Source organism: Erwinia pyrifoliae DSM 12163 (assembly GCF_000026985.1).
Classification (GTDB): Bacteria; Pseudomonadota; Gammaproteobacteria; order Enterobacterales; family Enterobacteriaceae; genus Erwinia; species Erwinia pyrifoliae.
Genome location: NC_017390.1, coordinates 3,346,996 through 3,404,666, shown reverse-complemented (window position 1 = coordinate 3,404,666; position 57,671 = coordinate 3,346,996). Strand labels below are relative to the sequence as shown.

General features: G+C 53.8%; 55 protein-coding genes and 5 pseudogenes (2 of these 60 only partly in view). 37 read left to right on the top strand and 23 right to left on the bottom strand.

What is annotated here, in order from left to right; genetic code table 11:
- Positions 1-188, bottom strand: partial view of a multidrug/spermidine efflux SMR transporter subunit MdtJ gene (mdtJ, locus tag EPYR_RS15560; RefSeq protein WP_012669337.1) — the 5' portion only. 157 nt of this gene lie to the left of the window's left edge; only the first 188 of its 345 coding nucleotides appear in the window; the start codon lies at positions 186-188; its stop codon lies off the left edge, out of view.
- 560 nt (positions 189-748) lie between these two features.
- On the opposite strand from mdtJ, the pseudogene EPYR_RS20015 reads away from it, so the two are divergent.
- Positions 749-926: pseudogene (locus tag EPYR_RS20015) on the top strand (autolysin sensor kinase); the annotation flags it as partial.
- Between the two features lie 97 nt (positions 927-1,023).
- Here EPYR_RS20015 and EPYR_RS15550 read toward each other — a convergent pair.
- Positions 1,024-1,336: pseudogene (locus EPYR_RS15550) on the bottom strand (carbon starvation CstA family protein); the annotation flags it as partial.
- Between the two features lie 46 nt (positions 1,337-1,382).
- Here EPYR_RS15550 and EPYR_RS20815 point away from each other — a divergent pair.
- Positions 1,383-1,541: a hypothetical protein gene (locus EPYR_RS20815; RefSeq protein ID WP_014539477.1), complete on the top strand. Its 159-nt coding sequence runs from the start codon at positions 1,383-1,385 to the stop codon at positions 1,539-1,541.
- A gap of 453 nt (positions 1,542-1,994) precedes the next feature.
- Positions 1,995-2,288: a hypothetical protein gene (locus EPYR_RS19595; RefSeq protein WP_012669334.1), complete on the top strand. Its 294-nt coding sequence runs from the start codon at positions 1,995-1,997 to the stop codon at positions 2,286-2,288.
- Positions 2,289-2,440: 152 nt separating this feature from the next.
- Here EPYR_RS19595 and ampR read toward each other — a convergent pair whose 3' ends face one another.
- Positions 2,441-3,340: a LysR family transcriptional regulator AmpR gene (gene ampR / locus EPYR_RS15545; protein ID WP_104945186.1), complete on the bottom strand. Its 900-nt coding sequence runs from the start codon at positions 3,338-3,340 to the stop codon at positions 2,441-2,443.
- Positions 3,341-3,464: 124 nt separating this feature from the next.
- Between ampR and ampC the strand changes: the two genes are divergently transcribed.
- The gene (ampC, locus tag EPYR_RS15540) at positions 3,465-4,640 is read left to right on the top strand and encodes a class C beta-lactamase (RefSeq protein ID WP_012669332.1); all 1,176 of its coding nucleotides are present in this window, start codon (positions 3,465-3,467) and stop codon (positions 4,638-4,640) included.
- A gap of 46 nt (positions 4,641-4,686) precedes the next feature.
- On the opposite strand, the gene ivy is transcribed toward ampC, so the two are convergent.
- Positions 4,687-5,133, bottom strand: coding sequence for an Ivy family C-type lysozyme inhibitor (gene ivy / locus EPYR_RS15535; RefSeq protein WP_012669331.1), 447 nt, complete (start codon positions 5,131-5,133; stop codon positions 4,687-4,689).
- A gap of 368 nt (positions 5,134-5,501) precedes the next feature.
- Here ivy and EPYR_RS15530 point away from each other — a divergent pair, with 368 nt between their 5' ends.
- The 5 genes from EPYR_RS15530 to EPYR_RS15510 all read left to right on the top strand — a co-directional run bounded on the left by EPYR_RS15530 (position 5,502) and on the right by EPYR_RS15510 (position 12,484).
- A complete protein-coding gene (locus EPYR_RS15530; protein ID WP_012669330.1) occupies positions 5,502-5,972 on the top strand; it encodes a VirK family protein in 471 nt (156 codons plus the stop codon).
- A gap of 181 nt (positions 5,973-6,153) precedes the next feature.
- On the top strand, positions 6,154-8,442 hold the full coding sequence (locus EPYR_RS15525; RefSeq protein ID WP_012669329.1) for a type III effector HrpK domain-containing protein: 2,289 nt from the start codon (positions 6,154-6,156) through the stop codon (positions 8,440-8,442).
- A gap of 279 nt (positions 8,443-8,721) precedes the next feature.
- The gene (locus tag EPYR_RS15520) at positions 8,722-9,822 is read left to right on the top strand and encodes an amidinotransferase (RefSeq protein WP_012669328.1); all 1,101 of its coding nucleotides are present in this window, start codon (positions 8,722-8,724) and stop codon (positions 9,820-9,822) included.
- Between the two features lie 112 nt (positions 9,823-9,934).
- Positions 9,935-11,182, top strand: a complete 1,248-nt coding sequence (locus tag EPYR_RS15515) for an ATP-grasp domain-containing protein (RefSeq protein WP_012669327.1) — start codon at positions 9,935-9,937, stop codon at positions 11,180-11,182.
- A gap of 39 nt (positions 11,183-11,221) precedes the next feature.
- Positions 11,222-12,484 (top strand): ATP-grasp domain-containing protein, encoded by a 1,263-nt coding sequence (locus tag EPYR_RS15510; protein ID WP_012669326.1) that lies wholly within the window; start codon positions 11,222-11,224, stop codon positions 12,482-12,484.
- Positions 12,485-12,559: 75 nt separating this feature from the next.
- Here the strand turns inward: EPYR_RS15510 and EPYR_RS15505 are convergent, their stop codons facing one another.
- From EPYR_RS15505 to sctW, 13 genes are all read right to left on the bottom strand, one after another.
- Complete coding sequence (locus tag EPYR_RS15505; protein ID WP_012669325.1) at positions 12,560-12,943, bottom strand: acyl-CoA thioesterase; 384 nt, start codon at positions 12,941-12,943, stop codon at positions 12,560-12,562.
- A gap of 55 nt (positions 12,944-12,998) precedes the next feature.
- Complete coding sequence (locus EPYR_RS15500) at positions 12,999-13,418, bottom strand: GNAT family N-acetyltransferase (RefSeq protein WP_012669324.1); 420 nt, start codon at positions 13,416-13,418, stop codon at positions 12,999-13,001.
- A gap of 61 nt (positions 13,419-13,479) precedes the next feature.
- A complete protein-coding gene (gene sctU / locus EPYR_RS15495; protein ID WP_012440266.1) occupies positions 13,480-14,562 on the bottom strand; it encodes a type III secretion system export apparatus subunit SctU in 1,083 nt (360 codons plus the stop codon).
- A 1-nt stretch (position 14,563) separates the two neighbouring features.
- Positions 14,564-15,361, bottom strand: coding sequence for a type III secretion system export apparatus subunit SctT (sctT, locus tag EPYR_RS15490; RefSeq protein ID WP_012669323.1), 798 nt, complete (start codon positions 15,359-15,361; stop codon positions 14,564-14,566).
- A 1-nt stretch (position 15,362) separates the two neighbouring features.
- Entirely contained in the window at positions 15,363-15,623 is a 261-nt protein-coding gene (gene sctS / locus EPYR_RS15485; protein WP_012669322.1) for a type III secretion system export apparatus subunit SctS, read from the bottom strand.
- A gap of 7 nt (positions 15,624-15,630) precedes the next feature.
- Entirely contained in the window at positions 15,631-16,284 is a 654-nt protein-coding gene (gene sctR, locus EPYR_RS15480; protein ID WP_012669321.1) for a type III secretion system export apparatus subunit SctR, read from the bottom strand.
- Positions 16,281-17,306, bottom strand: a complete 1,026-nt coding sequence (locus tag EPYR_RS15475) for a FliM/FliN family flagellar motor switch protein (protein ID WP_012669320.1) — start codon at positions 17,304-17,306, stop codon at positions 16,281-16,283. Before EPYR_RS15475 ends, sctR begins: the two co-directional genes overlap by 4 nt.
- Complete coding sequence (locus tag EPYR_RS15470; protein ID WP_012669319.1) at positions 17,303-17,779, bottom strand: type III secretion system HrpP C-terminal domain-containing protein; 477 nt, start codon at positions 17,777-17,779, stop codon at positions 17,303-17,305. Before EPYR_RS15470 ends, EPYR_RS15475 begins: the two co-directional genes overlap by 4 nt.
- Positions 17,779-18,225, bottom strand: coding sequence for a hypothetical protein (locus EPYR_RS15465; protein WP_012669318.1), 447 nt, complete (start codon positions 18,223-18,225; stop codon positions 17,779-17,781). Before EPYR_RS15465 ends, EPYR_RS15470 begins: the two co-directional genes overlap by 1 nt.
- Entirely contained in the window at positions 18,212-19,576 is a 1,365-nt protein-coding gene (sctN, locus tag EPYR_RS15460) for a type III secretion system ATPase SctN (protein ID WP_012669317.1), read from the bottom strand. Before sctN ends, EPYR_RS15465 begins: the two co-directional genes overlap by 14 nt.
- Positions 19,570-20,505 (bottom strand): type III secretion system inner membrane ring subunit SctD, encoded by a 936-nt coding sequence (gene sctD, locus EPYR_RS15455; protein ID WP_012669316.1) that lies wholly within the window; start codon positions 20,503-20,505, stop codon positions 19,570-19,572. Before sctD ends, sctN begins: the two co-directional genes overlap by 7 nt.
- On the bottom strand, positions 20,484-22,631 hold the full coding sequence (sctV, locus tag EPYR_RS15450) for a type III secretion system export apparatus subunit SctV (RefSeq protein ID WP_012669315.1): 2,148 nt from the start codon (positions 22,629-22,631) through the stop codon (positions 20,484-20,486). The genes sctD and sctV overlap by 22 nt, the downstream gene beginning before the upstream one ends.
- On the bottom strand, positions 22,632-23,798 hold the full coding sequence (sctW, locus tag EPYR_RS15445) for a type III secretion system gatekeeper subunit SctW (protein WP_012669314.1): 1,167 nt from the start codon (positions 23,796-23,798) through the stop codon (positions 22,632-22,634). It abuts the gene before it with no gap.
- 279 nt (positions 23,799-24,077) lie between these two features.
- Here sctW and EPYR_RS15440 point away from each other — a divergent pair, with 279 nt between their 5' ends.
- From EPYR_RS15440 to EPYR_RS15360, 17 genes are all read left to right on the top strand, one after another.
- Positions 24,078-24,626, top strand: coding sequence for an RNA polymerase sigma factor (locus tag EPYR_RS15440; RefSeq protein ID WP_012669313.1), 549 nt, complete (start codon positions 24,078-24,080; stop codon positions 24,624-24,626).
- 146 nt (positions 24,627-24,772) lie between these two features.
- Positions 24,773-26,257 (top strand): PAS domain-containing sensor histidine kinase, encoded by a 1,485-nt coding sequence (locus tag EPYR_RS15435; RefSeq protein ID WP_012669312.1) that lies wholly within the window; start codon positions 24,773-24,775, stop codon positions 26,255-26,257.
- Between the two features lie 3 nt (positions 26,258-26,260).
- Complete coding sequence (locus EPYR_RS15430; RefSeq protein WP_012669311.1) at positions 26,261-26,902, top strand: response regulator; 642 nt, start codon at positions 26,261-26,263, stop codon at positions 26,900-26,902.
- Between the two features lie 361 nt (positions 26,903-27,263).
- Positions 27,264-28,238, top strand: coding sequence for a sigma 54-interacting transcriptional regulator (locus EPYR_RS15425; protein ID WP_012669310.1), 975 nt, complete (start codon positions 27,264-27,266; stop codon positions 28,236-28,238).
- 122 nt (positions 28,239-28,360) lie between these two features.
- Entirely contained in the window at positions 28,361-28,564 is a 204-nt protein-coding gene (locus EPYR_RS15420; RefSeq protein WP_012669309.1) for a type III secretion system major pilin HrpA, read from the top strand.
- A 68-nt stretch (positions 28,565-28,632) separates the two neighbouring features.
- The gene (locus tag EPYR_RS15415; protein WP_012669308.1) at positions 28,633-28,995 is read left to right on the top strand and encodes an EscI/YscI/HrpB family type III secretion system inner rod protein; all 363 of its coding nucleotides are present in this window, start codon (positions 28,633-28,635) and stop codon (positions 28,993-28,995) included.
- A gap of 6 nt (positions 28,996-29,001) precedes the next feature.
- The gene (sctJ, locus tag EPYR_RS15410) at positions 29,002-29,781 is read left to right on the top strand and encodes a type III secretion system inner membrane ring lipoprotein SctJ (protein WP_012669307.1); all 780 of its coding nucleotides are present in this window, start codon (positions 29,002-29,004) and stop codon (positions 29,779-29,781) included.
- Complete coding sequence (locus tag EPYR_RS15405) at positions 29,774-30,364, top strand: hypothetical protein (protein ID WP_014539469.1); 591 nt, start codon at positions 29,774-29,776, stop codon at positions 30,362-30,364. The genes sctJ and EPYR_RS15405 overlap by 8 nt, the downstream gene beginning before the upstream one ends.
- Positions 30,358-30,948, top strand: a complete 591-nt coding sequence (gene sctL, locus EPYR_RS15400) for a type III secretion system stator protein SctL (protein ID WP_012669305.1) — start codon at positions 30,358-30,360, stop codon at positions 30,946-30,948. Before EPYR_RS15405 ends, sctL begins: the two co-directional genes overlap by 7 nt.
- 89 nt (positions 30,949-31,037) lie before the next feature.
- Positions 31,038-31,262: a type III secretion protein HrpF gene (locus EPYR_RS15395; RefSeq protein WP_012669304.1), complete on the top strand. Its 225-nt coding sequence runs from the start codon at positions 31,038-31,040 to the stop codon at positions 31,260-31,262.
- Positions 31,249-31,680 (top strand): type III secretion system chaperone HrpG, encoded by a 432-nt coding sequence (gene hrpG / locus EPYR_RS15390; protein ID WP_012669303.1) that lies wholly within the window; start codon positions 31,249-31,251, stop codon positions 31,678-31,680. Before EPYR_RS15395 ends, hrpG begins: the two co-directional genes overlap by 14 nt.
- A complete protein-coding gene (sctC, locus tag EPYR_RS15385) occupies positions 31,673-33,703 on the top strand; it encodes a type III secretion system outer membrane ring subunit SctC (protein WP_012669302.1) in 2,031 nt (676 codons plus the stop codon). The genes hrpG and sctC overlap by 8 nt, the downstream gene beginning before the upstream one ends.
- A gap of 13 nt (positions 33,704-33,716) precedes the next feature.
- The gene (gene hrpT, locus EPYR_RS15380; protein ID WP_012669301.1) at positions 33,717-33,911 is read left to right on the top strand and encodes an HrpT family type III secretion system protein; all 195 of its coding nucleotides are present in this window, start codon (positions 33,717-33,719) and stop codon (positions 33,909-33,911) included.
- Positions 33,904-34,254 carry an HrpV family type III secretion system protein gene (gene hrpV / locus EPYR_RS15375; protein WP_012669300.1) on the top strand — a complete coding sequence of 117 codons (351 nt, stop codon included), beginning with the start codon at positions 33,904-33,906 and terminating at the stop codon, positions 34,252-34,254. Before hrpT ends, hrpV begins: the two co-directional genes overlap by 8 nt.
- A gap of 157 nt (positions 34,255-34,411) precedes the next feature.
- Positions 34,412-35,698 carry a harpin HrpZ family protein gene (locus tag EPYR_RS15370; RefSeq protein WP_012669299.1) on the top strand — a complete coding sequence of 429 codons (1,287 nt, stop codon included), beginning with the start codon at positions 34,412-34,414 and terminating at the stop codon, positions 35,696-35,698.
- A 113-nt stretch (positions 35,699-35,811) separates the two neighbouring features.
- Positions 35,812-36,279: a type III secretion system chaperone gene (locus tag EPYR_RS15365; protein WP_012669298.1), complete on the top strand. Its 468-nt coding sequence runs from the start codon at positions 35,812-35,814 to the stop codon at positions 36,277-36,279.
- Positions 36,276-37,481, top strand: coding sequence for a YopJ family acetyltransferase (locus tag EPYR_RS15360; RefSeq protein ID WP_012669297.1), 1,206 nt, complete (start codon positions 36,276-36,278; stop codon positions 37,479-37,481). The genes EPYR_RS15365 and EPYR_RS15360 overlap by 4 nt, the downstream gene beginning before the upstream one ends.
- A gap of 120 nt (positions 37,482-37,601) precedes the next feature.
- Here EPYR_RS15360 and EPYR_RS15355 read toward each other — a convergent pair whose 3' ends face one another.
- Positions 37,602-37,934, bottom strand: coding sequence for a hypothetical protein (locus EPYR_RS15355; protein WP_012669296.1), 333 nt, complete (start codon positions 37,932-37,934; stop codon positions 37,602-37,604).
- Positions 37,931-39,283: a pectate lyase gene (locus tag EPYR_RS15350; RefSeq protein ID WP_012669295.1), complete on the bottom strand. Its 1,353-nt coding sequence runs from the start codon at positions 39,281-39,283 to the stop codon at positions 37,931-37,933. Before EPYR_RS15350 ends, EPYR_RS15355 begins: the two co-directional genes overlap by 4 nt.
- Positions 39,284-39,481: 198 nt before the next feature.
- On the opposite strand from EPYR_RS15350, the gene EPYR_RS15345 reads away from it, so the two are divergent.
- The 5 genes from EPYR_RS15345 (at position 39,482) to EPYR_RS15330 (ending at position 47,904) form a co-directional block, all read left to right on the top strand.
- Positions 39,482-44,998 (top strand): AvrE-family type 3 secretion system effector, encoded by a 5,517-nt coding sequence (locus tag EPYR_RS15345; protein WP_012669294.1) that lies wholly within the window; start codon positions 39,482-39,484, stop codon positions 44,996-44,998.
- 61 nt (positions 44,999-45,059) lie between these two features.
- Complete coding sequence (locus tag EPYR_RS15340; protein ID WP_012669293.1) at positions 45,060-45,479, top strand: type III secretion system chaperone; 420 nt, start codon at positions 45,060-45,062, stop codon at positions 45,477-45,479.
- A 719-nt stretch (positions 45,480-46,198) separates the two neighbouring features.
- The gene (locus EPYR_RS15335) at positions 46,199-46,999 is read left to right on the top strand and encodes a LysR family transcriptional regulator (RefSeq protein ID WP_012669292.1); all 801 of its coding nucleotides are present in this window, start codon (positions 46,199-46,201) and stop codon (positions 46,997-46,999) included.
- Between the two features lie 130 nt (positions 47,000-47,129).
- Positions 47,130-47,510 (top strand): hypothetical protein, encoded by a 381-nt coding sequence (locus tag EPYR_RS20615; RefSeq protein WP_157861019.1) that lies wholly within the window; start codon positions 47,130-47,132, stop codon positions 47,508-47,510.
- A gap of 127 nt (positions 47,511-47,637) precedes the next feature.
- Positions 47,638-47,904 (top strand): hypothetical protein, encoded by a 267-nt coding sequence (locus EPYR_RS15330; RefSeq protein ID WP_014539463.1) that lies wholly within the window; start codon positions 47,638-47,640, stop codon positions 47,902-47,904.
- 234 nt (positions 47,905-48,138) lie between these two features.
- Here the strand turns inward: EPYR_RS15330 and EPYR_RS15325 are convergent.
- Positions 48,139-49,058, bottom strand: a pseudogene (locus tag EPYR_RS15325) (LysR family transcriptional regulator).
- A gap of 366 nt (positions 49,059-49,424) precedes the next feature.
- Here EPYR_RS15325 and EPYR_RS15320 point away from each other — a divergent pair.
- Complete coding sequence (locus EPYR_RS15320; protein WP_041474045.1) at positions 49,425-50,510, top strand: Gfo/Idh/MocA family protein; 1,086 nt, start codon at positions 49,425-49,427, stop codon at positions 50,508-50,510.
- 109 nt (positions 50,511-50,619) lie between these two features.
- Here the strand turns inward: EPYR_RS15320 and EPYR_RS15315 are convergent, their stop codons facing one another.
- The 3 genes from EPYR_RS15315 to EPYR_RS15305 form a co-directional block, all read right to left on the bottom strand.
- Positions 50,620-50,814, bottom strand: a complete 195-nt coding sequence (locus tag EPYR_RS15315) for an SDR family oxidoreductase (RefSeq protein ID WP_226060761.1) — start codon at positions 50,812-50,814, stop codon at positions 50,620-50,622.
- Positions 50,815-51,009: 195 nt separating this feature from the next.
- A complete protein-coding gene (locus EPYR_RS15310) occupies positions 51,010-51,840 on the bottom strand; it encodes an SDR family oxidoreductase (protein WP_012669287.1) in 831 nt (276 codons plus the stop codon).
- Between the two features lie 464 nt (positions 51,841-52,304).
- Complete coding sequence (locus tag EPYR_RS15305) at positions 52,305-53,198, bottom strand: LysR family transcriptional regulator (protein WP_014539458.1); 894 nt, start codon at positions 53,196-53,198, stop codon at positions 52,305-52,307.
- A 181-nt stretch (positions 53,199-53,379) separates the two neighbouring features.
- Here EPYR_RS15305 and EPYR_RS21360 point away from each other — a divergent pair.
- The 5 genes and pseudogenes from EPYR_RS21360 to EPYR_RS15285 form a co-directional block, all read left to right on the top strand.
- Positions 53,380-53,651, top strand: a pseudogene (locus EPYR_RS21360) (efflux RND transporter permease subunit); the annotation flags it as partial.
- A gap of 272 nt (positions 53,652-53,923) precedes the next feature.
- Positions 53,924-54,322, top strand: a complete 399-nt coding sequence (locus EPYR_RS15300; protein WP_012669284.1) for a (R)-mandelonitrile lyase — start codon at positions 53,924-53,926, stop codon at positions 54,320-54,322.
- Positions 54,323-54,642: 320 nt separating this feature from the next.
- Entirely contained in the window at positions 54,643-55,884 is a 1,242-nt protein-coding gene (locus EPYR_RS15295) for a multidrug effflux MFS transporter (RefSeq protein WP_012669283.1), read from the top strand.
- Positions 55,885-56,028: 144 nt separating this feature from the next.
- Entirely contained in the window at positions 56,029-56,625 is a 597-nt protein-coding gene (locus EPYR_RS15290; RefSeq protein ID WP_012669282.1) for a flavodoxin, read from the top strand.
- Between the two features lie 56 nt (positions 56,626-56,681).
- A pseudogene (locus tag EPYR_RS15285) lies at positions 56,682-57,671 on the top strand (alpha/beta hydrolase); it runs 11 nt beyond the window's last position.

The window sequence follows — 57,671 nt, the reverse complement described above, 5'->3', positions numbered from 1 at the left end:
CACATGGCGTAGGCAACGCCCATGGCAATTTTTTTAATCGAAACGGAAAGGGCAATATAAGACAGTGCGATCGCCAGCAACATCACCACATATCCCAGTGGATTACCGCTAACGCTGGACCACTTCATAAACAGGGTGCCGGTGATTTCAAGTGCAATCGCCAGTGCCAGTAATAACCAGTAAATCATGATTTATCTTCCGCGAAATAACGTAATAACGCGCCGTGCCGGAAAAAAACCAGCAGGCAGCCTGAGCAACATGAAATGACAGCTGGAAGCGTGACTAAAGCGCGTTGCGCCAGTGTTGTTCACCGGAAGGATTAAAAGCGAAAGAGAACAGAGAGAGAGAACGTTTTTGCCAGGCCTTGCTCTTATTGTCCATAATTTTTACAACTTATCCGCATTGTTGCTTCTCGTCGGTGCGGAAAGGAAATTGTCCTCGGTAGTTTAACACCCCGCTCTTGTACCATGTAAAGCGATGGCGCAGAATTTTTTTTCAATTCTTTACTCGGTGCCTTTCGGTTTTTTATAGTTAATTATTATTTATATTAATTTTTTATTAATATTATATTTTAAAACCCGGCGACGGCTGCGATCGCCCAGGCGTTGAGTGATGGCCGGATAGCAAGGCAGTATAGCGGTTTGGCTGAATAGTTATCGTACCCGCTCGCATTTCGTTAACTGTCGGAAAGCAACATCGCAGCAGCCAGGCTATGTGGCCTGCTGCAGGAAATATAGAGTCGCAGACAATGTATGAGTTGACCTTTATTTTACTGCTGTTATGGCAGATGTGTGTGTTACTGGTTATTGCCAGGCTGATGAACAAAACTCGCCTGTTTATCCCGTTGATGCAGGTGACGGTGCGCCTGCCGCATAAGCTGTTGTGCTATATCTCCTTCTCAATTTTTTTGCGTTATGGGCACCTGTTAGGGCCTGCATATTGAGGATGCTATCAGCTAACACCCGGGCGATCTCGCTGGCGATGTGATTGGCACCACCAGCGGCCACTTTTGCCCGGTACTCGTGACATTTCGCCCACGCGTCCGGGGCGGATAAAGCGCATAAAAACGCCCATACACAGGGCAATCGGCAGCGTAGCGCACGCGGTAAATACGCCCCACGGACTTTCCGCCAGTGTCTTCACTACAATCAGCGCCAGTACCGCGAGGATAATAATCACGATCGGAAAACGGCCGAATAGCGCAATAGTACCGGGTACGGCGCCCGTCTCATTTTTGATTATCTCGCCGAGCGATGTGCCATTGCGGCGTGAAGAGATAAACAGCAGCATAAAGTCCTGTACCGCTCCGGCCAGCAGCCATGCCGCAGAGCAACCACTGCCAGGCAGCAGGCATCAATATTGGCGAGTATTGCCCAGGGTAAATGATTAAAAATACTATTTTTATTCACTGGCAACCCCGTTTTAAAGAAAAGGCTGAGCGATCGGAAATGCGTGTTGATAAAGTTTTTATGGTGGCAAAGATCGGCTGCAATCGGCGGGATAATTGGCTAAGCGGTTTTGCTGGCGGGCTGAAGGGCTGAACGTTGTGATAAAGATCTCACTGGTGCAGCAGGGCTACTTCTGTTGGGGTTCTATACCGTAGACGAATAACGCGAATACGCAAAAATGCGCTACGCCCTTATCCATAAGCTGCAGGCTGCGCCACGCTTTCTTTATGCTGTTATTGCGCATCCGTAAAATTTGAAAACGACGGCTATGCCGAAAGCGCTAAGCGCTTTTTGATATTTATGACAGAAAAATAAATTTACACTGGTTTCTCAAATAAGTTAAAAAAGTGAACTGTAATATGATTTATCCTAATCTTTTTAATTGCTTAACACCCATATTTCGTTCTGCTCCTCCACAGGAAACAACGGACTTAATCATGGTCGCGCATTTTTAAAAAATTAAAACAGGTTAAAAATAGTTCACCTGAACTTACATATAGGCAAAAGTTCCTTTATCTGAATGTAAAGAATACAGCAAATAAGCTAATGTCTAGCCTAAGGATAAATGATGCAAACGGCGTAGAAAAACACACTACTCACTTGCAAAATCGTGCAAACGATTTCTTCAATGAACTGACATGTCCGGCGAACTGTTCACCTATTGCAAGCGCAAAAGAAGAACTATTCTATTTTACGGATGCAGCACATATTCTTTGTCATAATAAGGACACATTTGATTCTGAAAGCATTTCAGAACAAAAAGAAATTCCTCACGATGGCTCACAGGAGCACAGCTACAGCCAATCTGCAACGCTTAAGTTAGAGGATCGCCGCGAGTAATTTCAGCGCGTCCAATAAAAATAGCCTTATTGCCCGATAAAACCCCCGTCAGTGCGAGATATCCGCCAACATTTAAGGCAACCCGCAATGGGTTGATTCCGCAGCCGGTGAGAAAATCGCCTGAAGCGCGACAAAAGACGCGAACACGCTGGCTAACCACAAGGGCGGGACGAACTTTCAGTCGCTATTGTTGCCAGCAGCCATGCACGAAAATCACGCATGGCGGCGGTTTCGGTGCGCGATTGCAGGCGGGTTAGCCAGTATCCGCCCAGGCTGACGCTTTGGCTGAACGGCTGCACGATGCGCCCGCTGTTCAGCAGATGGCTAAACATCGTCGGCGGTGCCAGCGCAATCCCCGCCCCTGCCTGCGCAGCCTCCAGCATGGTCAGCGACGAGTCGAACATCATGATGTGTTGGGAGGGAGAGGGGATGCGTTCACCTGCTGCAGAAAACCAGGTGGACCACTCATCGCGGCGATAAGAGCGCAGCAGGGTAAAGCTATGCAGATCGCCCGGCGCGCGCAGCTGTGCGCCCAGCGCCGGGCAACACAGCGGGGAAAGCGGCGCATCGCACAGAAAGTGCGACGCTGTGCCTTGCCAGGCACCGTTGCCATAACGTATCGCGTAATCCAGACCTTCGGCCAGGCTATCAACGTGGTTATTGTGCGTTGACAGCAGCAGGTCAATATGTGGATGCAGGCGGCGAAAATCCGCCAAGCGCGCCAGCAGCCAGCCAACGGCGAACGTGCCGACCACGCCAATTTTCATCTTTTCGCGCATCTGACCGTCGGAGAAACGATCCAGCGTACTGGCAATGCGATCAAAGGATTCGTTGAGGATCGGCAGCAGGCTTTCTCCTTCAGCGGTCAGCATCAGGCCCCGTGAGATACGGATAAACAGCTGACATTTCAGGTGTTGTTCCAGCGCCTTCACCTGCTGACTGATGGCGGCATGCGTCACGTTCAATTCTCTGGAAGCCTTAGTAAAACTTAATAATCGGGCAGCCGCTTCAAAGGCTCGCAGCGAATTCAGCGGGATATATGAACGCATCAGGATCACTCGTGTAAGTTTTTCTATTATCTGCTGCTAAATATAATCGTTTGTCACCGCAGGTCAATCCGTTCACACTTCGCGGCGAAGGGAACCTCCTTACTGTTACCCAATGGAAAATGACCCGATGAAGAAAAAAACGCGCAATAGGCTTCTGCTGTGCACCACACTTGCCGTAACCCCCTGGTTTAGCGTCGTTGCTGCCCCAATGACGCAGCAGCAGTTAACCGGGCTGGTGGATAACACCATCAAACCCCTGCTGGAAAAGCAGCACATTCCCGGCATGGCCGTGGCGGTGTTGTATAAGGGGCAGCCGCAGTTTTTCAACTACGGCGTGGCGGAAACTGAGCATCAGCGGGCGGTAACGCAACATACCCTGTTTGAACTGGGTTCGGTGAGCAAAACCTTTACCGGGGTGGCGGCCGGCGTTGCCATGCAAACCGGGCTGATTAATCTCAATGACAGAGTGGCGCAGCACTGTCCTGAACTTAACGGCGCGCAGTGGCAGAAGATAACCCTGCTTAATCTGGCGACCTACACCGCAGGCGGCCTGCCGCTGCAGCTGCCGGATGAGGTCACCGATACAGCTTCTCTGCAACACTATTTTCAGCAGTGGCAGCCGCAGTGGCCAGCAGGCACCATGCGTCATTATTCCAATGCCAGCATTGGCCTGTTTGGCGCGCTGGCGGTGAAGAACAGCGGGTTAAGCTTTGCTGACTACCTGAATAAATCGGTGTTTCAGCCGCTGAAGTTAACCCAGACTTTTATCACGGTTCCGCCCTCGGCACAGGCCGATTATGCGTGGGGTTATCAGGACGGGCAGCCGGTGCGCGTCACGCCGGGGATGTTGGGCGCTGAAGCCTATGGGGTGAAATCCAGCACCGGGGATATGGTGAAATATATGCAGGCAAACATCAATCCGGCGAGCTTATCTTCTGACAACAAGGGATTAGCAATGGCTATCGCCAGCGCGCAAAGGCGTTATTACCGCGTCGGCAACATGTACCAGGGGCTGGGATGGGAAATGGTGAACTGGCCGATTTCCCCTGCTGGGGTGATTGCCGACAGCAGTAATGATATCGCACTGAAAGCAAGGCCAGCTACCGCGTTGAAAGCCCCTCAATCCGCCGTTGCTTCATCCTGGGTACATAAAACCGGCAGTACTAACGGCTTTGGTGCCTATATTGCTTTTATTCCCGAAAAGCAGTTGGGCATTGTGATGCTGGCCAACAAAAATTACCCTAATCCGCAACGCATAGCGGCCGCCTGGCAGATCCTACAGGCGCTGGACGAGTCAAAATAGGAAAACGCGGGTGACAGAACGGCATTCTGTCACCCGCATGAAAGGATTATTTAAAGTTGAACTGGTCCGGGTGGTTTTCAAGACTTCCCGTCAGGGCAGCCAGGAGCACCGTCTTACCATCAATGGACAGGTCGTCATCCATATTCAGCCAAATCAGCGTTTGACTGGATGCTTTGTCATCCCGGGTAGAAAACACGCCGGCCATTTTTTTGGCTTCAGCAGAGTAAAGCACGGCAATATTCTGCGCCGCGCAGTCATGCGGCTTGCAGGCGTTTAACACCAGGAAATGCTTACCGTCAATATTGACCTGCCGGTTCTGCGAATGGGTTCCGCCTTCCGTTACCCACCTGGGCAACGGATGTTTTCCCACCATCTTTTCAAATGCGGCTTTTGTCTCGTTGTGGGTTGCCAGACTGCTGACGGTAAGGTCGCTTTGTGCGTAAGCGGACAGCATTGTGAAAGAGAGGAATAGTGCAATAAGTGTCTTTTTCATCACCGAAGCTCCTTGCATTGGATTAAATGACATCCAGACCAAGATAGCCGATTTTTTGTGTTGCCGCAGCCGGGCGGGCGCTGATAAATAAAAAAGAGTCATCATCGCTTCAGGTGCCACCGAGTGGTGACGGGCAGAGAAAAGTTCCACAAAGCAAGTGGAATGCCATAAATAAAATTGAGTACGATATGAAACAGGGCTGGAAGAGCAAAATGGCTTCATTTAATGTTGACGTGGCGTCTTTTTTGATTATTTATCCGGGGCTTGCCGCATGATCTGAGAATATTGCATCGCTCCCTTTTTCAGGCTAATTTTATGATCGTATTTGTTACTGAAAATGCTATTCCCTTTACTGGAGCCTGTATTTAATGATCAGAAAAACACTTCTTTCCGCTCTGTTAGCGGGTGCATGCAGTTACTCCGTGACTGCTCTTGCCGCATTACCCACCCCGCTTAATGATTATCAGGCGGTCAAATCAGCCTTGAGCATCGGCAAACCGGTCACGATGGTGACGACATTCGACCGTTGTGAAGGCCAGCGCGATGGCAAACCGCGCAGCCTTAAAATGATCGGCGGGCTGCAGATCGCCAGCTTCCTTATTCCCGATGATAAATACATCGTCTTTTCTGACTATCATCAGCGGCTAAGCGATAAAGAAGGCGCGCCGCAGGTGGAGTTTACCCGTTATAAAATCATGCCGGATAACCATCTGCTTATCGAAACCAAAAGATACCCCACCACGGCTTCATTCCCCGGCGAGCAGCAGGAAAAGGTCTTTTCCCCCGTCAGCTGGAATTGCAAAATTGGCAGCGGCGCGCAATTTTTCACCGCGCCATAAACCCCATTTTTTGACTGCCAGCATCGGGCTGGCAGTCATAAGTGTGCATGTCGAATGCTTATAGGTTCTGTTTGCTGTCATCGTGATTTCTTTTGGAACTCAAAACTCCGCCAGACGACACAATATCCGGTAAAAAACGGTCGTCGTGACAGGCCATATGGCCTTTTTGAGGGAATTCAGGATGCGCATTTCGTCTACACCGCCTTCTTACAGCCACAGCACACCTGTATCGCCGGAGACAGCAGCGCCGCAGTCGGCGGCAAAAGCGCCTTCGGGGCAGGATATCCAGTTCGGTTCCGCGCCCGGTCAACCACGGGATGCGGTGGTGGCTGCTACCTTAACCGGGTTGATCAAAGCCATCCTGCAAGCGGCCAGCGCACAGCGCGGGGAGGCAGCGAAGCCCTCCGCTGGCGTAAAGGCGCCGCCACAGGCAAACAGCCCGACGGTGGCAACAGCATCCGGCTCGTCGTCCAGCGCAGAAAATTCAGCCGATTTTCTCGATAATTCGCCCCTGTCATCACCTGACAAATTGGAAAAATGGCAGCCGATGGTGGCTCACCTTGCGCCCGGACAGTGCCTGCAGGCGGAAAAAGAGCTTAACCGCCCGCTGGCTGCGGCGCAGATGGTGCTGGCCGGCGGGCCAGATGCTCAGCACGCCCAGGCCTATATCGACGCCAATCCGGCGCTGAAAAATGCCATTGATGCAGGTAAGCACGGCGATAATCCGGACGGAAAAGTGACGCGCGCCGATTACCAGGGCTTTATCAAGCGGATGAGCAAGGCGCGTGATGCGGCAGATCGCGACATTAATGATTTTCTGAAAAAACACCCGGATGCCGATGAAGGCTCGCGGCAGATGGTGATGGAGGCGGCAACGCTGCGTGCCAACGAGCCGCTGGTGCGGGTCGCCGCGCTGGAAAACGGCAAGGCGGGAAAGGATATGACCGGGGAAGATCTGAAAAACCTTGTCGGTCAAAATCCGGGGCTGGCCGGTTCACTGCGTCAGGCGGCGCGCAGTTTCGCCTCACCGGGTCTGTTGGCGCAGCTTGACCAGGGGGGCGTCAGCGGTAAGAAGCTCGCCCAGCACGGGCCAGATAACCGCTTCAACACGAAAAATATCGATAACTGGATCAAGAAACAGGCTCCGACCGATGGTGCCGCCTTTGCCAGCCTGATCAACCAGGCATCGCTGGTCAATGCCACCTCCGGGGTCGATATCAAACATCTGGATAAGGATGTCTTCACCCATGCGGAAAACTACAGCGGTGCGCAAAAAGCGGCGGTGATGGTGAAGTTGCAACAGACTCTGGCAACGGTGCAGGTCGGGCGCAAGCTGCATAATACGCAAAAAACCGAACAGGCTCTGAACGAAAAAATAGCCCAATTGCAAAACGATCCGTCAGTGAACGACTGGCTGGAAAAGGCCGTACCGGCGCAGAGCCGTGCGTTGGTAAACGGCGACCCTGGACTGCGCCAGACGCTCGACAGGCGTTATGGTCAGATAGCCTCGGGCAAGACGCTGAGCGACGATATGCAGCGCTTGCAGGCCGGGCAGAAAGACAAAAAGACGCCGGCGGATTACAGTGATGCGCTGCTGCGGCTGGATGATGAACTGAGCTTACAGCAGGCGCTGCGTGGGGATGGCGTTCCTACGGCAAAAGAGATTGTCGCCAGACAGCCCGCGCTGGGTCAGCAGCTAACCGATGCCTGGCAGCAACAGATAGCCCAGGGCGGTTGGGTCAGGGATCACATTAAAGACAAGCATGCCGATCCGCTGCAGCTGCTGGCGCAGTCCGATATAAAAAAGAGCGCTTATGAGGCGGTATTGCCACAGCAGGTCACCTCTCTGAAGGAGGACGGCTATACCGAGGCGGTAATGGACGCGCTGAAGGTCGGCAAGAAGGGGGTGGGCATGCTGAAAACCTTAAAGGATGCTGGTCTGCTCTCCGGGGACGTGAAGAAAATGAGCGGTAAAGCGATCCTCAATGCCCTGAATAAAACCGACACGCCGCTCACCGGGATGAAGGGGCTGATGAAAACCGGAATGGGCAGCGCGGCGGGCGTTGCCGGGCTGTTCTCCGTGGCGGGAATGTTAGCGAGCGGCGATAAGGCCGGTGCGGCTAAAGCCATCTATGACGGCGTGCGCGGCGGCGGCGAACTGGCAAAACTGGGCGTGGATACCGCATTGAAAAGCGCTGGAAGGAGTGTTTCTGCCAGCTTCGGGCGCATGGCCGGTATGGCGGTAGGGCGTGCGGTCGGCCTGGTGGCCGGAGAAGCCAGCGGCATGGCGGCGGCCAGCGCCATCGGTGCGGCGGCAGGGCCGGTGGGCTGGGTTGTTGACGGTGTGCTGGCGATTGGTTTCGGCATCAGTTCCATCGTCGGGGCGGTGAACAAGCATAAAGAGCAGAAGCGTTTTGACCATAATGTCGATCCGACACTGGATCAGTTCGGCATCCCCCGGGCGCACTGATGCGCCGACAGCCCAGGGAAGGGTATCTGGCGCGCGTATCAGAAAGCAGGCGTTTATCTCAGCTGGTCGGATTTGTCCTGAAAAAAACTGACTCAGGAACTCTACCCCGCTAAAGCACACACAAAAGCGGCTGAAATAGCCTGTCTGCAATCACCCTGACCCGCGTTGGCTTTACACGCCTGGGGCCTTTAATGGTGCTTGCTCTTCTGTTCGTCAACGCCAGATTACAGAGTTATTCGGTGAAACATTCGAATAAACTCAATAAATTCAAGGGAAAATATGCATTATCAAAAAGAAGAATTCTCTTATTTTTCAGAGAGTCAAAGCCCTGTCGAAGTCTATACAGAATGGGACCCGCTGGAAGAAGTCATCGTCGGGATCATGGATGATATTCGCGTACCAGACTGGGACAAAAGCTTAAAAGCCATCATCCCGAAAGAGAACAGTGATTTTTTCCAGACTTACTCCGGTAAACGTTTTCCGCAAGAGCTGCTGGCCAAAGCCAGACAAGAAGTTGATACCTTGGCTCAAATCCTGCAAGCCGAGGGAATCAGGGTAAAAAGGCCCAATGAGTCGAATCACCACCAGCCGATTATGACGCCGCATTTTACCACCGGGGGAACGTTTTATTCCGCCATGCCAAGAGACTGTCTTTTTGCCATCGGCAAGAAAATCATCGAAGTCCCGATGTCATGGCGCAGCCGCTATTTCGAGACCTTCGCCTTTCGCGACATACTGAACGACTATTTTACGCGTGGCGCCGAGTGGATCGCTGCTCCCAAGCCGATGCTGTCGGACGATGTGTGGGAGAAGGAGTTCGACTTTGAACAGGAATTCCCGTTCCGTTCGATCATCACCGAAGTTGAGCCGCTTTTCGACGCGGCCGACTTTATGAAGATGGGCCGGGACATTATCGGCCAGCGCAGTCATGCAACCAACAAGAAGGGGATTGAATGGTTGCGCAGAGCCCTGGGGCCGGATTATCGCGTCCATATCTACGAGTTTGAAGAGCCGGCCCCGATGCACATCGATACAACGATCCTGCCGTTAGCACCGGGTCGCGTATTAATCAACAAAGGCTGGGTGCCGCAGATCCCGGATATTTTCAAAGACTGGGAGATCCTCACTCCGCCGGCCTCTAATCTGCCGGACGATCACCCCTTATACATGTCGTCCAACTGGATCCACACCAATGTCCTGATGCTGGATGAAAAGACCGTCATCGTCGAAGAAGACGAAGAAGCGCTGATCTCCGCTTTCCGTCAGTGGGGCTTCAAAACCATCCTCTGCCCGTTCAAGCATTTCCAGAGCTTCGGCGGGTCATTCCACTGCGCCACGCTGGATGTCAAACGTAGCGGCAGCCTGAAAAGCTATATCTGAGGACTTAATGCGACATATCCGTCAGCCGCTGGCTGACGGTAACGAGCCGGGCCGTGCTGCCCTGCCAGATGAAAGCTTTTATCTCAATCAGATACGCACCAAGGGCCTCGAAATGCAGCCAACTCAAACATTACTGATCGTCTCTTCCGAACTGGATGTCGCGAACACGGTCGATGCCGTGAAAGCAAGATACGGGCTGGAGGGATGGCATGTTATTTATCTGATAGAAGATTATCTCGGCGTGGCCCGTGATGAATTAAAACGCCCCGAAAATTTCATCGTGCGCGATTTTGCCGCTGCATCGGATATTGAGGCGATGCTGGATAATATCGCCCGTCAGCATCATGTCGCGCGGGTCATTCCCAGCGATGAATTCTCCGTTTATCCCGCCGCCTTAGCCAACGATCTCTGGGCGCTGCCTGGCCTGACTCGTGAGGTGGCGCGCAAGTTCCGTGATAAAAAGCGCATGAAAGAGATTGCGCTACAGGCCGGTATTAAGACGGCGCGGGAAATCACGTTAGATGACATTGAAAATGGCCGTGTGCAATACCCGGTTATTGTTAAACCCCGTTCTATGGCTGGCTCGGTGGGGATCAAGATCATCACTGACGCGGAGCAGCTTTATGCGATGGACGTTGATTGGCTGGCCGAATACCGCGATATGGATGAAAAGCAGTGCTTTATTGAACAGTACAACCCCGGCACCATTCACCATATTGACTGTGTGGTACTTAACGGTGAGCTGGCGTTTATTTCCGTCGGCGAATATCTGGGCACGCCGCTTGGCTTCCTGCATGAAAAGCCGGTAGGCGTACTGTCGGTTGACGATCGGGCCATTGACGGTAGCTGGCGGGCCTTTACTGAAGCCGTGTTAACCGCCTTTGATGCGCCCGAGGGGGTTTACCATATAGAAGCGTTCGCTGATTCAGGTGCAGATCCGGAGCTGTTGGAAATCGCCTGGCGTCCGGGAGGTGCAGCCATTGTCGAAATGATCGACATGGTATATGGGCTGGATCTGAAGTTTATCCATCTTGCTGCGCAGCTGGGGCTGAATGACGCGATCGCTGTCCAGCGTAAGGAAGAGGCATTTGGTTATATGACCTTCCCTAAAAAGCACCTGGCAACTGAGGCGCTGTATGTTACCGGGGTTGCTCTGCCCCCGCTCGACAACATGCCCACCCTGAGGATCCATCAGGTACCCGCCGTTGGCGATGTCGCATCAGGTGAATTTCACTGCTACAAGGATTCGCTGGGATCCTTCGTATTTTGTGGTGACCGCGATCGGGTGGCGCGGGACGTCGATTACATCAATGCCCATTATGCGGTGCAGGTGGCGGCGGAAAAACCGATCGCCCGTTAAGGGCTTTCATTCAATTTGTCTCAAAAACGGTGACCCGACATGGACACAACACAATCACACACCATTCTGATCGTCTCTTCCGAACTGGATGTCGCTCAGGCGGTGAGCAGGCTTGGAAAGCTTTACCCGATCCAGCACTGGCAGTTTATCTACCTGCTGGAGGATCTGCTGGGTCAGGCCGGAGAAGCGCAGAAGCGCGAGGGAACCTTTATCATCCGGGACTTTGCCGTGCACGCCGAGGTCGAAGCGAAGTTTGAGCAGATAGCCAGCATGTATGCCGTCACGGCGGCGATCCCGAATGACGAATTTGCCGTGTGGATTGCCGCATGGGCCAACGACCGCTGGCAGTTGCCGGGGCTGACGTTCGATGTGGCGGCCCGTTTTCGCGACAAAAAACGCATGAAGCAGATCGCTCAGCAGGCCGGCATTCCGACGGCGCGAGAAATCAGCATGGATGCGATCCACCAGGGAGAAGCGACGTTTCCGCTTGTGCTGAAACCGCGTTCTCTGGCTGGCTCGGTCGGGGTCAGGATCATCAGCGATGCCAGCCAGCTTGCCGCCGTCAGTATCGCGGGCAGTGATGAATATCGCGACATGGACGAGCAGCAATACTTTATTGAAAGTTACAATCCGCAGCCCCTCTATCAAATTGATGCTGTCGTGCTGCAAGGCCGCCTGGCGTTCCTGTCGGTAGGAGAATATATCGGTAAACCCATCGACTATCTTAACGAATGCCCGCTGGGGTATTTATCCGTGACCGATGACCATCTCCAGCGCTTCTGGCGTCCTTTCACCGCGAAGATCTTGTCGGCTTTCGATGGCCCTGATGGCGTTTATCATATTGAAGCTTTTGGCGATGCGGGCGAAGGCGCGGAGCTACTTGAGATTGCTTTCCGTCCTGGCAGTGGCTCGACCATTGAGATGATACAATTTGCCTGGGGACTCAATCCGGACCTGGGCCTGGTACACCTGGCGGCACAGCTGGGTCTGGTCGGCGATGTGCATTTTGGTCGCCAGGCTGAGGCTTACGGCTATATGATGTTCCCTAAAAGACATCTCGCCGAAGAAACACTTTATGTGACCGAGGTTGCGCTGCCGGGCATCGACCGCGTGCCCACCCTGAAGATGCACAAAACCCGGCATCGCGGCGATATCGCCTCCGGTGAATTCTACTGCCACAAGGACAGCCTGGGGGTATTTGTCTTCAGCGGTGACCGTAGCGGCGTGGCACGAGATCTGAAACGGATTGTGGAGGAGTATCGGGTTTACGCAGGGCCGCGCCAGGCGGATTGCCAATCATAATCTCAGGTTTGTCGTTTGCCGTCCCCGGCGCGCAACGCAGCGGCCGGGGGTGCCGTCAGTCAGTGCAGACGTGGCTTATCCGACGATCTCAGCCAGGCTGGCGGGCACGCCGGGGCGGCCGTTGACTAAACAGGTGGCGGTAAATACCGCTTCGGCATAAACCACGTCGTTAACCAAAATCTGCTGGACAAAATTCACCCGGCTGCGCTTTTCATTTTTCTGCGGCTGACAGGTGACCACCACCTTATCACCGGCTTTCAGGCTCCTCTTAAACTTGAGGGTGTATTCCAGCAGCATATGAATGCGGCCCTGCTTAAACTCCTCCTCCAGAACCAGCCCCAATGCTTCCGCCATATAAGCATGACGCGCCCATTCCAAATAGAACGGATAATAAAGTCCATCCACCACACCCTGGAAATCAACATGGTTCGGGTCGACGTCATAGTGTTTGCAAAACATGGTTATTCCTTAATGGCTTATTTTAAAACAGGTTAACAAGGGTAAGTCGTCGGGTCTAATCATCCAGTCGTTTAATCAGATAATGTTGTCGATGATGATGCGGCATCTGTTCCAGCGTCATTTGCAGCCGGTAACCCTGCTTTTCATAAAACTCCCGCGCCTGAAAGCTGAAGGTATCGACGCAAACGCGGCGACAGCCGCGCACGATGGCCTCAAGCTCTGCCGCCTGTAGCAACCTGGCACCGTGGCCGCTGCCGCGCAGCCTTTCTTCGACCCATAACAACTGAATATGCATCCAGTTTCCCCAGGTGGTGGCGAGCAGTCCGGCTATTTTGTTGCCGTCATCGCCATCAAGGAAAACGGCCAGCTCTTTTATTTCTTCAACATCGACATGTTGTGCATTGAACGCCATCAGTTTCTGACGGATATGATTAACATCTTCAGGATGCGGTGTGGCGGTCACTCTCATACTCATCGGCCATGTTCCTTGCGCATTTTTCAGGAGATGGGTGGCGAACGGCAGCTAAAAGTTCCTGCTATTCGGCCTCCAGTTCAATCACCTCATCGTTTATCTGGCCTTCCAGCTGACGCAGTACGCGGTAAACCTGGGCTACCGCCTGTAACGTATGGCGCGGGATCAGCTGCCCCTCCTGCGAACGGTAAAGCGTGCGCGCCAGCCAGATAAAGCGGATAACCGGAATATTGGCCTGCTGCGCACGGGCAATCAGCGCTTTCGCTTCCCCATCTTCCCCTTTACAGATAATGCGCGGCAGCGGCGTCAGTTCAGGGCGATAATAGAGCGCTACCGCATAGTGTGTGGGATTAACCAGCAGCAGGTCGGCTTCTTCTACCGGCTTGCTCTTGACCGCTGCCGCTGGCTGATTGAGTAACTCATGTGCCAGCGCATGGCGGTGGCCTTTCATATGCGGATCGCCTTCCGACTGTTTGTGTTCATCGCGGATATCCTGATGGCTCATGCGCTGCTGCTTGATAAAAAAGTATTTTTGCAGGCCAAAGTCCAGCAGCGTCAGTACCAGCAGCGTCAGTAGCGTCTGGCGCGAAACGCGGGTGAGCAGCACTTCAACGGCGGGCCAGAAGCTGTCGAGATCGCCATAAGCCAGCCGCGCCAGCGATTCGAGATCCGGCGTCAGTACCAGATAAAAAATGGTGCTGATAGCGGCGGCTTTCACGATGTTGTTAAACATTTCACTGAGCTTTTTGACGGAAAACATCTGCTTAAACTGATTAATCGGGTTCAGGCGGTTGAAGTCCGGCTTCAGCGCTTCCGGCGCGAACAGCGGGCCGTACTGGATCCAGCCGCCGATAATGCGCAGCAGCGCGGCTATCGCCACCGTTAAGCCACAGAAGGTGGCAACCAGTACCAAAGCGCTGCTCACCACTTCGCTTAACGCCAGCTCAAAAGGTTGACCAATGCGCGCCAACGGCAGCCTCATCAGCGCCTGTAGTTTTTGCATACCCACATCGTCCAGCGCCAGCACGGTCTCCACCAGTCCGGCGCAAATCAGCAGTTTGGGCACGTCCTGACTTTGCGGAACCTGACCTTTACGGCGTGCATCCTGTAGCTTTTTAGCCGTAGGTTTTTCCGTTTTTTCCGCCACGCTAGCGTCCTCCGAGGATTAACGGCATGAGTTTGCTGAGGTCGTGCAGTTGCAGCAGGCGGTCTTCGCCCAGCGCATTCAGCGTGGGGATATAAATCACAAAAAACAGCAGGCCGACCAGACACTTAGCCGGTACGGATAGCACGAAAACCTGTAGCTGCGGGCTGTAAAGACTGAGAATGGCAATACTGAAATCCAGCAGCAGCAGCAGGGCCACCAGCGGGCCGGCGTAAATAATGATATGCGTAAAGGTATCCGCCAGTAGCGCAAGATACTGCTGGAATCCCTCTTCATGCGGTAGCGGTAGCCATTGCAGCACCGGCCAGATGCGGTAACTGTCCCAGATAATCTGCGTGATGCCGCTTAAACCGATGCTGAGTATCAGCAGCAGGATCAGCGTCTGTTGCAGCAACAGGCCAAGCGGGGTGACATCACTGCCCAGCGCCGGGTTAAGCTGGCCGCCGATCAGCGCGCCGCGCTGGTTATCAAACAATGCGCCGACTGACTGAAACAGCCAGAACGGCATGCCGAGCAGCAATCCCAGCAGGATGCCAATGGTCACTTCTTTCAGCATCAGGCCAATCAGCTGCGGCCAGTCGGGCATCTGTACCGCCAGCTGCGCCTGCAGGCCGATGGCCGGCATCAGCGACAATGCCAGCACCACCCCGGTACGCACCATGCCTTTAAGGATATTGAAGGAAAAGACCGGCGTCAGGATCAGGCAAGGGTAAATGCGTGCGGCTCCCAGCGTCAGCGCGAAGAGAAACTGATACACCGTATGGATGGCATCGCTGCTCATATTATGCCCTGGTCTGCGGGATCATGGTAAAGGCCTGCTGCGCCAGTTCGATCAGCTCCACGCCGATCCAACGGCCGCTAAGCGCCAGCGCAATGCCCACCGCCACCAGCTTAATGGCGAACGGCAGGGTTTGATCCTGCAACTGCATAACCGCCTGGAGTAGCGAGACCAGTACGCCGATGATCACGGCGACCAGCAGCGGCGGTGCGGACAGCAAGACCACCAGCAGCATCGCCTGCTTGAACAGATTCAGTATGTCCATTCTTACCTCACAGGTAACTGTAAAACAGGCCGTCGAGCAGGCGGGTCCAGCCATTGATCAACACAAACAGCAGCATTTTTAACGGCAATGACAGGGTCATCGGGGCCACCATCTGCATGCCCAGCGCCAGCAGCACGTTCGAGACAATTAAATCAATAACGATAAACGGGATATAAATCAAAAAACCGATCTTAAAACCGGCCTGCAGTTCGGACAGCACAAAGGCGGGGATCACCAGCAGCAGGTTGTCTTTACTGACGCTGTCCGACATCTCTTTTGGCCACATACGTACGCTGTTTTCCTGCAGGTGGATCAGGATGTCGGGATCGGTATTGTGGGTCATGAATTTTTGTAACGGTGCAACGCCATTGCTGACGCTGGTTTTCAGGTTGTCCATGCTGGATAAATCGGCGGGAACCTGGCTAAACTGCTGCTGCATCTGGTTAAAAACCGGGGCCATAACAAACAGTGTGGCCGCCAGGGCAATGCCGTACAGCGCCATATTGGGCGGCACCTGCTGTACCCCGATGGCATTGCGCGTGATCAACAGCACCATCGAGATTTTCAAAAAACAGGTGCAGACGATCATTAACATCGGAATCAATGACAACGCCCCAAGGAACAGGGCGAAGGTCATCGGATCGAATTGCTCGGTGTTCATCCAACCTCCTGCCGGGATGTCAGCAGCAGCTGGGTAAGCTGTAATCCCAGATGGCCTTCCACATCCACCAGTTCACCGCGCGCAATCAGGGTGTCACCGTGGTACAAACCGGCTTCGCCCGGCGTGACGTTGTCCAGCGTCACCACGCTGCCCGCCTGCAACCGTTGCAGCTCGCCCAGCGTCAGTGCGGTGCGGCCACAGCGTACTTCCAGCGACAGCGGCAGTGATGCCAGCTGCGGACGCTCTTCGCCGCTGAGGAATTCAGGCTGTGAACCTTCGTTTAGTGCATCGTCGTCGGCGCTGTTCAAGGCGGTACTCTCCAAATGGTTAAGCAAAAAATGGTGGGGCAACTGCAATTCACCATATAACCGCTGCCCGGCAACGGTCAGGCTGCCCTGGCCGTCCGGGGTAAAATAGCTAATGGGGGGGATTAGCAGGTCGCCGGCGGTTAACGCCTGCAGCTGTTCCGTGCACAGCGTGATGCGCCCCAACACCAGCGGCTGGGTGTAAGTCATTGCGTCCGCAAGCGCCGTCCGGCTGGATTGCCAACCCGGCTGGCTAAGCCAGTGCGCCAGCTGCGCATGGCCGAGGCGTAGCGGGCATTCAGCATGGCGATCGCCCAGCCTGACGTGCAGTCTGGCGTTGACCTCGCCGTCTTGCGGTGGGTCATCCGGCTGAAGCTCGCCAAGCAGCAGAGCCAGCTCCGGGCTTAAATACTGGTTGAACAGCGTCCATTGCCAGTCGCCGTCCGGCGGGTTAGCGCCCGATGCCGGCACTGGACACTGTGACAGCAGGTTCAGCAACGGCGCGGCATTGGCGAGAGAAAAAGCCCCCAGCGCGCAGCGCCAGTGGCTCTGTTCAACCGACGGCTGCTGTGCGCCCGGCAGTATATGCAGTATATAAAGCGCGCCCGACTCATCGCCCAGGGTAAAAGGGTAATGGTGAGCGCCGGCAAGGCGGTTTTGCGACCGCGCCCCGGCGCGGCTGAGGTGCGGCAAATTCAGCGGGGTTGCCTCGCTCATGGCGCTTCTCCTTGCTCTATCAACAGCCGTACCGGGCAGTTAAGCGACTGGCTCAACAGGCGGCGGCACTGGATTTCCCGGCGCTGCCAGTGACGCCAGACCTGGGGGGGAAAACGCAGGGCGATCTCCCAGCCGACGGGCTGGCGCGGGGCAAGCGTGACATCGACTTCACCCGCTTCAGGTAGCAGCAGGGTAAAGGCACAATCTGCGGCTGCGTTCCCGCCAATGCGCTCGCGCAGCTCGTGGTGCAGCATCTGCCAGTCGGGCGACGGCGCTTCTTCCTGTGGAGGGGCGTTTTCAGGCATGAATTCACTGGCGCAGGCGAAAAACACCGAGCCTGGCGCCGTCGGGCCGGCCTCTTTGCCATCATGCTGGCGCAGTCTGGACGGCGGCAGGCGTTCGCGGCAGCGCTCATCCGCCTGGGTTTGGCGCGGGGCGGGCGGCAGCCTGTCAGGATATCCCGATGTATTCATCACGCCTCCTCCAGGTGTTCAGACAAATATTCCAGTTTTTCCACCGCCTTTTGCTGTTCGCGCGCGCGCTGCGCGGCCTGCTCCAGCTGTAACGCGGCTTCCTCGCAGGCCTGCTGCGCCTGCTGGCATTGCTGCTGCTGCTGCCCCACCGCCTGTAGCGCCTTCTGTTCACTGGCCAGGCGCTGCGTCAGTTTTTCCCGCGATGGCTGGCGCTGCTGGAATTGGTCACGCTGGTGCTGATAGTCCTGTTGATTCTGCGTCAGCTGCTGCTGCTGTGCCAGCTGATGCTGCCGCGCCTGCTCTACCTGCATCTGCTGCTGACGCAGCTGGCGCTGGGCGCGATTCATACGCTGACGGCGAATAGGCATCAGAATGTTTAACGCCTGCTGCAAGTTCTGCCGCTGGATATCCGGCTGCTGGTCAAATTCATGATCAATCAGGGGCATGGGCGCTGACCTCCGCAAGGTGATACTGGGTTTGTTCAAACGGATCGGGGGCGCGCATCGACTGGCGCAGGAACTGGTTGATGATGTCATTGGCGTTGACGGCAGCATCGGTCAGGCTGTCATTCCCCGGCTGGTACTCACCCAGGCGGATCAGCATTTCCACCTGCTGATACGCCGCCATCAGGCTGCGCAGCCGCCCGGCATGCATCATATGATGGGGTTCAACAACGTTGCTCATGGTACGGCTCAGGCTGGCTAAAACATCGATGGCGGGATAGTGGTTGCGCTCGGCCAGACGGCGGCTCAACACGATGTGGCCGTCGATCAGGGAACGCACTTCATCGGCCACCGGGTCGTTCATTGAGTCCTGTTCGATCAGCACCGAATACAGGGCGGTAATCGCTCCCTGTTGGGTTTGCCCGGCGCGTTCAACCAGCCGTGGTAGCAGGGTGTAAACCGATGGCGGCAGCCCGCCACGACCGGGCGGTTCGCCCAGCGCCAGGCCAATCTCACGCTGTGCGCGGGCAAAGCGGGTGAGTGAATCGACGATCAGCAGCACGCTCTTGCCCTCGGCGCGAAACGCCTCGGCGATGGCGGTGGCGGTAAATGCGGCGCGGGCGCGCTCCATACTGCTGCGATCCGACGTGGCGCACAGCAGTACCGTGCGGCTGCGTAATTCTTCATCCAGCTCGTGGTCGAGAAACTCGCGCAGTTCACGACCACGCTCGCCGATCAGGCCAAAGACGATGGCATCGCACGGGGTGTTGCGCGCCAGCTCCGCCAGCAGCGTGGTTTTGCCACAGCCGGCTCCGGCAAAGATACCCACGCGCTGGCCGTTACCGATGGTCAGCAGGCCGTCAATCGCCCGTAGCCCGGTCGGCAGCGGGGTAGCAATACGCGGGCGCTCGGTAGGGGGCGGCGCATCGTTCAGTACCGGTACGGCGCGTACCTGGGATCCGGGTTCGGCGAAAGCGCTGCGCCCGCCAGGCTCCAGCGCACGGCCGAAACCATCCAGCACGCTGCCCAGCAGTTGCTCACTGACGCAAATACTGTGCGGCAGATAAAGCGGGACGATGGTGGCACCCTGGGAAATACCGTCCAGCGCGCCCAGCGCCGACAGCAGGATTTTCTCCGGGCTGAAGCCGACGATCTCTGACAGCACGCTGCCGCCGTCACTGCGTTGGATCCGGCATAAATCGCCGATGCGCGCGCCCGGCAGGATACACTCGATCAGAATGCCGCTGATACCGGTTACACGGCCGTAGCGGCTAACGGGCGAGTAGCGCTCCAGGCGGCGCTGCTGCTGGTCTGCCCACTGCGTCAGGCGCTGCTGTAGCGCGCTCATCACCATTTCACCCTGATGTTTTCCCGCCCGGCAAACTCAAGGCTGTCGGCGTTAATCGCCACCAGCCGCAGCTGATCAATTTCATCGCCGATAAATATGCGCTGACCGTCTGCGGTGACGATATTGGCGCGTGGGCCGCTGCTGATTTGCACAATGTTAAACGGCAGGCGCGAACTGACCGTGGTCGCCCGGTTATGAATCGGCAGCTTGACGTCAAATCGCTGATAGAGGTTGGCCAGCATGCGCTCCAGCCGTTGATTGTCCTCGCTGCTGATACTGCCCGAAAGCGTCAGGCTGTTGCTGTCGGAAGACAGCGTCACGTTTCTGTCCAGCCCCCGGTCGAGCAGCATGCTGGTGACCACCTGACGGGTACGCTCCACGCTTGACAACAACGGCTTACCCGGCGCGGGCGGAGCAGAAGGAGAGGCAATGCTGTCCTGCAACAGCCAGCCGCCGAGCATCATCACCAGCAGCAGGCTCAGTAACAGATAAACCGCTTTTGCCCAAAGCGGCAGCGGGCGTTTTTCCCGCGTTGCTGCCACCGCAGCCGGCCGGTCATCCGCTGCGACGGCGACCGCCGCAGCGCCAGCAAGCGGCATCTCTTCTTCTTCCTGCAGCGGTTCATCTGCTTCTTCCGGCCAGGGCGTGGCGGCGCTGACAATGCTCAGCCAGATATGGCCAATTGCAAATGCGGTGCCGGGCTGCAGGTCGGTCAATTGCTCACAGCGCTGCCCTTCGTTGTCGTTCAGCGGTCCTTCCAGCGCCGTGACTTGCCAGCCGAGGTCGGTTTTGCTCAACTGGCAGTGGCGGTCTTTGATTCCTGGATCGAAAAGTGCCAGATCGGCATCCTGTGCGGCTCCAATCCACCACTGCAGGCCACTCAGCGGCAGCGCCGCGCCACGATGTAACCCGGTCAGTACGCGTAATTCATGCATGGGTCATTTTCCTGAAGGTCTGGCGGTGACTGTTGTAAATCGAGCCGTCCCAGCACATTGATGGCAACGTTACTGGTTAATTCAGCAAAGGACAGCACCGGCACGGCATGAAACTCGTCTTTCAACAGTGCGCGCAGCGGGCTGCGTAAATCCTGGGCAACGAGGATCAGCGCCGGGCTGTTGTCATAAGGCGGGAAAGCGCTGCGCATTTGATTCAGCAGGTTGATGCCATAATCCTGTGCCAGGGAGAAGAAGGTTTCGCTCTGGGCCTGACGCAGCGAATCGCGCAGCAGTTCTTCGGTTTCCGGCGTCAGCAGCCAGACATTCAGCCCGTTGGGCTGCTGATACTGGTGGCAGATGTGCTCTTTCAGCGCGATACGCACAAAGTCGGTCAGGGCAGCGCTGTCGCGCTCATGCTGGCCGTGCTCAATCAGCGTTTCGGCAATGGTACGTACCGAACGCAGCGGAATACGTTCCGAGGCCAGGCGTTGTAGTACCGCCGCAAAACGGGAAAGCGGCATAATGCGTTGCAGCTCCTGCGCCAGCTCTGGCTGCTCGCTTTCCAGCCAGTTGAGAATCGATTTACTCTCCTGCAAACCGATAAACTGCGACCCGCTTTGGTGGATGGCCTGCTCCATCCGTAGCATGATCAGCTGTTGTGCATTCCAGTAGTGCCGATCTTCCTGTTGCAGCAACGGATGCTGCGGGGGAAGCCAGCACCAGTGATGTTCATCGCGTTCGGCCTGGCCGGGCTGGATCTGGCCGTCACTGTCGCCATCGGCAAGATGCATTTCAATGCTGCTTGTTCTGACCGCCAGCTGCCCGACGTCGAAGGTGGCGGTCACCAGCGGAATTTCATACACGCAGAAGCGGAATTCGTCGGCGGCTAACGTCGGTGAGAACTCGATATCAAAACTGGGCAGGGTAAAACCAAAGTGATAAACCAGCCGGTTACGCAGGCGGCGGATATGCTGAATCAGTGATTCAGCGGCTTCGCTATTGAGATGTGCCTGGCTGAATTGCAGCAGATAGGCGCGCGTCGGGTTGAAACGGCGCAGATCCTGATGGCCGTTATCTTCTGGCGCCAGCTGCTGTGCCTGCAGCTCGTCGGCCTGCTGCTGGTTATCCTGCTGTTTGATGCGCCACAGCTGGAACAGCCCGCTGCCGAGCGCGATGGCGCTGATGATGACAAATACCGTCGTTGGCATGCCGGGCAGCAGCGCAAAACCCAGCATCCCGGCTGCGGACATGATCCAGGCCTTAGGCTGGCTGGTAAGCTGTTCGGCGATTTCGCGGCCGATATTCGCATCAACCTGCTGACCGTCGGCGGAGACGCGCGTGATGATCATCCCGGCGGTCAGAGAGATCAGCAGCGCGGGGATCTGGGCGATCAGGCCGTCACCGATGGTCAGTACCGAATAGATATGCATTGCGGCACCGGCCTCCATGCCGTTTTGCAGCACGCCGATAGCAAAACCGCCGATCATATTGATAAAGACAATCACCAGTCCGGCAATCGCGTCGCCTTTAACAAACTTCATTGCGCCATCCATTGCGCCGAACAGCTGGCTCTCTTTCGCCAGGTTTTCCCGGCGCTGGCGCGCCTGATGCGCTTCAATCAGCCCCGCACGCAGGTCGCTGTCTATCGACATCTGCTTGCCCGGCATGGCGTCGAGGGTAAAGCGTGCAGCGACTTCCGCCACGCGTTCAGAGCCTTTGGTGATCACCAGAAAGTTTACCACCGTCAGGATCAGGAAGATCACCAGACCGACCGCCAGATTACCGCCGACGACGAAATTACCAAAGGCTTCAACGATATGCCCGGCATCCTGTTGCAGCAGGATCTGGCGGGTGGTTGAGATCGACAGCGCCAGCCTGAACATGGTGGTCAACAGCAGGACGGAGGGAAACGTTGAGAAAGCCAGCGGTTTAGGCAAATACATCGCCAGCACGATCAGCAGTGATGAAATGCAGATATTGAGCGCAATCAGCACGTCGATCAGGCCGGTGGGCAGCGGAATGATCATCATGAAAACGATCGACATGACAATCGCAGCGCCCACCACTTCCGAGCGCTGCATCGCACTGATGGCGAGGCGGTTTAGCCAGACAAACAGAGAACTCATTTATAACGCCGTCCTGGGTTGTGTCAGGCTGGCACGCGGCTCCTGCCCGGCGTAATCGCTAATCACCTTACGCAGCAGATTCAGCGCCATTTGGCGGTTTTTACTTTTATCATCGCGCCATAATCCCAGCGGCAAGTGATAAACCAGCGGGACTAATCCACTGAGGAACAGCACCTGATGGTGCGGATGCTGGCCGGCCACGTCGCGCGAGAGGTTCTGCAGATCGCGCAGGTACGCCCCGTTGCCGCTCAGGTTAAGCAGACGGCGGGTCAGCTCTAACGAGGTGAAACTCACGCTGGGCAGTTTGCCAGCCAGGCGCGTCAGCAGGGTTTTACTGGCGGTCAGCGTCTGGCTGATATTACTGGCATCCTGCAGGCTGCTGAGGATTTTTTGCAGTGCACGCCTGGGGATGGAAGAGCTGCGTGACGCAATATCATCCGCCAGCGCACGCTGTAAGGTGCGTAACCCCTGATTGAAATGCGCACCACCGAAGCTGTTCAACAGGGCGTCGAGCATGGCATTGCCCGATTGCAGGTGAACAATGGTCTGGTAATAAAGCTGGCGCATGGCCTGTTTCTGCGTGGGATCGGTACTGAAACTGGCAATAGCGCTGGCGGTATTCAGTCCGGCACTGACTTCAGCCCCTTTTTCCTTGTGCAGCAGCTCAAGACTTTGCATCGCCTTATTGGCCAGGTCGCTATTTTGCGTGCGTTGCGCCTGCAACAGCGTATGGCGCAGCAGCAAGTCACAGCGCGCCGGGTCGCCGCCTGCCGCATGCAGTAGCTCATCCATTCCCGGTGATGAAGCATGTTGCAGCAGGGTTTGCATTTTCTGGTTTTGCGTTTCTAAACGCGCATGCTGCGGATGCTCCAGCAGCTTAAGCAATTCGTCTAATTTTTCAATGCGCTCAATATGTTGCTGCGCCCGGCTGCCCGGCTGTGCAACCACCCGCCGCTGATTCAGCGCTTTGCTTTTTCGCTCCACATGTTCGGCAAAGGTCATGGATACTTCCTCCATTGAATCCTCCAGCGGTGAAACAGGCATGCGTGCTGACGCGCTGGCTGCCGCTGAAGGCACCACGCTGGTCGGGGCAGGGGCTTCATCAACCGCGTTTACCGCGACGGGATGTGGCGGTTGAATGCCGGGTAAAACGGGAGCAATTTTCATCCTGGCGAACCTTTAATGATGAGAGCAGTTGCTACTGTGTGGTGCGATTAGCGCATCGGTTCCCTGGTCATGCCGTTGTTAAAAAAAGTGGCCAACGACGTCTGCAATTTATTGCAAAACCTGGTCGTTTATCCTGGCAATAAGTTGCCAGGAATGGCGAAGGTTAAAAAAAGCAAACGATTACTATCAGTAGCTTATGAGATTATTTTTGTTTGGCATAAGCCTTGCTAAAGAGATGACGCCGCTGAGGCATCACCTGATTGAGTAACGGAGCAAGCCATGACAGAAATTCACCTGCAGTCAACAGAACCCACATCGGTCAACGAAGGGCTACCGCTGAATATTGATTGGGAAGGTATCTTTCGTGAGCATGGGCGACGCGTGCATCATTTTATTCGCAAGCGCGTTTCCCATCGCGAAGATGCCGAGGATCTGGAGCAAATGACCTGGCTGGAAGTTTTGCGTAACCGTGACAAATTCGCCGGTGCGTCACGGCCAGAAACCTGGGTGTTTGGTATTGCCTTAAATTTAGTACGCAACCATTTTCGCCTGCAGTCCGGACGGCCGCGTTGTGATGAGCTGGACGACGATATCATTCTGACTCAGGGCGACGATCCAAGCCATATCACCGAATATCAGCGCCTGCTGAACTCGACGCTTAATTCCATTGCCGTATTGCCGGAAGATGCCCGCCGTCTGATGAACATGCTGGTCGAGAAAGACGGCAGCTATCAGGATATCGCAGCACATTTAAATATCCCGATTGGCACCGTGCGTTCACGTCTGTCGCGCGCGCGCGTCACGCTGAAGCAGTCAGTATTTTCTTAAAGTTGGATAGACGGATAATTCGCTAAATCGTAAAGTGAATTGCACAGTGTCCTGTATTGCCGTCTGGACACTGCCTTAATGCGACTTTGCAAAATTGCAGATATGCAGCCTAATCGGGTAAACAATGTTTACAGAAAGGAGATGAGATGCAATTTTCCGAGCGACAGGTGAGTGCAAGCAGTGAGCCGCTCAAATTGCTCGAGTTTGCATTGAATACGGTGAAAGACGCCGTCTATCTGATTGACAGCCAAACCCGTTTCTTTTACGTCAATGACGAGTCGTGCCACATGTTGGGCTATCGCAATGATGAGTTGTTGAATATGTCCGTGTCGGATATCGATCCTGCATGGAGCAAAGAAGATATTTATGCCATGTGGGAGCGGATGGGCGAGGGCGGCAACGATAGCGTGTTGACCTTTGAAACCCATCATAAAACCAAACAGGGCCTGCTGATACCTGTTGAAGTCAGCTCAAATCCTTTTGTCTATGAAGAGGGCAAATACAGTATGTGCGTGGTAAGGGATATGCGAGAACGTAAGCATCTGGAACAGATGTCTTATGCGAGAGAACAGGAATTCCAGGTATTAGTCGAGAACTCACCGGATATGGTGGTGCGTTTTGATACCAGTCTGAATTGCCAGTATGCCAACCCCGCCGCATTACGCCATCTGTGCGTATCGGCCGAACAGCTGAGGGGGCGACGGATCCGGGAACTGCTGGGGGATCTGACGTGCGTTAAGCATATCGATCGCCTGGTGAGCGAGGTGGTGCACAGCCAGCTGGAAGCCGAAGGAGAACTGGTGGAGTCGGACAACAAGATGTTAGCAGGGACGGTGATCAACCATATTCGTTGCGTACCTGAATTTGATCGTCATGGCACCCTGATTTCCGTGATGTTGGTTGGGCGCGATATTACCGCGATCCATTATGCGGAAAGGAAGCTGGAAGACTCACATATGCGCCTGAGACTGCTGGCGCGGCAGCGTGAGGTCTCGCGGGAAGAAGAGCGTAAGCGGATCGCGCGGGAGATCCACGATGAGCTGGGGCAACATTTAACCTCGCTAAGAATGGGCATCTCAATGCTGCGTATCCAGTTCAGCAAAGATAATCCGCTGCTGCATGAACGCGTTGTGCATCTGATGGGCCTGACGGACAAAACGATTCAGGTGGTGCGTAATGTGGCAACCCGGCTGCGTCCTAACGTATTAGATATGGGGTTGACGCCCGCACTGGAATGGCTACGGGATGAATTTATCAGCCGTCATATTGGCTGTTGCTGTCGCTTAATTACCCCTGAGCATGAAGTCAGGCTGAATGACGAACAGGCTACGGCGGCTTTTCGCGTGGCACAGGAATCTCTCACCAATATCTCGCGCCATGCTCACGCCTCTGAGGTGATTATTCTACTTGTTCGCCACGCTAACTCGGTGGTCCTTACCGTACGCGACAACGGCAGAGGTTTTGACTGCCAGAGCAGTAAAGACAACGCTTTTGGCCTGATGAGCATGAGAGAGCGCGGGCGTATGCTGGGGGGGAGTGTAGAAATTGAAAGTAAAGTGAACATTGGTACACGCATATCGTTAACCATTCCTATTGTACAAGTTTATGATAATAATAAGGTTATGGAATAATACATGGATAAAAATATTCGCCTGATGGTAGCGGACGACCATGTCATCATGCGTGAGGGACTGAAGCAGATATTTTCGCTGGATGAACGTTTGGTGGTGGTAGCCGAAGCCGGGAATGGCACTCAGGTGATGGAAGGGCTGCGCGTTGAGCCGGTTGATTTATTGTTGCTGGATATGAGCATGCCGGGAGTCTGTGGCGAGGACCTCGTTACCCGCATCCATTTACAGTACCCAAAGCTGCCGATACTGATACTCACTATGTACAGCGAGCCGCAGATTGCGCGGCGCGTGCTGAAATGTGGTGCGCTGGGCTATATCACTAAAGACAACGACCCGGAGACATTGCTGGCTGCTATTCACCGCGTGGCGCGTGGCCAGCGCTTTATTGACCACGTTCTGGCGGAACAGATTGTTTTTGCCGAATACACACACGCGAGTGAAGCGATGCATGAACGCCTGACCGCGCGGGAAATGCAAATTATGCTGATGTTAGCGCGCGGCAGGGGAGTTAATCACATTGCCGAAGCGCTGGCTATCAGCAATAAGACCGTCAGCACACATAAAGCACGCTTAATGGAAAAAATGATGTTTACCACCAATGCAGACATCGTGAAATACGCCATTAGTCATTGTCTGATTACTTAGGAATTCTCTTATATTCGTCTCTGGCTCCTCCCCCTTTGGCAAATTTTTCTTAGCACGCCATATTTAAAAAATCCATTTAAAACAGCAGTATAAAATGGTCGCGGAGTGTAACCGCTTCCATTTTATGACCCGCTTGTAGGGCAATCCCTACATTGCCCCCTGAAGGTTCCTTACTTAATGTTCAGCCTATGACGATGGTTTCTTAACGTTAGTATGGGTATTTCTTAATGGCAGCGTAAACTCACAGTAAATATTATAGGCATAAATGTAATTAATTGTGTCTTGTATTCGGGCTGTAACAGGGCTGTGTTAGTGAAGCGATGTAAAAAAAAATAATGGATAGGGGCAGGGGTAATTTTTTATGAACATCAGGAATAGTGAACACTCGTCCCGGCCATGGCCGGGACGGAGAGAGCACATCTCTTTGACAGAAGAACAACCCATCGATATCCACGACACATTGTCTGAGATGATCAAAACAGTTGCACCTTTGAAGATTGATTTGGTACTGGAGGGGGAGACCGGAACCGGAAAAGACACGCTGGCACGAAAAATTCATCAACTCTCCGGCTGCAAGGGGAAATTGGTTGCGGTTAACTGCGCGGCAATTCCCGAAACGCTGGCAGAAAGCGAACTGTTTGGCATCAATAACGGTGCTTATACCGGGGCCGGGCAGGCGCGCGCTGGCTATGTGGAAGCAGCGGATAACGGTATTTTGTTTTTGGACGAGATTGACAGCATGCCACTTTCACTACAGGCAAAAATGCTCCGCGTGCTGGAAAACAGGGGCGTTGAACGTCTTGGCGGAACCCAGTTTACCCCGGTCAATATGCGCGTCATTGTCGCCACGCAAACGCCTTTGTTAACCCTGGTAGAGCGCGGCAGTTTCCGACGCGATCTCTATTTCCGACTGAATACCGTCAGTATTCAATTGCAGCCTTTACGGGCGCGCATTGAGGTGATCATCCCGCTGTTTCGTTCTTTTATTCAAAAGGCGGCGAGCACGCTGCAGTGCGCGCCACGCGAAATCACTCAGGAACACTATGAATGCCTGTTGAGTTATAGCTGGCCGGGAAATATCCGCGAGCTGAAAGCCGCCGCTGAACGTTTCGTGCTGGGACTCCCGCCGCTGGGTCTTTCCTGTCATTGCGGGCAGGAAAGACCGCAGTTGAAAGAGCTGATGCGGCGCATTGAGAAGAACGTGATCCATGATTGCCTGGTGCGTCACGGTCACAGCATTGATGATGCGGCGCAGGAATTGGGCATTCCGTTACGCACGCTATATCACCGCATCAAATTATTGAACGTGGCTACCAGCCGGGTTATCGGCCAGTAAACGCAGCGAAAAAAAATAAAAATATGGCGTTTCACGGGAACCGATCGAAACTGTCCGCCACTTAATTAACGAACATTGTGTGATGTTCTTGAAACGCAACCTCAATAATTGGAGAGATTAAAATGAGCGGTCTTCTTACAAGCGCAAGCAGTTCAGCATCTAAAACTCTTGAATCAGCAATGGGTCAGTCACTGACCGAGTCTGCCAATGCGCAGGCGTCTAAAATGAAGATGGATACCCAGAACTCCATCCTTGATGGCAAAATGGACTCTGCTTCTAAGTCCTTGAACTCTGGCCACAACGCGGCTAAAGCTATTCAGTTCTGATGATTAGCCGGGCGCCAGGTGCTTAACCTCCGCCCGGATTTTTTTGTCGCTGCCGATGAGGATGAGCTATGAAAATCAATGCCGGTAACGCCCAGTCTCTCGCCGTCAGCGCAGGGGATAGTGAGGTCAGTTCTGCCGCCAGCCACACGGCGGATGCTTCCTGGTTCAGCGCTGCGCTGCAGGCGCCCGCTAAAACGGCAAGCAGTGACAATCAATCCTGGATAAACAAAGTCACCAGCCTGTCTGAGACTGCCAGTGGCCATGCCAACCAGGCAGACAGAGCGCTGGCGAAGGTCTCGCGCAGTCTTGATTCGCAAAGCGTGATGGCCGCTAACCGCACCTTATCCTCCTATTATCTGGAGAGCCTGCTCAACGCAAAACTGGTTGGCAAAGGCGTACAGAGTCTGGAAAAACTGACCAACTTGCAGTAACCCCCTATGGCTAAATTATCTTTCAAGATACTGCTTTTGCTGCCGGTACTGCTGCTGGTCGGCTGCAATGACCAGGTCGAACTCAATCATGGTCTGACAGAAAACGACGCCAACGAAGTGGCGGCGGAGCTGGGTCGTTATCATATCCAGGCGGAAAAACTGGCCAATAAAGACGGTATTACCGTGATGGTAGATGCCGCAGAGTTAAATCGGGCGGTACATATTCTTGATGCGGCGGGTTTGCCGCGACCGGCGCGCACCAACCTTGGCGAGGTGTTCCAAAAGAACGGCGTGATCTCCACGCCGCTGGAAGAACGGGCGCGCTACATTTATGCCTTATCCCAGGAAGTTGAATCGACCCTGAGTCAGATTGACGGGGTGATCGTCGCCCGGGTACATGTGGTGCTACCGGAGCGCATTGCGCCGGGTGAACCGGTGCAGCCCGCCAGCGCAGCGGTGTTTATCAAATATCGCCCCGATCTCGACCCCGACATTATCGAACCGCGCATCCGGCGCATGGTTGCCAGCAGCCTGCCGGGCCTGGCCGGTCGGTCAGACAAAGATCTGGCGATTGTCTTCGTTCCCGCCGAGAGTTATCAGGATAAACCGCCGAAGGTGTCCTTTGGTCCGTTTTTGGTCACGCCAGAGCAATCGGCACAGTTAAGCTGGCTGAGCGGCATGATTGGCGTGCTGATCCTGATGGTGGTAGCGGGCGTGCTGGGTTGGCCGCACTGGCAACGCTATCGTCAACGGCAGCAACCGCCGCCGGGGCAGAAAGATGAGTGAAATGCCCGCTGCTGACGATGCAGGGCTACGCTGGCTGCGCTGGTGGTGCATTGACTGCTGGCTGACGGCCGATCCGCAGTGGCGGCAGGCCAGTTTTTACCAGCTTGAGGCTACCCGGCTGGCGGCGCTGGCCCGCACCCATCATGCGATGATTTGCCAGCAGCTTCAGCTGGCAACGGCGCTTACCCCCGTCGATGGCGATCTGTTGGCATGGCTCAATCTAACGCTGTCGCAACGCCAGCTGGCTTTAAGGCTGGCGGCGGAAGTGTGCTGGCGTGGCAGTACCCAAACCACGCTGCTGCCGGAACAACAGCGCTGGTGTCGGCGTATTGCCCAAGGGATGCGCCCCGGGCTGTGGCTACCCATGCTTGACGGGTTACCCGGCGATGAGGGCGATATCAAGGGTTTGTGGCTGCTGAATATGCGCGCCGGGCCGCAGTGCTGGCCAAGGTTACGGCTATCCTTCCCGCAAGAAGCGGTACAGGCGGTGGAGCAGCTGCCGACAATAGCCGAATTTCCTGTCCGTCTGCTACCGCTGTGGCAGGCGGTTTTCTGGTATGCCTCGCAGGAGCCACTATGTTGACGCGTAAAAGAATTACCCTGCTGAACGCGGAGGCCGATCTGGCACCCGTGATCGGTCAGGCACAGCTGTGCATTCAGCAGCAGGGGCAGGAGATCCTGCAGCAGGCCCGGCAACAGGCACAGGCGATGCTGGAAGAAGCGGAGCGGCAGAAAGAAGCCGAGATGTTGAGTGCGCAACAGCGCGCCGAGCAGGCCTTCTGGCAGCAGGCAGATACGCTGCTGCAAAGCTGGCAGCAGCAATATCAGCAGCTGGAGGAACAGGTGCTTGACGTGATGGACAGCGTGCTGACGCAGGCGCTTAGCCAGTTGCTGACTGAAGTACCGCAAACACAGCGGCTGGCGGCGCTATTACGTCAACTGCTGCGGGCAAAAACCCTGGCTGAACAGGGCAGCCTTTATTGTCATCCGGCACAGCAGGTTGAGATCGCCGACTGGTTACGCAGTCATGCCCACCTGGCCTGGCAGCTACAGCCGGATGAGTCGCTGGCGCAAGATAGCCTGAAACTGGTCACCGCTAACGGTGAATTGTGCCTTGACTGGCAGCAGGCGGTGCGCCATTTACTCCCTCCTCAGGCAGCGTGCTAAGCCGCTACAAAAAACTTCACTTCACCACGGAACTCCGCCGCGCCCCATCCCACTCAATGACAGGACCCACTCAATGAGAGAGTTTAATTATGTCATCACTCAGCCCGCTTCAGCGCCGCCTGGACAGTCAGTTTGATAAAGCACAAACCCAACTGGACGATGCCACCCTGAATGCCAGTGAAGGTTACAGCCAGGAGGACAGTTTTGCCTTTTTTGAGGCCAGTATGGGACTTTCCAACGCCAGCTGGGCGGCGAGCCAGGAGCTGACGGTTAAACACGGGCTTGCTAAAGCCATCATCAATGAGATCAACTGAATTGCTACAGTGGGCGCAGCGCTGGCTCGACAATCCTGGCACAGACCAACAGCTAACGGTCGATGACGGCGTCGTCTGGTTGCAGCATCGGGCGGAACAGTTTTTTGCATTGGCAGAGCTGACGGTAAATGCGTCGCTAGACGATGAGTTGTTGGGGCGGGCGTTGCAGCTTTCGGCTCCGACCCTACGTTATTTTGGCCGCGATGCCGCCGCACTGGCGCAGCAAGGCAACAGCCTGATATTAGCGTTAGCTATCCGTCAGCTGGAGGTTAACGCCGTCTGCCAACAGCTGGAATCACTGCTTAATCAACGTGATGTCTGGCAGACAATGCTACAACAACCGCGTAGAAAAGCGGCAACCCATGGCGCGGTGCCTTTGCACAGCCTGGCATTTTTACCAAGGGGAAACCATGGTTGAGAAACGAGCGTTGCGCTGCCGGTTGCTGGGCGCGCTACTGATGCTGTGCGCAACACTTCCGGCGGGGGCGCAGACCCCGGCCGACTGGAAAGAACAGTCCTATGCCTATTCTGCCGATCGCACGCCGTTATCCACGGTGCTGCAAGATTTTGCTGACGGACACAGTGTCGATCTCCAGCTTGGCAATGTGGAAGACGCAGAGGTAACCGCCAAGATCCGCGCTGATAACGCCAGCGCTTTCCTCGACAGGCTGGCGCTGGAGCACCATTTCCAGTGGTTTGTTTACAACAATACGCTGTACGTCAGCCCACAGGACGAGCAAAGCTCGGAACGTCTGGAGATCTCCCCGGACGCCGCACCGGATATCAAGCAGGCGCTAAGCGGTATTGGCCTGCTTGATCCGCGTTTTGGCTGGGGAGAACTGCCGGATGATGGCGTGGTGCTGGTGACCGGGCCGCCGCAATACCTGGAGCTGGTTAAGCGCTTCAGTGAGCAACGCGAAAAGAAAGAAGACCGACGTAAAGTCATGACCTTCCCGCTACGCTATGCGTCGGTGGCCGACCGCACCATTCATTACCGTGACCAGACGGTGGTGATCCCCGGCGTTGCCACCATGCTGAATGAGCTGATGAACGGTAAACGCGCAGCGCCGGCCAGCGCCAGCGGCAGTGACAGTGCGCCGGGAGGCCCGGATACCACCAGCATGATGCAGAATACCCAGACGTTACTGTCGCGTTTATCAAGCCGTAATAAATCTGCCAACAAGGCGGGCGGCAGGGATAGCGATATTGACGATGTAAGCGGCCGCATCTCTGCCGATGTGCGCAACAATGCGCTGTTGATCCGCGATGACGATAAACGGCGCGATGAATACAGCCAGCTGATCGCCAAAATTGATGTGCCGCAGAATCTGGTTGAGATTGACGCGGTGATTCTGGACATCGACCGCACGGCGTTAAACCGACTGGAAGCCAACTGGCAGGCCACATTAGGCGGTGTGACCGGCGGCAGCTCGCTGATGTCCGGCAGCGGTACGCTGTTTGTCAGCGACTTTAAACGTTTCTTCGCCGATATTCAGGCGCTGGAAGGCGAGGGTACTGCCTCGATCGTCGCCAATCCTTCGGTTCTGACGCTGGAAAATCAGCCGGCAGTGATCGACTTCAGCCAGACGGCCTACATTACCGCCACCGGCGAACGCGTGGCGGACATCCAGCCGGTGACGGCAGGCACCAGCCTGCAGGTGACGCCGCGCGCGGTAGGTAATCAAGGCCACTCCAGCATTCAGCTAATGATTGATATTGAAGACGGCCACGTACAGACCAACGGTGACGGGCAGGCTACCGGCGTGAAACGCGGCACGGTCAGCACCCAGGCGCTCATCAGTGAGAACCGCGCGCTGGTGCTGGGCGGCTTCCACGTTGAAGAGAGTGCCGATCGCGATCGGCGCATCCCGTTGCTGGGCGATATTCCCTGGATTGGTCAACTGTTCAGTTCGAGGCGTCATGAAATTTCTCAGCGTCAGCGCCTGTTTATCCTCACCCCGCGCCTGATCGGCGATCAAACCGATCCGACGCGTTATGTCACCGCCGATAACCGCCAGCAACTGAGCGACGCCATGGGGCGCGTGGAGAGGCGGCACAGTAATGTGAATCAGCATGACGTGGTGGAAAACGCCCTGCGCGATCTGGCTGAAGGGCAGTCGCCGGCCGGTTTCCAGGTGCAAACGTCCGGTACGCGTTTGAGTGAAGTCTGCCGCAGTACGCCCTCACTGCTGTTCGAAAGTACTCGCGGCCAGTGGTACAGCAGTAGTACTAACGGTGTGCATCTCAGCGTGGGGGTGGTGCGCAATATCAGCAGCAAACCTCTGCGTTTTGATGAGGCGAACTGTGCCAGTAAACGCACGCTGGCAGTGGCGGTGTGGCCGCACAGCGCGCTGGCACCCGGCGAGTCGGCAGAGGTGTATCTGGCCACGGATCCAAGCCGCGTGCTGCGCGCGTCACGCGAATCCTTATTGAATCGTTAAGAAAAGGGAAACTATGAAAAGCGCTTCCTGTTTACTGCTGGCGTCCACGCTGTTGCTCACCGCCTGCGCCGGACGTCATGATAACGGCCTGGAATGTACCTCGGTTGACTGCCGCCCGCAGTCTCAGGCTCGTCAGTTAGTCATCTGGTGGCAGCCCGGTTTACGTAATGGTCCGGCAGATTATACCCGGGTATCGGTGAATGAATAATCCTTGCCCACAGGTGACCTCGCTGCCGGCATTACTTAGCCTGTTGCAACTGCGCCAAAGCTGTCGCTGGCCGGTGCAACAAGGGGTGGAATTACTGGCCCTGTGTGGCGAGCGCGGGCGTGAGGTGATGCTGAACCTGCAACCGGCATTCCAGCCTGCCGGGCTTTACCAGCGGTTGCTCAGCCGCCGTGCGCAACAGCTGGAGGTCTGGGACGGATGCTTCCTGTGCCTTAACCGCGACCGGGTATTATCCTGCTGGCGTCAGCTGCCCGAATCCGCCATGAGCGATAAACAGCATATTGCTCAGTTGTTCAGTCTGGCGGGCATTCCCCTGAGCGATTGATCCCGGCAAGCACCTTTTCTTTACCCCTCTGGTGATTTTTTTCTCACTTTTCCGGAACCAGAGCGGGATAACCAGCACTCAATAAAGGCTTCGGCATGGCACGTTTGACGTGCCTGGTCGGCAGGGTACGTTTCAATTATTCATAGAGGAATACGGTATGAGTCTGAATACAAGTGCGCTGGGAGCGTCAACGATGCAAATTTCCATCGGCGGTGCGGGTGGCGGTAACGGGTTGCTGGGTACCAGTCGCCAGAATGCAGGGCTGGGTGACCATTCTGCACTGGGTCTGGGCGGCGGCAATAACAATGATACGGTCAATCAACTGGCCGGCATGCTCACCGGCATGATGATGATGATGAGCATGATGGGCGGTGGTGGTTTAACGGGGCTGCTGGGCGGCGGCTTTGGCGGCGGTCTGCTGGGCGGCGGTTCAGGTGGAGGCCTGGGCGGTTCAGGTGGAGGCCTGGGCGGTTTGGGCGGCGATCTGGGTAGCACGCTGGGCGGCGGCATTGGCGGCGGCATTGGTGGTGCGTTAGGCGGCCCGTTGGGTGCAACCGTGGGGACCTCTCTGGGGTCGGGCATCGGGGGCAGCGCCGCTTCCGGAGTGGGTTCCGCGCTCGACCAGGCGCTGGGTATTAACTCAACGTCCCAAAACGACAGCTCCACCTCCGGTACAGATTCCAGCTCAGACTCAAGCGACCCGGTGCAACAGCTGATGAAGATGTTCAGCGAGATAATGCAAAGCCTGTTTGGCGAGGGGCAAGACGGTACACAAAGCGGTTCTTCTGCCGGCAAGCAGCCGACCGAAGGCGAACAAAGCGCCTATAAAAAAGGCGTAAGCGATGCGCTGTCTGCCCTGATGGGTAACGGTTTGAGCCAGACCCTTGGCAACGGCGGACTGGGGGGCGGTCAGGGGGGGAGTGCTGGCACTGGCCTTGACGGTTCTGGGCTGGGCGGCAAAGGTTTGCAAAACCTGAGCGGGCCGGTTGACTACCAGCAGTTGGGTAACGCCGTGGGTACCGGTATCGGTATGAAAGCGGGCATCCAGGCGCTGAATGATATCGGTACGCACAGTGACAGCTCCACCCGTTCTTTCGTCAATAAAGGCGACCGGGCGATGGCGAAGGAAATTGGCCAGTTTATGGACCAGTACCCTGAAGTGTTTGGCAAGCCGCAGTACCAGAAAGGGCCGGGCCAGGAAGTGAAAACGGATGATAAATCCTGGGCAAAAGCACTGAGCAAGCCGGATGACGACGGAATGACGCCCGCCAGTATGGAGCAGTTCAACAAGGCCAAGGGCATGATCAAAAGCGCCATGGCGGGTGATACCGGTAACGGCAACCTGCAGGCGCGCGGTGCCGGTGGTTCTTCGCTGGGTATTGATGCCATGATGGCCGGTGACACCATTAACAATATGGCACTGGGCAAGCTGGGCGCGGCTTAAGCTGTCGCATGGCGGGCAAGCGTGTCTTGTCCGCCTCGTCGTTGGCTGATCGACTCGTGGAAGATCCTCATCCGCTTCCACGCCATACATCAAGGTTACCCATGGGGACTGTGATGGTCATACAAGATTTACTGAGTGCATTAGCCAGGCGTCTGGAAGCCGGATCGCTGTTGCTTGATGGCAGCCAACTTTGTTGCCTGCAGGTTAACGGGCTTGAGATGACGCTGGAGTGGCTGGAGCAGCAGAACAGGCTGTTTGTTTACCTGAGCATTGGCACCCTCGCTGACGCACAGCAGGGCGCGCTATTAGCCGATATCCTCGCCGCCAATCTGTTCCATTATGGTTCGAGCGATGGTGCGGCATTCGGTCTGGATAAAGAGAAAAACGAACTGTTATTGTTTCAACGTTTCCAGCCGTCATCAGTGGATGAGGCCAGCTTCGTGAGCGCCTGTGTGCAAATGATCGAAGTGGCGAAAATCTGGCAGGGCAAGTTATTGCACAGCCACGCTGTGCCAGCTTCAGCCCCGCGCATGCTGACGCAGCAGGGATTAACGTTAAATTTTGCCGGGAAAATCACATGAATGTATCTGGTTTGAGGGCTGGGCAAAGAAGCCCGTCCCAGCAAGCGGATCACGCTCCTTCTTCATCGACACAGGCCTCACCGGCGCAGACGGGCAGACGGTTGCAGCGGCAGGACGCGCTGCCTGCTAACAACCGCTATCATGCCAGCCAGACGCCCGCGACGCCGGATCGTGCGCGCGCAGCCGCCAGATACGCATCGGGGGCCAGCTCTTCGGCGGCGCCTGCTGCCGGGCCCGCTGGCCCATCTATGGCGCTATCTCGTCAGCACGCTAACCGTGAAAACCCGACGTTTGCCCGTTTTCATGATGCGATGCAGCAGTCCCCTAAAATGTTGCGCGCCAGCCCCGTGCCGGAAAAGCCGGAGAAGATCCCCGAGCGCCTGCAGCAAAAGGCCGACGCCATCGATTTGCCAGGGTTAAAGAAACTGGATAAAAGCCTGTACGAATATGCCAAACTGGCGACCGAACTGGTCAAGGAAGGAGCGGGACCCGATAACGACCTCGCTGATATGGATAGAAAGCTACTGCCGCTGCTGGCCGATGCGGAAAACGCGCGTAACCCGGGGCTGAATCTGCGCACTTTTAAGAGCAGCGAAGAGTGCTACCGGGCGATAAAGGATCAGAATAAAAGCGTACAGCAGTCCAGGCAGCCGATGTCTATGCGCGTGCTCTATCCGCCCTTGAAGGGCGCGCGTGACCATCGCGTGGCGTTGGACATCCAGTTCCGGCCGGGCCATCGTCCTTCGATTGTGGGTTTTGAGTCCGCGCCGGGCAATTTGGCTGAGCTTTTGCAACACGAACTTGAACACGCCTTGCGCGGAGCCAAAGTGCAGGTGGTGGAAAATACGATTCAAAACTCCCTAAGAGGCTGCTCAATGTTTGCTTTGAATAATGCCCTGAAGTCCTTTAAGCATCATGATGAATACACTGCGCGGCTGCACAGCGGTGAAAAACAGGTTCCCGTTCCCGCCGAATTTTTAAAGCATGCGCATTCGAAAGCCCTGGTTGAAGGGCACCGGCATCAGGACGCTATCGTCAGCAAAGATAAAGGCGGGCTGCATGCCGAAACCCTGCTGCACAGAAACCTGGCCTATCGTGCCGACAGGATCAACCACTCTTACAGTACCTCGATTGAAGGTTTCCGCCTGCAGGAGATACAGCGGGCAGGTGAATTTTTGGCCGCGCGAAAACAAAGAAGATAGCGCCGCACAGAAGCAGTAAAAAAAACGCATCGGCAGGACCGCTGCGTTTTTTGTTGGCACCACGCTGACGATCGGCCAGAACAGCGTGGCTGCAAAGAGCAGCCACGCTGATGAGGGCAACTATAATCCGCGATGCTGCTCTAACTGCTGCAACTCCAGCAGGCGATCCGCCAGATAACGGGTGATCCACCACGCCGTTTGACCGACGTTACCGTTCGGGCTGTCGCTGTCACCGGTAAGAAAGTCGGCATGCAGGCTGTCGACAAAGCTATCCAGCTCAAACTTACCCTGGCGTTGTGGCATCGGGCGGCTCAGTACCTGATGCAGCCGCTGCTTAACCTGTAAAATGGCCTGTTGAAAAGCCTGGTACTGTGCCGGTGACAGCCGCTGCTGGCTGTTGACCACATCAACCCAGCTTGCCACAGGGTGTTCCCGATCGGGTGTTATCATCATTTAGCCACCTTCAGATTGGCCGACATCGGCACTTTATAGTGGTTTTCAACGTTGCCCAGTGAGATATCACTGGTATTGACGTTTAGCCCCTCGCTATCGCTTTTAACGAACGAGAATTTACCGTTCTCTGCGCTGATATGGCTCAGATTCAGATCCCAGTTACCCTGTTGACCTCCGTTAGTGCGTACGAAAGTACCAAAGTCTTTGGCCTTCACGTTGTCAACGTTCAGGGTGGTATCAGCATTCAGCTGCAGGATCTTGTCAGAGGCGTGCTCAAAGGAGCTGTTGGTGATGTCAACGTGAGATTTTTTGCCAGCGCTGTTTGGCTTAACGGTTATCGCGTCCTCTCCCACGTTGGTGACGTGCAGATTGTCTATTTTGGCATCACCGTAAAGATGAATGCCATCCGCCCCATCATCGCCGATGGTGACGTTTTTCAGGCTGGCACCGTCTTCCAGCATAAACAGCGGCTTCTGGCTTTCCGACTGGCCGCCATCGCCTAATTCTGAACCGGCGGTGAAGGTTTGCCCTTTGCCATCAAACTCCTGACCCGCCTTTACGATGATGGTGTCATGCAGCACAGTCGGGTTAGCGCCGGCGCTGGTAAAGCCCACCGAATTTCCGGCCCCCACGCCGGTACTGCCGACAGGGTCAGCATGATCGGTGACCGGCGTGCTGCCCCCGGCACCGCTGGTGGGGGAAGAAGGGAAATCAAGCGGTGAGGTGGGGGAGGTCGGCGTGGACGGTGGTGAGAAGGAATTGGTGGGAGATGTGCCGCCAGAAGACGCTTTACCTAACAGAGAACTTCCCCCGAGAGAAGAGCCAGAAGACGCGTTGCTGGCAGGATAATTCCCCGCCGAAGAAGGGCCGGAAGACGCATCATTATTGCCGGATCCCGGCTGGCCGAACGTGTCACTTTGCCCGTCCATCATGCGCGCGATAAGCTTTAGCATGGCTTTCAGTAAAGGATTATCGCCGATCTGCCCGCCGCCCTGGCCATCGGGCGTGATGGCCTGATCCAGCCCGTTATTGCCCATCTCACCCAGCATTGTCTGGTTGACAGACTGCGGGGTAGTCCCTGCTGCGCCATTTTGCCCCGTCAGGCCGCCAGCGTTGCCCACTCCGTTGGTCTGGTCATTGCTACCTGCTGCTGCATTATCTGCCTGTGGCGATAGCAGCGGCTTTAACAGTTCTCCCAATAATTGCGCCATTTGCTCAATGGTTTGCCGATCGATGGGGTGCTGCCCCTGTGCTGAATTTGTATTTTGACCACTAAGTCCGTTGTCTTCGCCGGGCTTGAATAGCCCCTGCGAGGACGGGATACTGATGTTAAGCGTAAGAACTGACATGGATTTTCCCCTTTTGCGACGTCAACCAGCCGGAAGCGTGCAGCCTGTGCTGCATGAATTAAGTGGGTGTGGCGTTGGCAGGGTTCCGCGTACAGTGACAGTAAACAGACTTTTTTTTAACCGTGACGGGAACCGGTTGCAGAGAAATGCAACATAAATATAACTAATGTTTATGGCAGAGGGTGGGGGCAACGGGTCATGGTATTAAAGTTACAGGGGACTGAACACAAGACGGCTGTACAAATAGCGGCGCATAACCCTGTGGGGCAGGGCGTGGCCTTGCAACAGGGCAGCAGCAGCAGCAGCCCGCAAAATGCGGCGGCATCGCTGGCGTCAGAAGGCAAAAATCGCGGGAAAATGCCGAAAGTTCACCAGTCATCTACTGCGGCTGATGGCGTCAGTGCGGCTCACCAGCAAAAGAAATCCTTCAGTTTGAAGGGTTTTTTAGGGTTGAAGAAATCGTCTAAATCGCTACCGCAGACCCAGCCGGGCGCCACCCACAGCAAAGGGACAACATTACGCGATCTGCTGGCCCAGGACGATGGCGAAACGCAGCATGAGGCGGCCGCGCCAGATGCCGCGCGTTTAACCCGTTCGGGTGGCGTTAAACGCCACAATCTGGACGACATGGCCGGGCGGCCAATGGTGAAAGGTGGCAGCGGCGAGGATAAGGTATCAACGCAGCAAAAACAGCATCAGCTGAACAATTTTAGCCAGATGCGCCAAACCATGCTGAGCAAAATGACTCATCCGGCTTCAGCCGACGCGGGCGAACGCCTGCACCACTCGCCGCCGCGCATCCCGGGTAGCCACCACGAAATTGAAGAACTGCCGGTTGGCTCCACCAGCAAGGCGGCAACGGCCCATACCGGTAAGGGGGAGATCGCTCATGAAGATGACGACAGCGAGTTCCAGCAACTGCATCAACAGCGGCTGGCGCGCGAGCGGGAAAATCCACCGCAGCCGCCCAAACTCGGCGTTACCACACCGACAGCCGCCAGGTATCAGCCCAAACTGACTGCGATTGCGGAAAGCGTCCTTGAGGGGACAGATTCGACGCAGTCACCCCTTAAGCCGCAGTCGATGCTGAAAGGAAGTGGAGCCGGGGTGACGCCGCTGGCGGTAGCGCTGGATAAAGGCAAGTTGCAGCTGGCATCAACTAATCCACCCGCGCTTAATACGCTGTTAAAGCAGACATTGGGTAAAGACGCTCAGCACTATCTGGCGCACCATGCCAGCAGCGACGGCAGCCAGCATCTGCTGCTGGACAATAAAGGCCGCCTGTTTGATATCAAAAGTACCGCCACCAGCTATAGCGTGCTGCATAACAGCCACCCGGGCGACATAAAGACCAGGCTGGCGCAGGCCGGTACTGGCTCCGTCAACGTAGACGGTAAAAGCGGCAAGATCTCGCTGGGTAGCGGTAATGAAAGCCACAATAAAACCATGCTAAATCAACCGGGGGAAGCGCACCGTTCCTTACTGACCGGCATCTGGCAGCATCCGGCTGGCGCAGCACGGCCGCAGGGGGAGTCAATCCGCCTGCATGACGACAAAATTCATATTCTGCATCCGGAGCTGGGCGTATGGCAGTCTGCGGATAAAGACACCCACAGCCAGCTGTCACGCCAGGCAGACGGTAAGCTCTATGCGCTGAAAGACGACCGCACCCTGCATAATCTCTCCGCTAATAAATCCTCGGAAAAGCTGGTCGATAAAATCAAATCGTTTTCCGTTGATCAGCGTGGGCAGGTGGCGATCCTGACGGATACCCCCAGCCGCAATAAGATGAGTATTATGCCCGCGCTGGATGCCTCCCCGGAGAGCCATATTCACGTCAGCCTGCATTATGCCGATGCCCACCAGGGGTTACTGCACGGTAAGCCGGAGCTGGAGGCGCAATCTGTCGCAATCAGTCATGGGCGGCTGATTGTCGCCGATAGCGAAGGCAAGCTGTTTAGCGCCGCCATGCCAAAGTCGGGGGATGAAAACGAGCTGAATATGAAAGCCATGCCTCAGCATGCGCTCGATGAGCATTTTGGTCATGACCACCAGATTTCCGGATTTTTCCATGACGACCACGGCCAGCTCAACGCGCTGGTAAAAGATAACTTCAAGCAGCAGCATGCCTGCCCGTTGGGCAACGATCATCAGTTCCACCCCGGCTGGAACCTGAGCGATGCGCTGGTTATCGACAACCAGCTGGGGCTGCATCATGTCAATCCTGAACCGCATGAGGTTCTGGATATGGGGCATTTAGGCAGCCTGGCGCTACAGGAAGGTAAGCTTCACTATTTTGACCAGCTGACCAAAGGCTGGACCAGCGCGGAATCAGACTGTAAGCAGCTGAAAAAAGGCCTGGACGGAGCGGCCTACATTCTGAAAGACGGTGAAGTGAAACGCCTGGATATTAACCAGAGCACCTCCTCTATCAAGCACGGAACGGATAATGTCTTTTCCCTGCCGCATGTGCGCAATAAGCCGGAGCCGGGCGACGCCCTGCAAGGGCTGAATAAAACCGATAAGGCCCAGGCCATGGCGGTCATTGGGGTAAATAAATACCTGGCGCTGACGGAAAAAGGGGACATTCGCTCCTTCCAGATCAAACCTGGCACCCAGCAGCTGGAGCGGCCGCCACAAACTCTCAGCCGCGAAGGTCTTAGTGGGGAACTGAAAGACATTCATGTCGACCACAAGCAGAACCTGTACGCATTGACCCACGAGGGAGAAGTGTTCCATCAGCCGCGCGAGGCCTGGCAGAACGGTGCCGGGGGCAGCAACTGGCATAAACTGGCGCTGCCACAGAGCGAAAGTAAGCTGCAACGTCTGGACATGAACCCTGAGCACAAACCGGTTGCCACCTTTGAAGACGGTAGCCAGCATCAGTTGAAGGCGGGTGGCTGGCACGCCTATGCGGCACCTGAACGCGGGCCGTTGGCAGTGGGTACCAGCGGTTCACAAACCGTCTTTAACCGGTTAATGCAGGGGGTGAAAGGTAAGGTGATCCCGGGAACCGGGTTGACGGTCAAGCTCTCGGCGCAGGCCGGGGGAGTAACCGGTGCCGAAGGGCGCAAGGTCAGCAGTAAATTTTCTGACAGGATCCGCGCGTATGCGTTTAACCCGACGATGGCAACGCCGCGACCGATAAAAAATGCCGCTTATGCCACACAGCACAGCTGGCAGGGGCGGGAGGGGCTGAAGCCGCTGTACGAGATGCAGGGGGCGCTGATTAAACAACTGGATGCGCATAACGTTCGTCATAACGCGCCACAGGAAGATTTGCATAGCAAACTGGAAAAAATGAATTTAGGCGAACAAGGCGCAGAATTGCTTAACGATATGAAGCGCTTTCGTGACGAACTGGAGCAGAGTGCGACCCGATCGGCGACCGTTCTGGGTCAACATCAGGGAGTGCTAAAAAGCAGCGGTGAAATCAATAGCGATTTTCAGCCATCGCGCAGTAAGGCGTTGGTACAGAGCTTTAACGTCAATCGCTCCGGTCGGGATCTCAGCCAGTCACTGCAGCAGGCAGTGCATGCCACGCCGCCATCCGCACAGAGTAAACTGCAGTCCATGTTGGGGCACTTTGTCAGCGCCGGGGTGGATATGAGCCATCAGAAGGGTGAGATCCCACTGGGCCGCCAGCGCGATCCTAATGATAAAACCGCGCTGACCAAGTCGCGTTTGATTTTAGATACCGTGACCATCGGTGAACTGCATCAGCTGGCCGATAAGGCGAAATTGGTATCTGACCATACACCCGATGCTGAACAGATAAAACAGCTGCGCCAGCAGTTCGATACGCTGCGTGAAAAGCGGTATGAAGGCAATCCGGTGAAGCAGTACACCGACATGGGCTTTACCCATCCTAAGGCGCTGGAAGCAAATTATGATGCGGTCAAATCTTTCATCAATGCCTTTAAAAAAGAGCACCACGGCGTCAATTTAACCACGCGCACCGTACTGGAATCACAGGGCAGTGCGGAGATGGCGAAGAAGCTCAAGAATACGCTGTTATCGCTGGACAGTGGCGAAAGTATGAGCTTTAGCCGGGCCTATGGCGGGGGCATCAGCACGGTCTTTGTGCCTAAACTTAGCAAGAAGGTGCCCGTCCCAGTGGTTCCCGGAGCCGGCATCACGCTGGATCGCGCCTATAACCTGAGCTTCAGCCGTACCAGCGGCGGGTTGAGCGTCAGTTTTGGCCGTGACGGCGGGGTGAGCGGTACCATATCAGTCGCTACCGGGCATGATGTGATGCCCTATATGACCGATAAGAAAACCAGTGCCGGTAACGCCAGTGACTGGTTGAGCAAAAAACACAAAATCAGCCCGGACTTTCGTATTGGTGCCGGTGTGAGTGCCACCGTGCAGGGTACGCTAAAAAACAGCCTGAAGTTTAAGCTGACCGAAGATGAGCTGCCTGACTTTATTCATGGCTTGACGCATGGCACGTTGACCCCGGCAGAGCTGCTGCAAAAGGGGATCGAACATCAGATGAAGCAGGGCAGTAATCTGACGTTTAGCGTCGATACCTCGGCAACTCTGGATCTGCGCGCCGGTATCGATCTGACCGAAGACGGCAGTAAACCGAATGGCGTCACTGCCCGTGTTTCTGCCGGGGTAAGTGCATCGGCAAACCTGGTTGCCGGCTCGCGTGAACGCAGTTTCACCTCTGGCGAGTTTGGCAGCACGACTGCGGCCAGCAATAACCGCCCAACCTTTCTTAATGGGGGCAACGTCGGCGCCAACCTGACGGCTGCTTTAGGTGTTGCCCATTCGTCCACGCATGAAGGGAAACCGGTCGGAACCTTCCCGGCGTTTACCTCGACTAACGTTTCGGCAGCGCTGGCGCTGGATAACCGAACCTCGCAGAGTATCAGCCTGGAAATGAAGCGTGCGGAGCCGGTGACCAGCAATGATATCAGCGAACTGACCTCCACGCTGGGTAAACACTTCAAGGATACCTCCACGACGAAGATGCTTGCCGCTCTCAAAGAGTTAGATGACGCTAAACCCGCTGAACAGTTGCATATCTTACAACAGCATTTTAGTGCAAAAGATGTCGTCGGTGATGAACGTTATGAAGCGGTGCACAGCCTGCAAAAGCTGGCATTACGTCAACAGGCTGCGGACAGCAACAGCATGGAATTAGGCTCTGCCAGTCACAGCACGAGTTACAAGAATCTGTCGAAAATAAATAATGACGGCATTGTCGAGCTGCTACACAAACATTTCGATGCAGCATTACCACCGAGCAGTGCCAAACGTCTCAGTGACATGATGAATAACGATCCGGCACTGAAGGGTTTAATTAAGCAGCTGCAAAGCACGCCGTTCACCAGCGCCAGCGTGGAGATGGAGTTGAAAGATGGTCTGCGTGAGCAGACGGAAAAGGCAATACTGGACGGTAAAGTCGGTCGTGAAGAAGTAGGAATACTTTTCCAGGATCGCAACAACTTGCGTATTAAATCGGTCAGCGTCAGTCAGGCCGTCAGCAAAAGCGAAGGCTTCAATACCCCAACGCTGTTACTGGGGGCGAGCAACAGCGCCGCCATGAGCATGGAACGCAACATCGGTAGCATCAATTTCAAATACGGCCAGGATCAGAACATCCCTCGGCGATTTGCCCTGGAGGGAGGAATTGCTAAGGCTAATCCGCAGGTCGCATCTGCGCTTTCTGATTTGAAGAAGGAAGGGCTGGAAATGAAGAGCTGATGAGCATGTTGTTGCCATTAACAGAACCGACGAGAAAATCACGCAATAAGGAGCGACATTCATGACAGCGTCACAGCAGCAGGTTGAACGGTTTTTACAGTATTTTTCCGCCGGGTGTAAAACGCCTATTCATCTGAAAGACGGGGTATGCGCCCTGTATAATGAACAAAATGAGGAGGCGGCGGTGCTGGAAATACCGGAACACAGCGACAGCCTGTTGCTTCACTGCCGAATCATTGAGACCGACCCACAGACATCAATAACGCTTTATTCGATGTTATTGCAGCTGAATTTTGAGATGGCGGCCATGCGTGGCTGTTGGCTGGCGCTGGACGAACTGCACAATGTGCGTTTATGTTTTCAGCAGCCGCTGGAGCATCTGGATGAAGCGAGTTTTAGCGATATCATTAGCGGCTTTATCGAACAGGCGGCAGAAGTACGTGAGTATATAGCACAATCAGACGATAGTAGCGCGGCATAATATATGGGCGGGCTGGCATTGAGGTGCCAGCGGTCATTTTACTTAGGTGACAATCAATAGCAAGAATTCTGAATATCTAAAAGGCCTGCTCTTTTATGCGTCATTGCTTCCGCTTTGCCAGGCTTCTCTATTCGCAAAAATATAAAGGTTTTATTACTGAGGGATTTATATTTATGTTGCCGTTATAGGCTTGTGTTGAATAACTTTATAAAATATGGATAACCCTCTTAAGTCATGTTGACCTTAATAACCCTGACTCTGTCGTTCGAACTGGTGCGCGATGCAAAGGTGCAGATAAATATCTGATGTGTATGGCTGGGGAAATAGGGTTAAGCGCACCGTGCGGTGATAAAAATACCACAGACCCTCTGCCGTAGACGACTCAGACAGCCGTTACAGAATGTCAAGGTTGGGGGAGGCTCCCGTCACAATATTATTTCCTGATAAAATACTATCAAAAAATGATTCTTCTATAGGGAAGTGAAGAAAATTAATTAATATGTTCATTAGAAAAATCCATATTTTGGAAAAACGCAAGACAGATCGCGTACATTTGTTGGTTTCCCCTGCCTTTTTCGCCTATTTTTAAGTCACTTTTCATCTCTTTCTTCTGATTTTAGGGTAAAACCTTTTTTTTTATTATTCATAATAAAAAAGGTTATGGGATTATTCCTAATGATATGTATAACTACCTGTATTTACAGTAAAGGGATGTTTGTATGTTTATATCTAAATCGATGCAGGTTTTTATCACTCTGTATCAGGAAAAAAGTCTGAAAACTGCAGCTGATAAGCTATGTCTGACGGTACCACCTGTTTCACGTATGTTAAAACTCACTGAAGGTTGGGTGGGTGAACAACTCTTCATTATTGAACGAAATAATATCACCCCGACCCCGGCAGCGGATTGTATCTATCAGCAGCTTTTACCGCTTTACATGGCGCTGAAAAATATGACAAGAAGACATCCGGAGCAGCAAGAGTTCTTGATTGCCTCGCCTTATATATCAACATCAATATTATCGGATCTGCTGACTATCAGTGAGAGTGCACTGCCAAAGTGCTCATCGATAAAATATGCAGAGTGCATCCATCCTGATGACGATATATATATCAGCCTACAGCCTGTAGAATTTCCGATGCATTTTGAACCGATAAGAATGGACCTGGTTCTGGAGCTTTGCTGTTCTAAAAATGTGGGGGATAAGTGGTTACATATGCCAATTTTAGCTGAAAGTGAGACCAAGAAGCTAAAATACTTCCAGCGATCGCTCGCTGAACTTCATGCACGAGGAGGAAGCGGTGTGCTGAGGCAGGTTGATAATCCATCACATCTTCAGTCCACATTTAAAAGCGGCGAAGGGCTGCTGTTTCGCCTTCCCCCTAAGAATACGATGGTAAAAGATTACCAGTCTCTTCCTGTCATTTCACACTGCCCCCTTTTTATTTATGTTAACACCTTAAAAAAAGATAAAAGGCATAATTGTTTTACCGCTAAACTTAAGGAGTTATTGCCATGATTGCATTTTATAGAAGCTTCGAATATGAATTAATACCTCCTTTATTTATCAGGTAAATAAGTTGACTTATACTATTACTGTTCAGATTAAGAAATGAAATCAGGGCCGTTGTGGTCTGATGCAGAAATGATTGATTGCCGTTTTCTCGTTGCTTATTTTTTACTCAGGAAATATTGACTTTGCAATAAAAATAAATATTTATATTCCCTGGTCAGGGGCTATATTTATATTATTTATTGGTTGCGCTGTGGTGTTAAATAAGATTAGCGACAGTGAGTGCTTCCAGCTGTTGCGAAAATACGTCGCGGGAGCTAAATGGTGTTGGATGGCGGCTACAAGTCATCCAGTAATTTCCAGTTTTACTGGCTTCCTCGGCGGATTTTACAGCTATGAACAGCAAAACAGTCCATCTTATGACGCTGGTGATTACCCGCCTCCGCAGTACGCTGGTCGGTACTCTGCTGCGTTGGCTCTGGCGACATTTTTTACATATAAAACAGGAAATGAATAACAGGAATATCGCATCAATCCAGCTTACTGTTAATCTTCAGCAGCCCGGGTAAGCGTGATACCGCAACAGCCTCTTACCCGCTAAGAGAAACACGATACTTACGGTAGTTTCTTCGGGAGAAATATTTATGCCACACATGATCTTCAATGTTCTGGCCATATTAATTCTGATCGTTGTGGCGATCGGCAATATAATGTGGTTACGTTATCAGCGACGTCAGATGGGTATGCTGCGCCATCAAAATGCGCAATTAGCGCAACAGGGTGAGAAGCTTCAAACCCGGCTGTTGCAACTTAAATTTCAGGCCGTTCAGTTATCAACAACCCTGAGCGAGAAAAATCCCGTCCAACCGCAATTGGAGAAACAACCTGAGCAGGTGCATCTGATGGATTGACCCCGCTTCCATAGAAGAGTCTGCCCTGTATGTGTCATACCTCATGCCCATAGACATATCTGCCCTGTATGTAGAGCGCAGGTAAAGTCTAAGGGTACACCATGTTTTACCCTTTATTTTACAGAAAAATCAGGAATTTTAATGGCAAAATATTTCCGGTTAAATTTAGAAAGAGAGATTGCTATTTGAGTTTTAAAATCCTTCAACGCTACGCGAACTTAATGACTTTCAACTTTATGCTTTTGTCTGTCTGGGCTTTCTCATCATAAAACTATCGAAAGTCTCTGTCATATAATCAACAAAAACCCTTACTTTGGGCGTCATCTGACGCGAGCCTGGCCAGAGGATGTGGAAGGTGGTGGTGTGTTCGATGTCTTTATTAAATATGGTTCTCAGCTCTCCGGTGTTGAGTGCCTCTTTGACTGAAAAATCTGGCAGGCAATACCACGACCTTTTTTTACCATAAACAGCAGGGCTTCCAGGCTGTTGCAAATCAGCGTAGACGGAATGGGCTGACCTTTAGCTAATTCGACCTGCTGTTTAAACGGCCAGATGGCAAGTTTTCCTGAGTTCGGAAAACGATAATGAAGGCAGGCATGGGTCGTCAGCTCATCCGGGCGGGTGGGCGTTCCATAACGCGTGAAGTACTCTTCAGAGCCAACAATGCAGAGGCGAAAAGAGCCGAGCTTGCGGGATATCAGTCGTGAGTCACTCAGGTCGCCACCACGAATGACGACATCCATTCCCTCTTCGATAACATCAGTCAGCCTGTCTGAAAAATCCAGGTCTGGTTCTATCTCCGGGTAGCGTTGCATAAATTCAGAAATTATCGGCAGCATCAGCCCGCCGGCGAGTGGCAAGCCAACGCGAAGTCTTCCGCGCGGCCGTTGTGTCATGGCAGACAACTCATCCTCCGCCGCCTGAATTTCACCAAAAATTCGCTGGCACCGTTCCAGGAAAACTTCTCCTTCAGACGTCAGGCGTACCGAACGCGTACTACGTTGAAACAGACGGACGCCAATACGCTCTTCCAGCCGGGAAATGCTTTTACTCACCGCCGATGACGAAATGCCTTTTACCCTTCCGGTTGCCACGAAGCTTCTGGTCTGTGCGACATGGACAAACACTTCCATCCCGTTCATTTTTTCTATCATTCTTTTTTGCCCGGCTATTAGTGATATTTTTGTCATTTATCTTATGCCCTCAGACCCCATTAATTACCAGTCTTTATGATCATATTATTGTGCTGCCGGAAGCACATTGGGCTGACTGTCATTAACCCGATAACGGCGTTAAAGCCGGAGATACATCGTGCGAATGAGCAGTCATCATGAAGAAATACGCCCTTGGATCGTTACTTTCAGCTACTCCGGTGGCCGAAACCGCCGTGCCGGACATGATGGCAACCAGCCAGAATAAATGACCATAAGAGAAGCATGGCGGGATGCCTCCGCTGCCGCACAGGGTTGATTCGTGCCGGTTTTCCACATTACGTTCACCTGACAACAAGAGAGAATAGGATGAGTATCAGTAAAATTCGCGTGGGTATCACTGGCACCGGGGGATGGGCGCGTTACGGCCATATTCCCACACTGCTGGCGCTGGACAATTTTGACATCGTCGCGCTTGCGGGCCGCAATAAGGAAAAAGTTGAGAAATATGCTGCTCAGTTCGGGATCGCTCGGGCTTACGCCAGCCCGGATGAACTGCTGGCCAGTCCGGACATCGACTTGGTCGTGGTGCTGGCGCCCACGCCCGAGCACGGGCGGCTGGCAAAGGCGGTGATCGAAGCCGGTAAGGACGTTTACAGCGAATGGCCACTTTCCACCTCCACTGCGGAATCACAACAGATTCTGGCGCTGGCGCGCGCGAAAGGCGTGAAGCATATCGTCGGCCTTCAGCGTCGCTTCTCGCCCAGCTCTCGTTACTGGCACGACCTGATTAAGCAGGGCTGCGTTGGCAAAATCAGGGCGGTACGCATGTCGGTAGGCATTGACGCCTTTGGTGAGGTGATGCCAGAGTTCGCCCGGTGGGCGCTGGATGCGGCCAATTTCACCGAACTGCTGTCGATTTACGGTGGTCACTTCCACGATATGCTGTTCCATGGTGTGGGTTTCCCACAAAAGCTGACCGCCGTCGTTAAAAACCAGTTTCCGCTTACGACCATTGCCGAAACGGGCGAGAAAGTACCCTATACCAGCCCGAATGAGGTGATGGTTATCGGAACGCTCTCTGACGGCGGGTTATTCTCGATTCAGCTTGAAGGCGGACAAAAACATCGTACCGGTCTGCAGATCGATATTACTGGTACGGAGGGCGTATTGCGTATTACCAATGCGCATGGCTTTGAGAACAAAGACGATAATTCGCTTGCGATAATGCGCAACGGCGTCGAGGCTTTTGCAGCACTGCCCGTGCCCGCTGAATACGCATTTTTACCGGTCTCCCATCTTGATGCCAGCTCCCAGGATGTGGCCTACCTCTATACAGCATATGCCCGTGACAAAGCCACGGGTTCAGATGAGGCCACAACCTTTGAGGATGCGGTGAATCAGCACCGGCTTATCGACCAGATCACCGAATCGTCTGCACGCTTCTTCAGCTAAAAGGACGCTGGCAGTCGTCAGAAGGTGCAGAATGAAGGCATCTGAACCGGATGCCATGAAGGGTTTCGACAGCCGGAAAAGGGGTTAGCGTGAAACGCCCCGGCCGGATTCAGGCAGGGGCTTCTCCGCGTTGATGCAGTTTCACTGATGCACGTATCGCAGCAATGACACCGCCATCAACCAGCAGGTCACTGCCTGTAATAGCGCCTGCATCTGAGCCAGGTAAGAATGCTGAAGCGATAGCCATTTCTTCCGGGGGAGCCATGCGCTTTGCTGGTGAGGCGTTTACCATGGCGCGGTAGATATCACCAATTTCAGCATTAAGTTCATGCTGTACTCATGGGGTGACAACAATACCCGGACTCATTAAATTTGCTCGGGTGCCTTTCTCCCCCTGGCTCAGTGCGTAATCAAGAGCGCAATGCATTATTCTCATTGCCACAGGGAAAACCGGCTAATACGATGTCTCACCATCCTAATCAGGAATGGTTCGCCATATTTACCTTGCTGGTTTCAAATCGCCATACCAGTATGATGCCGTCACGCCACCATCCATCAGGAAATCGCTACCGGTAATAAAGCCGCCTTCAGGTCCCATTAATAAAGCCGCTAAAGCAGCCACTTCATCTGGCGTACCACCTCGCCCCGCCGGAGAAAGTTCCAGCATGTTACGATAACCCGCGCCGCGCGGCCCGGAAAGCTCATCATTTGCCAGAGGTGTATAGATAATACCGGGACTAATCGTATTGACTCTGGCACCGCGCTTGCCCCATTTAACCGCTTCTGCCATCACGCGCAACGCGTTGCCACGTTTCGAGTACTGATAGGCCAGAAGCGAATCTGTATAGGCGGTTTCTTTGAGGAACGCTAAGGTCAACAGCTCTTCGGAAGGGGTAACTGCCAGTGCTTCATTCTGCTCTACTGAGAGTGGCGGTAGTCGGTGGCCTGATTGAGAAGCGACAACAATGCCTGAACCACCTTCTGCAATCACCTGCCCAAATTCCTCCAGCACCACGGCAGTGCCATATAGATCCACTTTCAAAATGGTTTCAGGTGATGCCTGAGACGGGGAAACCCCAGCGGCATGGATAACACCTTTAACGGAGCCTGTAGTTGTCGCCGTTTTCACCAACTGCTGGATGGATTCTCGAGAAGACACATCAACGGCGGTCGTTGAAATAACGAAACCCGCGTCACGGAGAACCCTGGCAGCACTCTCCGTGTTTTCGGGGCGGAGATCGGCTAATAAGACCGTCTTCCTCTGACTCACCCGGCGTACGATAGCCTGACCAATTGAACCCGCACCAATAACGACATAAACGTCTTTCATATCAACTCCTGTGAGCTATTCACACACCTTGTATCATTGGATTAACAGCCGATAAATTTAACAGTTAATGACAAACTCTATAAAAAATTAACTTAAAGGCGGAAAGCAAGTGGGTTTTTTATCAAGAAACAATAAATAGCTACCCAAATCGTAAATTTTTTGTTGAAGGTAAATATAGCTGTTTAGCAAGAAACTGACTTTACGTTGAGTTTGCAAGAGCTTATGAATTTTGCTCATGATGATAAATTAAGAGAGCTATATTGCTGAAACGCAGGATGTGATGGATTTCTGTGGTGAACATTGATCGCTTCCGATATGGAAATAATTAACATGCCGGATGTCAATGAAGCATGGAAACGTATGCTGAAAAGCGACGTTAAAAATCGCTTCTTGAAGAATATCACGTCTTAGGCAGCCTGATTTTATTTTTGATAAATGTCTGGAGCATCCCGCTGCTATTTATTTCAACCTTTTAACCTTACTGCTTCAATAAGTTTAGAAAATGCAGCAGTATGTTGTTTTCGACTAGGGTAATAGAGATAATATCCATTAAAAGGTTCGCACCATTCTTCCAGAAGATGTTGCAGTCTGCCATCTTCAACATATTGTTGTACGGAATCTTCCGGGACATAGGCTATTCCCATCCCTGACAACGCGGCATCAATTCTTGATGGAAGATTATTGAAAATAAGTTGCCCTTCGACTTTAACTTTAATGCCTTTACCCTCTTTACTGAACTCCCAACTATAGAGTCCACCTAAAGTCGGAAGACGCATATTGATACAGCGATGATTTTGCAGTTCATAGGGTGTTTCGGGAATACCATATTGAGCAAGGTATTCTGGGGAGGCAACAGCGGACATTCTCCAGTCAGGCCCAATTCTGACGGCGACCATATCTTTTTCAATGGATTCACCCAGCCTTACTCCGGCATCAAATCGTCCACTCACAATATCTGTCAATGTGTTGTCCACAGATAATTCAACGTTCACATCTGGGTAAGCTTGTAGAAATGGTTTTAAAAGTGGCCAAAGTGTTGATGACAGTGCGTGCTCGCCCGCAGTAATTCGAATGTTACCGGAGATAGAGCCTACATTTTCGGTGAGGTGAAGTAATGCTTTTTCAATATCATCAATCATGGGACCAACGCTTTTTATCAGCCTTTCACCTGCTTCTGTCGCCGCCACGCTACGCGTGGTTCGCGTGAGCAATCTTGTTTTCAATCTCTCCTCTAAACCACGAATTGAATGGCTGAGTGCAGATTGTGATACGCCTAATTTTGCGGCAGCACGCGTAAAACTTTTCTCTTTAGAGATCATCACTAACTTAATGATATCATTGAAATTTTCTCTGAGCATGTTTTGCCTTCTTTAGTCAGTGCCAGCCGGGCGGTGTTACCTTTACATACACTGAATATATGTTTATTTTTCACCAATATACCAGCAAAAACTGAGACATTGAGATCCATCTTGAGGATGGGCATATCAGGTGGCGCGTGTCGCTGATTCGGCTGCATGACGTGTCGCGTATCGAGCGCGGGGGCAAACTGTACCGGGTAAAAGCTCGGGTGAAGCCATGACGTTAATGCAGTAACTGGTAAGCCAGCTGCCATCAGGTAGGGGCCTGTCAAGAACGTATGACCGGGCGAACAGGCATCGGCTTTATATACGATGTCGCTGATTGTGGTATTCCTGTGTCTGGCAGCATTGTATGAAAGCTGGGCCATACCCTTTTTGGTCATGCTGGTTGTGTTTGGCGCACTGGTGGCAAAGACGCTGCGAGGTTTGAATAATGACGTGTTCTTTGTCGTGGTGCGCAACCGCTTGGTGTAAAAAAGCATGATGAAGATGATGAGGACGAAGATGAAAAGTCTGCTAAATAACGGACTAATGAATCAGATGCCTTGGTGAAAAAAAGATTAATGGCCAGCCAGATTAGCAGGCAGGCCATTATTTCAGTCAGTTGACATGTTAATTTAATGAATTTTTCTCATAGGTTCATTCTGATTATGGCATCTAATGCTCGGATTGTTAGTTTGCTAAAGTCATAACACTGTTTGAAAGCACTGAATGAAGAACAATGAATGTTGAAAATTATCACTAACGGCTCGGTGCCCTCTAACCAAGGCCCGGAACAATATTTTACCGGTACGGTCAGAATTGATGCGCCTTTTAGTGGTACGGAATCCGCTCGCGTTGGCGGCGCAACGGTGACTTTTGAACCGGGTGCACGCACGGCCTGGCATACACATCCTCTCGGGCAAACGCTGATCGTGACTCAAGGTCAGGGCTGGATCCAGTGTGAAGGTGAAGAAATTGTTGTAATGAACCAGGGTGACATTATTTTCATTCCGGAGGGCATTAAGCACTGGCATGGAGCCACACCCGATAACGCTATGACGCACATTGCTATCGCCGAATCCCTGAACGGTAGCCCGGTAGACTGGATGGAAAAAGTGACTGACGCACAATATAAAAAATAACAGTTAAGCAAGATGAAAAAATGCATATAAAGGTAGTTGCTGATAAAGAATAAAATCAGCAAGGCACCCTTATTAAATATCAATCAACACGGCGTGTAAAATATTCATATTCTGCCAGAGTGGTGATATTTCAGTGACCTTTATGGCAGCTTTATTCCGTTATGATTCATAAGGCTCACAGAAATAGTCATTTCGCTGATGATCGCTTCCCGACTGCATTTTTTGCTGGCGAGGGCAGGTCTCTTTCTGGGAGGGATAGATGAAAAGTGTCTTTTTAAGCACGGTTTGTGGCCATTATCTTGCAGACTGCAGCAAATAACATGAGCTTATGCATTGTGCCTGAAATTAATGTGGGTGGCGTATATCAGCGTATGAAGTCCTTCACCGTAAAATCGACCGGACTTACTTTTATTCTTATTCTTAGCGCGTTGATGGCGTTCTCGTCGCTCTCCACGGATATTTATCTGCCCGCCATGCCGGTCATGGCGAAAGAGCTACACGGTGATGCTGAACTGACCATCACCGGCTTTTTAATCGGCTTTTGCATCGCTCAGCTGATCTGGGGGCCGCTAAGCGACCATTTTGGCCGTAAAGCGCCGCTATATGTCGGGCTGATGCTGTTTGTGATCGGTTCCGTCGGCTGTGCGCTCTCCACGGAGATGACGCAGATGGTGTTCTGGCGCGTGTTCCAGGCGCTGGGCGGCTGTACCGGACCAATGCTGGCGCGCGCCATGATCCGCGATCTGTTTGGTCGAACTCGTGCCGCGCAGATGCTCTCCACGCTGATGGTCGTCATGGCGATTGCCCCGATTGCCGGGCCACTACTGGGCGGCCAGATGATCAGAGTGACATCGTGGCACTCGATTTTTTGGCTGCTGGCGGGTATCGGCAGCGTCATGCTGATCTTGATATGCTGGTTGCCAGAAACCTTACCGCAAGAAAAAAGAGTTAAAGCTTCTTTGTCGGGAGCGTTTAGCAACTATTTGGCCTTGCTGAGAAACCGCCATTTCATGCGCTTTACCCTGTGCGTGGCGTTCTATTACGTCGCGGCTTATGGCTTTATTACCGGCTCGCCTTTTGTCTATATCTCTTATTTCGGCATTGATGCGCAGCATTATGGCTGGCTATTTGCGGTGAATGTGGTGGGTTTAATGCTGGTGAGCATACTGAACCGGCGGTTAGTTCATCGCTATCCGCTTGAGTTACTGCTGAAGTGTGCGGTGATGATTGCCACCGTGGCGGCGCTGGTTCTCGCGCTGTGCGCCAAAATTGAGCTTGGTGGCATCGTAATGATTATCCTACCGGTGCTGGTTTTCTTCTCGATGAACGGCGTTATTGCGGCAACCTCAACGGCGGCCGCGATGGATGCGGTGCCAAATATGGCTGGTTCAGCCTCGGCGCTAATTGGATCGCTGCAATATGGTAGCGGCATTATCTCGTCTTTGCTGCTGGCGTTACTGAGTGATGGCACGCCCTGGACCATGTGCTGGATTATCGTGCTCTTTACCGTGGCGAGTGCGGTAATGGCGATCGCTGCCGACACGATAAAATCCAACGGCTAAATGTTCTGGTTGAAGAACGCATCGCGTTGGCTTATCGCCCGAACCGCCTGATGCGGCACCCGGTAAGTTTCGATCCCGACGGACAAAACCGCGCTGCGTGCGACGCAGGGCAGCCATGAGATCCCACGCGACAGGAGGTAAGTTATGTCAGAACTACACGATGCTAACCGAAGAATGCTGCTTACCGCGCTGGCGGGACTGACACTTTCCGGTGCCGTATTAACGCCCGCCGTAGCCAATACTCCCAACAGGCAAAATAATAGCCGCACGCTGGTGGTTTATTTTTCCAGAAGCGGTAACACGCGCGTGATCGCGGGCGTTATTCATCGCCATCTCAATGCCGATCTTTTTGAAATTGAACCGGCGACGGCATACCCCGACGATTATTTCCAGACGGTACAACAGGCGAAAAATCAACACGATCAGGGAGTAAAACCGGCTTTAAAACATAACGTTACGAATTTCGAACGCTATCATACAATTTATCTGGGCTTTCCGATTTGGGGCACCTCGGTGCCACCGGTGGTGCAAACTTTTCTGAGCAGCCATGATTTCAGCAGTAAGCTCGTCATCCCGTTTATCACTCACGGTGGTTACGGTATTGGCAACAGTGAAGAGATTCTCGCCGGGCTGGCAGCAGCGGCGAAAAGAGAAAACCCGCTGGTTATCGAATGTGATCAAGAAAGGAAAACCACGGAAATAGTGACTAACTGGTTAGCGGCGATTCGCCACCAGGTCTGATAAAGAAAGAGGGAAGGGACGTGAAAAGAAGACTAAAAATCTGGGGTTTATGTTTTCTGACCGGTAGCTTTATCGCCCCGTTGCCTGCGCAACCTTTAGTGATTGAGGCACAGTGGCGACAGCCGCTGGACAATTTGATGCAAAAAAACCGCTGGATCCGGCGGGCCAGACATATCATGGCGACCACGCCACGGTGTTCTATCAAATTCCGCCACATCCACATCAATATCCGATTGTTATGCTGCACGGTGCCGGGCAGTTTTCACGTACCTGGGAAAGCACACCGGATGGACGCGAAGGGTTTCAAAATATTTTTCTCCGTCGTGGATTTGCCACCTATCTGGTTGACCAACCGCGCCGTGGTAACGCCGGCCGCAGCATGGTGAAAAGTACGCTGACGCCGAAACCGGATGAGCAGTTATGGTTTAATCAATTTCGCCTTGGCGTATGGCCAACCTTTTTCAAGGGCGTGCAGTTCTCTGATGACAAAGAGGCGCTGAACCAATACTTCCGCCAAATGACACCGAATACCGGCCCCTTTGACGTAAATGTGATTTCCGATGCCATGTCAGCAGTTATCGACAAAAGCGGCCCCGCCATCCTGTTTACCCATTCGCAAGGCGGCGGGCCTGGCTGGTACACCGCCATGAAAAATAGCCAGGTCAAAGCGATTGTTGCCTTTGAACCCGGCAGCGGCTTTGTCTTCCCGGAAAATGAATTACCGCCGCCGATGCCCAGCGCGTTCGATACTCTGAAAGGCGAGCCGGTTGCGCTGGGTAAATTTATGGCATTAACCAAAATTCCGATCCTGATCTTCTATGGCGACAACATTCCGGATAAACCCAGCGCCATGCCGGCACAGGACAGCTGGCGGGTGCGGCTGGCGATGGCGCGCCAGTGGCGAGACGTGGTCAATCAACACGGCGGCGATGTGAAAGTGATCCACTTGCCTGAAATTGGCATTACAGGAAATACCCACTTCCCGTTCTCCGATCTGAATAATGTGCAAATCGCCGATCGGGTGAGCCAGTTTTTAAAAGAGAAGA

Coding starts and splice junctions, on each gene's coding strand:
- EPYR_RS20815 (WP_014539477.1), top strand. CDS start 1,383: ATGATTAAAAATACTATTTTTATTCACTGGCAACCCCGTTTTAAAGAA.
- EPYR_RS19595 (WP_012669334.1), top strand. CDS start 1,995: ATGTCTAGCCTAAGGATAAATGATGCAAACGGCGTAGAAAAACACACT.
- ampC (WP_012669332.1), top strand. CDS start 3,465: ATGAAGAAAAAAACGCGCAATAGGCTTCTGCTGTGCACCACACTTGCC.
- ivy (WP_012669331.1), bottom strand. CDS start 5,133: ATGAAAAAGACACTTATTGCACTATTCCTCTCTTTCACAATGCTGTCC.
- EPYR_RS15530 (WP_012669330.1), top strand. CDS start 5,502: ATGATCAGAAAAACACTTCTTTCCGCTCTGTTAGCGGGTGCATGCAGT.
- EPYR_RS15525 (WP_012669329.1), top strand. CDS start 6,154: ATGCGCATTTCGTCTACACCGCCTTCTTACAGCCACAGCACACCTGTA.
- EPYR_RS15520 (WP_012669328.1), top strand. CDS start 8,722: ATGCATTATCAAAAAGAAGAATTCTCTTATTTTTCAGAGAGTCAAAGC.
- EPYR_RS15515 (WP_012669327.1), top strand. CDS start 9,935: ATGCAGCCAACTCAAACATTACTGATCGTCTCTTCCGAACTGGATGTC.
- EPYR_RS15510 (WP_012669326.1), top strand. CDS start 11,222: ATGGACACAACACAATCACACACCATTCTGATCGTCTCTTCCGAACTG.
- EPYR_RS15505 (WP_012669325.1), bottom strand. CDS start 12,943: ATGTTTTGCAAACACTATGACGTCGACCCGAACCATGTTGATTTCCAG.
- EPYR_RS15500 (WP_012669324.1), bottom strand. CDS start 13,418: ATGAGTATGAGAGTGACCGCCACACCGCATCCTGAAGATGTTAATCAT.
- sctT (WP_012669323.1), bottom strand. CDS start 15,361: ATGAGCAGCGATGCCATCCATACGGTGTATCAGTTTCTCTTCGCGCTG.
- sctS (WP_012669322.1), bottom strand. CDS start 15,623: ATGGACATACTGAATCTGTTCAAGCAGGCGATGCTGCTGGTGGTCTTG.
- sctR (WP_012669321.1), bottom strand. CDS start 16,284: ATGAACACCGAGCAATTCGATCCGATGACCTTCGCCCTGTTCCTTGGG.
- EPYR_RS15475 (WP_012669320.1), bottom strand. CDS start 17,306: ATGAGCGAGGCAACCCCGCTGAATTTGCCGCACCTCAGCCGCGCCGGG.
- EPYR_RS15470 (WP_012669319.1), bottom strand. CDS start 17,779: ATGAATACATCGGGATATCCTGACAGGCTGCCGCCCGCCCCGCGCCAA.
- EPYR_RS15465 (WP_012669318.1), bottom strand. CDS start 18,225: ATGCCCCTGATTGATCATGAATTTGACCAGCAGCCGGATATCCAGCGG.
- sctN (WP_012669317.1), bottom strand. CDS start 19,576: ATGGTGATGAGCGCGCTACAGCAGCGCCTGACGCAGTGGGCAGACCAG.
- sctD (WP_012669316.1), bottom strand. CDS start 20,505: ATGCATGAATTACGCGTACTGACCGGGTTACATCGTGGCGCGGCGCTG.
- sctV (WP_012669315.1), bottom strand. CDS start 22,631: ATGAGTTCTCTGTTTGTCTGGCTAAACCGCCTCGCCATCAGTGCGATG.
- sctW (WP_012669314.1), bottom strand. CDS start 23,798: ATGAAAATTGCTCCCGTTTTACCCGGCATTCAACCGCCACATCCCGTC.
- EPYR_RS15440 (WP_012669313.1), top strand. CDS start 24,078: ATGACAGAAATTCACCTGCAGTCAACAGAACCCACATCGGTCAACGAA.
- EPYR_RS15435 (WP_012669312.1), top strand. CDS start 24,773: ATGCAATTTTCCGAGCGACAGGTGAGTGCAAGCAGTGAGCCGCTCAAA.
- EPYR_RS15430 (WP_012669311.1), top strand. CDS start 26,261: ATGGATAAAAATATTCGCCTGATGGTAGCGGACGACCATGTCATCATG.
- EPYR_RS15425 (WP_012669310.1), top strand. CDS start 27,264: ATGAACATCAGGAATAGTGAACACTCGTCCCGGCCATGGCCGGGACGG.
- EPYR_RS15420 (WP_012669309.1), top strand. CDS start 28,361: ATGAGCGGTCTTCTTACAAGCGCAAGCAGTTCAGCATCTAAAACTCTT.
- EPYR_RS15415 (WP_012669308.1), top strand. CDS start 28,633: ATGAAAATCAATGCCGGTAACGCCCAGTCTCTCGCCGTCAGCGCAGGG.
- sctJ (WP_012669307.1), top strand. CDS start 29,002: ATGGCTAAATTATCTTTCAAGATACTGCTTTTGCTGCCGGTACTGCTG.
- EPYR_RS15405 (WP_014539469.1), top strand. CDS start 29,774: ATGAGTGAAATGCCCGCTGCTGACGATGCAGGGCTACGCTGGCTGCGC.
- sctL (WP_012669305.1), top strand. CDS start 30,358: ATGTTGACGCGTAAAAGAATTACCCTGCTGAACGCGGAGGCCGATCTG.
- EPYR_RS15395 (WP_012669304.1), top strand. CDS start 31,038: ATGTCATCACTCAGCCCGCTTCAGCGCCGCCTGGACAGTCAGTTTGAT.
- hrpG (WP_012669303.1), top strand. CDS start 31,249: ATGAGATCAACTGAATTGCTACAGTGGGCGCAGCGCTGGCTCGACAAT.
- sctC (WP_012669302.1), top strand. CDS start 31,673: ATGGTTGAGAAACGAGCGTTGCGCTGCCGGTTGCTGGGCGCGCTACTG.
- hrpT (WP_012669301.1), top strand. CDS start 33,717: ATGAAAAGCGCTTCCTGTTTACTGCTGGCGTCCACGCTGTTGCTCACC.
- hrpV (WP_012669300.1), top strand. CDS start 33,904: ATGAATAATCCTTGCCCACAGGTGACCTCGCTGCCGGCATTACTTAGC.
- EPYR_RS15370 (WP_012669299.1), top strand. CDS start 34,412: ATGAGTCTGAATACAAGTGCGCTGGGAGCGTCAACGATGCAAATTTCC.
- EPYR_RS15365 (WP_012669298.1), top strand. CDS start 35,812: ATGGTCATACAAGATTTACTGAGTGCATTAGCCAGGCGTCTGGAAGCC.
- EPYR_RS15360 (WP_012669297.1), top strand. CDS start 36,276: ATGAATGTATCTGGTTTGAGGGCTGGGCAAAGAAGCCCGTCCCAGCAA.
- EPYR_RS15355 (WP_012669296.1), bottom strand. CDS start 37,934: ATGATGATAACACCCGATCGGGAACACCCTGTGGCAAGCTGGGTTGAT.
- EPYR_RS15350 (WP_012669295.1), bottom strand. CDS start 39,283: ATGTCAGTTCTTACGCTTAACATCAGTATCCCGTCCTCGCAGGGGCTA.
- EPYR_RS15345 (WP_012669294.1), top strand. CDS start 39,482: ATGGTATTAAAGTTACAGGGGACTGAACACAAGACGGCTGTACAAATA.
- EPYR_RS15340 (WP_012669293.1), top strand. CDS start 45,060: ATGACAGCGTCACAGCAGCAGGTTGAACGGTTTTTACAGTATTTTTCC.
- EPYR_RS15335 (WP_012669292.1), top strand. CDS start 46,199: ATGTTTATATCTAAATCGATGCAGGTTTTTATCACTCTGTATCAGGAA.
- EPYR_RS15330 (WP_014539463.1), top strand. CDS start 47,638: ATGCCACACATGATCTTCAATGTTCTGGCCATATTAATTCTGATCGTT.
- EPYR_RS15320 (WP_041474045.1), top strand. CDS start 49,425: ATGAGTATCAGTAAAATTCGCGTGGGTATCACTGGCACCGGGGGATGG.
- EPYR_RS15310 (WP_012669287.1), bottom strand. CDS start 51,840: ATGAAAGACGTTTATGTCGTTATTGGTGCGGGTTCAATTGGTCAGGCT.
- EPYR_RS15305 (WP_014539458.1), bottom strand. CDS start 53,198: ATGCTCAGAGAAAATTTCAATGATATCATTAAGTTAGTGATGATCTCT.
- EPYR_RS15300 (WP_012669284.1), top strand. CDS start 53,924: ATGTTGAAAATTATCACTAACGGCTCGGTGCCCTCTAACCAAGGCCCG.
- EPYR_RS15295 (WP_012669283.1), top strand. CDS start 54,643: ATGAGCTTATGCATTGTGCCTGAAATTAATGTGGGTGGCGTATATCAG.
- EPYR_RS15290 (WP_012669282.1), top strand. CDS start 56,029: ATGTCAGAACTACACGATGCTAACCGAAGAATGCTGCTTACCGCGCTG.